The following is a 54,431-nucleotide window of genomic DNA, read 5'->3' as shown; positions in this document are numbered from 1 at the left end:
GAGCACGGGCAGCACGAAGAACGGGCTGTTGCTGATCGCCGGAATGCTGGTGGCCGCCGCGCTGGCCAGCGTCTGGATGCGGCAAGGCCAGGAATCGAAGCGCTGACCCGTCGTTGCCACGGGCCGCGCGCTCCCACCGTCAGAGCAGCACGATGTCGTACTGCCCCTGCCCGATCGCCGGCTCCGACTGCAGCGAGATCGGCTTGCCGATGAAGTCGCTCAGCCCCGCGAGGTGCTGGCTCTCCTCGTCGAGGAACAGCTCGATGACTTGCGGCGACGAGACGATGCGGAACTCGCGCGGCGTGAACTGCCGTGCCTCGCGCAGGATCTCGCGCATCACGTCGTAGGCCACGCTGCGCGCGGTCTTCACGATGCCCTGCCCGCTGCAGGCCACGCAAGGCTCGCACAGCATGTGGGCCAGCGATTCGCGCGTGCGCTTGCGCGTCATCTCGACCAGGCCGAGCTGCGAGAACCCTCCGGCCGTGGTCTTCACGCGGTCGCGTGCGAGCTGCTTGCGGAACTCGGCCAGCACCTGCTCGCGGTGGTCGTCGCGCGCCATGTCGATGAAGTCGACGATGATGATCCCGCCCAGGTTGCGCAGCCGCAGCTGCCGCGCAATCGCCTGCGCGGCCTCGAGGTTGGTCTTGAAGATGGTGTCGTCGAAGTTGCGCGCACCGACGAAGCCGCCGGTGTTCACGTCGACGGTGGTCAGCGCCTCGGTCTGGTCGACCACGAGGTAGCCGCCCGATTTCAGGTCGACGCGCCGGCCCAGCGCTTTCGCGATTTCCTCGTCCACCGAATACAGGTCGAAGATCGGCCGCTCGCCCTTGTAGTGCTGCAGCTTGCCGGCCGCCTGCGGCATGAATTCGAGGCCGAACTTCAGCAGCACCTCGAACTGCTCGCGCGAGTCGATGCGGATGGTCTGCGTGTCTTCGCTCGTCATGTCGCGCAGCACGCGCTGCAGCAGGCTCAGGTCCTGGTGCAGCAGCGACATGGCCGGCATCCGGCCCGAGGCCTCGCGGATGCGCGTCCAGGTCTTGCGCAGGTAGGCGATGTCTTCGGCCAATTCGGCATCGGCCGCGTCTTCGCCGTTGGTGCGCAGGATGAAGCCGCCCGTGTTCACGGGCACCACGCCGCCGCTCTCGGCGGCCGCGGCCGCCTCGATGAGCGCCAGCATGCGGTTGCGCAGCGACTCGCGCTGGTCGGGCGGGATCTTCTGCGACACGCCGATGTGGTTGTCCTGCGGCAGGAACACCAGCAGCCGGCCCGCGATGCTGATCTGCGTGGACAGCCGCGCGCCCTTGGTGCCGATCGGGTCCTTGATGACCTGCACCAGCAGCGACTGGCCTTCGAACACCTGCTTCTCGATGGGCACCATCGGCCCGCCGTTGCGGTGGTCGCGCTCGGGCGGCGCGGCACTCGGGCGCGAGCCCGGCGTGAACGGCGAAACGATGTCGGCCACGTGCAGGAAGGCGGTGCGCTCCAGGCCGATGTCGATGAAGGCCGACTGCATGCCCGGCAGCACGCGCGAGACCTTGCCCAGGTAGATGTTGCCGACCAGCCCGCGCTCGAGCGTGCGCTCGACGTGCAGCTCTTGCACCGCGCCGTGCTCGACCAGCGCCACACGGGTCTCCTGCGGAGACCAGTTGATCAGGATGTCTTGCATGGATGTCTTAAGTATTGAAACCGACGCCTCGAAGCAGCTGCGCGGTCTCGAACATGGGGAGTCCCATGATGCCCGAATAGGAGCCGCTGATGTGCTCCACGAACGCAGCCGCCGCGCCCTGGATGGCATAGGCGCCGGCCTTGCCGAGCGGCTCGCTGCTGGCGGCGTAGATCGCGATCTGTTTCTTGGTGAGCGTGGCGAAGCGCACGCGCGACACGCTCAGCGCCGCATGGCGGCGACGGCCGTGCTGCAGTGCGACTGCCGTGAGTACGCGGTGCGTGGCGCCGGACAAGTGCGCGAGCATGCGTTCGGCATCGCTCGCATCCTCGGGCTTGCCGAGGATGGTGCGGCCGAGCGCGACCGTGGTGTCGGCGCAGAGCACGGGCGCATCGGCCAGGCCCAGGCGCTTGCGGCGCGCAACGGCGGCGTCGAGCTTGAGGGCGGTCACGCGCTGCACGTAGGCGGTGGGCGACTCGTTCGGCAGCAAGGCCTCGAGCGCCTCGGCGTCTTCGTCGGCACCGGCCAGCAGCAGTTCGTGGCGCACGCCGAGCTGGCCGAGCAATTGGGCGCGGCGCGGGCTTTGCGACGCGAGGTAGATGAAGTCAGGCAAGTTCAGGTCTCCGAGGTGGGCCCCACCGCCGGCCCCGTGGTCATTCCCGATGGTACGGATGGCCCGCGTTGACCGACCACGCCCGATAGAGCTGTTCGACCAGCAGCACGCGCGCCATGGCATGCGGCAGGGTCAGGTCGGACAGGCGGATGCGTTCGTGCGCCGCGGCCTTGAAGGCCGGGTCGAGCCCGTCGGGGCCGCCGATGACCAGCGCCACGTCGTCGCCCTCGCCCTGCCAGGTCTGCAGCCGTGCGGCCAGCGCCTTGGTGGTGAGCGCGGTGCCGCGCTCGTCGAGCACGACGATGCGCATGCCGCGGGCGATGGCGCCTTCGATGCGCTCGCGCTCGGCGGCATACAGCGTTTCGAGGGTCTTGGAGCCGCGCGGCTCGGTCTTGACGGCGCGCAGCTCGAGCTTGAGCTCGGGCGGGAAGCGCTTGGCGTAGTCGTCCCAGGCAGTCTGCGCCCAGTCGGGCATGCGCTGCCCGACGGCGACCACCAGCAGCTTCATGCGCGGCGGGCTGGCGCCTTCTTGGCCGGCGCCTTCTTTGCAGCGGTCTTCTTGGCGGCCGGCTTGCCGACCACCTTCACCGGCACGCGTGCGGTGCCCGTGGCGGACTTCTTCGCGGGCGCCTTCTTGGCGGCGGTCTTGCCCGCGGTCTTCGATGCGGCCTTCTTCGCCGGGGCCTTGGCGGCCTTGGCTTCCTGCTCGGCCGCGCGGATCGCGGTCTTGGCGGCGCTCGAACGGCGCAGGCTTGGCGTCTTGGCGGCGGCCGTCTTCTTCTCTTCGGCGCCCTTGACGACGGACGAGGCGGTGGCCAGCGCGGGCTTGGTGGCGCCGAGCTTGGCGCGCACCGGCTTGTCGCCCCAGATCTCTTCGAGGTGGTAGTACTGGCGGATGGCGGGCTGCATGATGTGCGCCACGGCCGCGCCGCAGTCCACGATGATCCACTCGCCGTTTTCCTCGCCCTCGGTGCGCGGCTTGGCAAAGCCGGCTTCACGCACGGCGTCGCGCACGCTCGACGCGAGCGCCTTGGTCTGGCGGTTGGAGGTGCCCGACGCCACGATCACGCGCTCGAACAGCGGCGAGAGGTGCTCCGTGTCGAATACCTGGATGTCCTGCGCCTTGACGTCTTCGAGACCATCGATGATGGCTCGCTGGAGTTTTTGGATGTCTTTTTTGGCGGCGGCTTCAGTGGTCATCAGGCAGAGCGGTAGAGGTGGTGTTGGTCAATATAGCGTGCAACCGTGGGCGGAACCAGCGAGGAAATGTCCACACCCGACGCCACACGCCGCCGGATATCGGTGGCGCTGGTGTCCATGGCGGCAGGCAGTTCAAGCGCCTCGAAACGCGCGCCAGCCGGGAGGCCGGGCAGCTGTTTCGGATCAAAACGAGTGACGTCACCCGTCGATAGTGCGCGATACGCTACAGAAACGATAGCAATGCCGAGTATATCCTGCCAGCCGTGCCAGGTCGGCAAGGCTGCTGCCTGGTCCGCGCCCATCACCAGAACGAGCTGTGCGCCGGGCTGCTCTTTCTGCAATTCGTGCAGCGTGTCGAGCGTGTAAGTCGGACCGTCGCGCAACACTTCGCGGCTGTCGATGACGACCTTGCCTGTCAGGCTGCCGAAGGCCAGTTGCGCCATCGCGAGACGATCTTCCTTCGGCGTGAGCGTGCGGCTCTTGTGCCAGGCCTGCCCGGTGGGAATGACGTGCAACTCCGTCAGGTCGAGTTGCGCCAGTGCGGCTTCGGCCAGGGCGACGTGGGCGTTGTGTGGCGGGTCGAAGGCCCCGCCGAAGACGCCGATGCGCAAAGCGGAACCGGTGGGGCTCACACCCAGTCCCGGCGCACGATGAAGTCGCTGTACAGCGCGGCTTCGGGGCTGCCTGCTTCGGGCTGTTGCCGGTAGGCCCAGCTCGCGAGCGGCGGCATCGACAGCAGGATCGATTCGGTGCGCCCGCCCGACTGCAGGCCGAAGTGCGTGCCACGGTCCCACACGAGGTTGAACTCGACGTAGCGTCCGCGCCGGTACAGCTGGAACTCGCGTTCGCGCTCGCCGTACGGCATGCCGCGGCGGCGCTCGACGATCGGCAGGTAGGCCTGCAGGAAGGCATCGCCGACCGAGCGGATCAGCGCAAAGCCGTTCTCGATGCCGCCCTCGGCGAAGTCGTCGAAGAAGATGCCGCCGATGCCGCGCTGCTCGTTGCGGTGCTTCAAAAAGAAATACTCGTCGCACCAGGTCTTGAAGCGCGGGTACTTGTCGGCGCCGAAGGGTGCGAGCGCATCGCGGCACACGGTGTGGAAGTGCACCGCGTCTTCTTCGAAGCCGTAGCACGGCGTGAGGTCCATGCCGCCACCGAACCAGCACACCGGATCGCCGCCGCCGGCGGGTTGCGCGGCCAGCATGCGCACGTTCATGTGGACGATCGGCACGTAAGGGTTGCGCGGATGGAACACCAGCGACACGCCCATGGCCTCGAACGGCGCGCCCGACAGCTCGGGGCGGTTCTGCGTGGCCGAGGGCGGCAGCTTGGCGCCGCGCACCTGCGAGAAGCCGACACCGGCGCGTTCGAACAGCGCGCCGCCTTCGAGGATGCAGGTCAGGCCGCTGCCCTGCAGCGGCTCGCCGGGTTCTTTCTGCCAGGCGTCGCGCACCGCGCTGCCGCCGTCCGCCGCCTCGACCGCCGAGATGATCGATTGCTGCAGTCCGCGCAGGTAGTCGCCGACCGCCTTCGGCTGGGTGGCTGGCATCAGGCGTGGGGCGTGTTGCGCGCGTTGACGGCGCGGTAGCCGATGTCCTTGCGGTACTGCGCACCGTCGAACTGCACGCGCGCCGCGACTTCGTAGGCGCGCTGCTGCGCCTGCTTGACGCTGTCGGCCAGCACGGTCACGCAGAGCACGCGGCCGCCGCTGGTCTTGAGCTCACCGTTCTCGAGCGTGGTGCCCGCGTGGAACACCACGGCATCGGGCGCCTCGGCCGGGATGCCGCTGATGCGGTCGCCCTTGCGCGGCGACAGCGGGTAGCCGTGCGCGGCCATCACCACGCCCAGCGCCACGCGCCGGTCCCACTGCAGCTCGACCTGGTCGAGCGTGCCGTCGGTGGCGTGCCAGAACACCTCGAACAGGTCGGACTTCAGGCGCATCATGATCGGCTGCGTCTCGGGGTCGCCCATGCGGCAGTTGAATTCGAGCGTCTTGGGCTGGCCGGCCGCGTCGATCATCAGGCCGGCATAGAGGAAGCCGGTGAACGGAATGCCGTCCTTTTCCATGCCGCGGATGGTCGGCAGGATGATCTCGCGCATGGCGCGTGCATGCACCTCGGCCGTGACCACGGGCGCGGGCGAGTACGCGCCCATGCCGCCGGTGTTCGGGCCTTCGTCGCCATCGAGCAGACGCTTGTGGTCCTGACTGGTGGCCAGCGCGGCGACGTTCTTGCCGTCGCACATCACGATGAAGCTGGCTTCTTCGCCTTGCAGGAATTCTTCGATGACGACGCGTGCGCCGCCTTCGTTGTGCGACACGCCGAACTTGTTGTCGACCAGCATGAAGTCGACCGCTTCGTGGGCTTCCTGCGCGGTCATGGCAACCACAACGCCCTTGCCGGCGGCCAGGCCGTCGGCCTTGACGACGATGGGTGCGCCCTTGGCGTCGATGTACGCATGGGCCGCGGCGGCGTCGGTGAAGGCCTCGTATTCGGCCGTCGGGATCTTGTGGCGCTTCATGAAGGCCTTCGAGAAGGCCTTGGAGCTTTCGAGCTGCGCAGCCGCCTGCGTCGGGCCGAAGATGCGCAGGCCATGCGCGCGGAACTCGTCCACCACGCCGGCCGCCAGCGGCCCCTCGGGGCCGACCACGGTCAGCGCGATTTTCTCGGCCATCGCCCACTCGCGCAGCGCGGCGGGTTCGGTGATGTCGATGCAGTCGTAGCGTTCGTCGCTCACGGTGCCGCCGTTGCCGGGCGCCACGTAGACGCGGCTGACCCGGTTGCCCTGCGCCAGCCGCCACGCCAATGCGTGCTCGCGGCCCCCTCCTCCAATCACCAGTACCTTCATTCGCGGGCTTTCGTTTGTCGCTGTGGATCCATCATTCATTCGCTCAGTCGGACAGTGCGGCGTTGTGATAAACGTCCTGCACGTCGTCCAGGTCCTCGAGCACGTCGAGGAGCTTCTGCATCCTGGCTGCGTCTTCGCCGGTCACGTCCACGGTGTTCTCGGCGCGCATCGTGATTTCGGCGGCGTCGGGCTTCAGGCCCGCGGCTTCGAGCGCGTTTTTCACGGCCTCGAAGTCGCCGATGGCGGTGAGCACCTCGATGGCGCCGTCGTCGTCGGTGATCACGTCCTCGGCGCCGGCTTCGAGGGCCACTTCCATGACCTTGTCCTCGCTGGTGCCGGGCGCAAAGATGATCTGGCCGCAGTGCTTGAACTGGAAGGCCACCGAGCCTTCGGTGCCCATGTTGCCGCCGTGCTTGGAGAAGGCGTGGCGCACTTCGGCCACGGTGCGCACGCGGTTGTCGGTCATGGTGTCGACGATGATCGCCGCGCCGCCGATGCCGTACCCTTCGTAACGAATTTCTTCGTAATTGACGCCTTCGAGGTTGCCCGTGGCCTTGTCGATGTTGCGCTTGACGGTGTCGATGGGCAGGTTGACCGCCTTGGCCTTTTCGACCGCCAGCCGCAGCCGGGGGTTGGCGCTGAGGTCGGCGCCGCCGGCGCGTGCCGCCACCGTGATTTCACGGATGGCGCGGGTCCAGAGCTTGCCGCGTTTCTCGTCCTGGCGGCCCTTGCGGTGCTGAATATTTGCCCACTTGCTATGTCCGGCCATGGCTATCTCTCTCGCTGTCGTGTGTTTTCAAAGCAAGTGTGGAGTTTACTGTCCGGCGCACACAACGCTCCCCGGCGCCCGGGATTTCCGCCCGGGCCTTTTGGTGATAATTGTTCGATGACGCCATCGCCCATTGCCGGTACGGGAAATCCCGACGCCCTGCCGCCGCACGCCCCGCTGCCGCTGTACTACAACACCGAAGCGGAGCACCAGGCGTTCCTGCGGCGCATCTTCGACAGCACGGCCGCGGACTACGACCGCATCGAAGCCGTGCTGGCCTTCGGCACCGGCCCCTCGTACCGTCGCGACGCGCTGAAGCAGGCCGGCCTCACGGCGGGCGCCCAGGTGCTCGACGTGGGCATCGGCACCGGGCTCGTCGCCCGCGAAGCTCTGAAGCTCATCGGATCCACCGGCAAGCTCACCGGCGTCGACCCCAGCGTGGGCATGATGGGCCAGGTCCGCCTGCCCGGCGTCGAACTGATTCAAGGCGTCGCCGAGGCCCTGCCCCGGCCCGACGCCAGCTGCGATTTTGTGAGCATGGGCTACGCCATGCGCCACATCAGCGACGTGGCCGCCGCCTTTTCCGAATTCCATCGCGTGCTGCGCCCGGGCGGGCGCGTGGTGGTGCTCGAGATCACCAAGCCCGAAGGCCGCATGGCCACCGCGCTGCTCAAGGGCTACATGCGCGCCGTGGTGCCGCTGATCGCCCGCGTGGTCGGCCGCCGCAGCGACACCTCGGAGCTGTGGCGCTATTACTGGGACACGATCGAGGCCTGCATCCCGCCCGAGCGCGTCATGCAGGCGCTGGGCGCCGCTGGCTTCAGCGACGTGCGCCGGCATGCGAGCCTCGGGGTCTTCTCGGCCTACACCGGCCGCAAACCCGAATCCACCGCCGACGAGGTTCGATGAACGTGCGCCCCCAGGACGACCGCCTTCATTCCCCCCTGCGCGTGGAGCGCCTCTCGCTGCCGGACAGCCTCGCGCTGGCCACGCACAGCCATGCGCCCTTCGCCGCGCTCGGCTACGGCACGCCGCACGGTGTCGCCTGGATGCCCACGGTCAACGCGCGCGTGCTGTCGCCGCAGGGCGCGATGGCCGATGTGTGGCACGTGGGCGACGGCACACAGGTCAGGTCGGGCACCACCGGCATCGCGCGCTGGCGCACCGACGGACACTGGCTGCTGGGTGCCATCGACCTCGATGAAGCCGTGGAGGGCCAGAGCCTGACCGAACTTGCGCAGCGCGCCTACCGCGACCTGTTCCGCACGCTCGACCAGGCCGACACGCCGCACCTGCAGCGCATCTGGAACTACCTGCCGCGCATCAACGCCGATGGCGGCGGGCTGGAGCGGTACCGCCAGTTCAACCTCGGCCGGCAAGAGGCTTTCTTCGAAGCCGGCCGCGCCGCCTTCGAGGGCGCCCCGGCCGCCTGCGCGCTGGGCATCCGCCAGGGCGCACTGTCGATCCGCTTTCTCGCGGGACGTGCCGCGCCGCTGCCGGTCGAGAACCCGCGGCAGGTGTCGGCCTACCGCTATCCCGAAACCTACGGCCCGCGCTCGCCGACCTTCTCGCGCGCCGCGCTGGCGGACATCGGCGACGGCCAGGTCGCGCTCTTCATCTCGGGCACGGCGAGCATCGTCGGCCACGAAACGGTGCACCACGGCGACGTGCGTGAGCAGGCCCGCGAAACGCTGCGCAACCTCGAGGCCGTGATCGCCTCCGCCCATGCGCAGACCACGGCGCGCTTCTCGCTCGATGCGCTCGACTGCGTGGTGTACGTGCGGCATCCGTCGGACACCGACGCCGTGCGCGAAGAGATCGAAGCCGCGCTCGGCGCCCAGTCGCCGATGGCCCGCCATGCGGTGTACCTGGAAGCCGACATCTGCCGCAGCGATCTGCTGGTCGAGATCGAGGCCCACACGGTCGCCGCCGGCCGGCTGCAGGCCGCCTGAGCGGCCCGCCGTTCGCCTGCCCGACCGACACCACCCATGAACGTGCTGCGTCTTCTCACGTCGATCCCGCTCGCGCTGATGCTCTATGCGCTGCTGCTGTTCCTCGGCCTGATCTCGCTGGTCTGGAACTTCGTCGCCATGCTGCTCTACCCGGTGATGCCGGCCGCGCCGGCGCGCGCGCTGGGCCGCATGACCATCGCCTTTGCCTACCGGATGTTCTGGTGGCTCGCCTCGGTCACCGGCATGATGCGCATCGACGCCTCGTGCCTGGACCCAATGCGCAACGAGCCCGGCGTGATCTTCGTGGCCAACCACCCGACGATGCTCGATGCGCTGCTGCTGGTGGCGCGGCTGCCGCGCAGCGCCTGCATCATGAAGGCCGAGCTGATGGGCAACATCTTCCTCGGCGCGGGGGCCCGGCTGGCGCGCTACATCAGCAACAAGTCGGCCCGCACGATGGTGCGCCTGGCGGTCAACGACCTGCGCCAGGGCGGCCAGCTCGTGATCTTTCCCGAAGGCACGCGCACGGTGACGCCGCCGCTGAACCCCTTCCGCCCCGGCACCACGCTGATCGCCAAGCTGGCGCAGGCGCCGATCCAGACCGTGTTCATCGACACCGACTCGCCCTACCTCGGCAAGGGCTGGCCGCTGTGGCGCGTGCCGCCGCTGCCCATCGTCTTCACGCTGCGGCTGGGCAAGCGCTTTGCGCCGACGCAGGACAGCGATGCGTTGCAGGTCGAGCTGGAGCACTATTTCCGTCAACACATGGAGCAGCGCGCCACCGACGCGTCCCCCGAATGCCAGCAGACGCCTCGCGCACCCACCTTGTCCTGATCCCCAGCTACAACACGGGCGAGCGCCTGTTCTCGACGGTCGCCGCCGCGCGGGCCCAATGGAACCCGGTGTGGGTGGTGATCGACGGCAGCGACGACGGCACGGGCGAGCGGCTGCAGCAGATGGCGGCCAGCGATCCAGGGCTGCGCGTGTGGGTGCTGCCGCAGAACCAGGGCAAGGGCTCGGCGGTGCTGTACGGCTTGCGGGCCGCGAAAGAAGCCGGCTTCACGCACGCGCTCACGATGGATTCTGACGGGCAGCATCCGGCGGACCTGATCCCCTCTTTCATGCAAGCCTCGCTGGCGCGGCCCGAGACGATGGTGCTGGGCCGGCCTGTGTTCGATGCCAGCGCGCCGCTGCTGCGGGTGCGCGGGCGGCGGGTGTCGAACGGCTGGACGCAGCTCGAAACCCTGTTCGCGGGCGTTGGCGATTCGCTCTACGGCTTTCGCGTGTACCCGGTGGTCGACCTGATCGCCGTGATGGCGCGGCAACCCTGGATGCGGCGCTTCGACTTCGATACCGAGGCGGTCGTGCGGCTGGCCTGGCGCGGGGTCAAGCCGGTGAACATCGATGCGCCTGTGAAGTACCTGACGGCGGAGGAAGGCGGGGTGTCGCACTTTCGCTATGGGCGGGACAACGTGCTGCTGACCTGGATGCACACGCGGTTGATGGTGGAGTTTGTTTTGCGGTTGCCTGGGTTGCTCTTTCGCAAATTGCGGGGGGCGCCGCCGTTTCAGGCCTAGCCTTCTTTTGAGGGGCACCCGGCAGGCGGTGTGGGTGCTCTTCCTCTCTTCCTACTCGACGATGGCCGCGCCGCCCAACGCCTTGTACAGCGTCATCGTGGCGTTGAGCTGGTTCAGACGGTTCTGCGCCAGCGAGACCTCCGCGACGCGGCGCTTGTCCTTGGCGTCGAGCACGGGCTGCAACGCGGTGGCGCCGGCGCGGTAACGCACTTCCGACAAGGCCTCCGCGCGTTGCGCCTGTTGCAGCGCCAAGGCCAGCTTCACGCTTTCGTCTTGTAGTTGGGTTCGCGACGACAGCGTGTTTTCCACCTCGGACAGCGCGGTGTACAGCGACTGGCGGAACCCGACGACCGCTTCTTCGTATCGCGTCTGCGATACGGCGACGGTCAGCCGTGCGGTGTTCCATTGCAGGAAGGGCAACACCAAACCAGCGCCCAGCGTCGCGACCGGGTTCTTCAGCACCTCACCCAGGGCATTGCTCCCCGCGCCCAACGAACCCGTGAGGCTCAGCACCGGATAGAAGCTGGTGCGCGTGGCATCGACGTTCGCCAGCGAGGACCGCAGGCGCTGCTCCGCGGCGCGCAGGTCGGGCCGGCGGCCCAGCAGGCTCGCGGGCAGGCCGGCATCGATCACGGGCAAGGCGGTGTCTGGCAGCTGCGAGGGCTCTTCCCTCGGGGCATCGGGCGGCATGTCGAACAGGATCGCCAGCGCATTGCGCGCTTCGACGCGCTGCTGCAGCAGCTGCGTGTGGGCCGCCTCCTGGCTCGCGAGGTTCTGGCCGGCCTGCGCGACATCGAGGCCGGACACGGCGCCTGCCGCGTACTTGGCGCGCACCAGCGCCTGGATGCGCCGCGCATCGGCCATGCCGGCTTCGCTCAGCGCGATACGGTGGTTCAGGTAGCCGGTCTGCCAGTACAGCCCGGCCGTGGTGCCCACCAGCGCCAGCGCCGTGGCTTCGCGGTCGGACTGGGTGGCCTGCAGTTCCCAGTCGGCGACGCTGCGCTGCGCCGACAGGCGGCCCCACAGGTCGACTTCGTAGCTCAGGCTCAGTGAAGAGCTCGCGCTCGATGCGGCCACGCCGCCGCGCTTCAGGTCGAAGCTGCGTTGGGTGCCCAGTTGCCCCGTCACGCCCGGCGTGAGGTTGGTATTCGCCAGGCCGGCCTGCAGCTGCGCCCGTTGCACGCGGATGCCGGCGGCGGCGAGGTTGTTGTTGGTGCGCAAGGCGCTGTCGATGAGGGTGTCGAGCCGCGCGTCGTGGAAGGCGGTCCACCAGCGGGCCTGCGGCACGGCCGCCGCGTTCTGCGGCAGGGGCTGTTGCTGCTGCCACGCCTGCGGCACGCCGAGCGGTCGGTGTTCGCGCCGCTCCGACGCAAACAGCGTGCAGCCGCCGAGCGCCAGCGCGATGGCGAGGCCCGTCAGGGTCAGGCGTGCGCTACTCACGCGCCAGTGCCTCGATGGGGTCGAGCCGCGCGGCGTTGCGCGCCGGCAGGTAACCGAACAGCACGCCGATGAGCGACGCGCACAAGAAGGCCGACACCACGGCCCCGAGCGAAAAGATCATTTGCCATTGCTTCACGAACAGCGAGAACACAAAGCTGATGCCGTACGACAGCATCACGCCGATGAAACCGCCGACCAGGCACACGAGCACGGCCTCGGTCAGGAACTGCTGCAGCACGTCGCTCTGGCGCGCGCCCACGGCCATGCGGATGCCGATCTCGCGGGTGCGCTCGGTCACCGACACCAACATGATGTTCATCACGCCGATGCCGCCCACCACCAGCGAGATCACCGCGATCAGCGACAGCAGCAGCGTGAGCGACTGGCTCGTGCGCTCGGCTGTCTTCACGATGCTGTCCATGTTGAAGGTGAAGAAGTCCTTGCCGCCGTGGCGCAGCGTGAGCAGCCGTACGATGCTCTCTTCGGCCGCCTTGGTGGGTTGGTCGTCGCGGATGCGCACGGTGATGCTGTCGAAGTGCTGCTGGCCGAAGAGGCGGCTCGCGCCGGTGCTGTAGGGCAGCCAGATGTTGAGCGACTTGTTCTCGCCGAACATGCTCTTCTTTTCCTGCGCCACGCCGATCACGGTGCACGGCAGGCTGCCCACCAGGATGATCTTGCCCACGGGGTCGGTGCCGTCGGGAAAGAGCTTGCGCCGCGTGTTCTGGTCGATCACCACCACCTGCGACTGGTGCCGCACGTCGTTGGCGTCGAAGTCCGTGCCGCTGGACATCTGGATGTCGCGCACGCTGAAGAAGTTGTCGCTGACGCCGTTCACGTTGCCGTTGACGTCCGCGCTGCGGTAGCGCAGGCGCAGGCTGCGCATGGTGGTGGGCGTGACGCTGTGCACGTAGGGCTGCGCGGCAATCGCCTGCAGGTCGGCCGGCAACAGCGTGCGGATGCTCGCGGCCTTGTCGTCCCCGAAGTCGTGGCCCGGGTAGATGTCGAGGGTATTGGTGCCGATGGCCTTGATGTCGGCCAGCACGAAGCGCTTGGCGCCCTCCCCGATGGCCACGATCGACACCACGGAGGTGATGCCGATGATGATGCCCAGCATGGTCAGTGCCGTGCGCATGCGGTGCGCCATCATCGAGCGCCAGGCCATGCGGAAGGCTTCGGAGAAACGCGCCCAGCCGGTGCTGAAGCGCGCGATGCCGAGCGTCGGGCGGGTCATGGCGGGCGGCGCCGGGGTGTCGTCGCCCACCGTCTGCGTGGGTGCAGCCACCGTCGGCACGTTTGGCCGGTCGCCGACGATCACGCCGTCGGCAATCTCGATGATGCGTTCGGTGCAGCGTGCCACCTGCATGTCGTGCGTCACGATGATGATCGTGTGCCCCTGCGCATGCAGCTCGCGCAGGATGCCCATGACCTCCTGGCCGCTCTTGCTGTCGAGCGCGCCGGTGGGCTCGTCGGCCAGGATGACCTGCCCGCCGTTCATGAGCGCACGCGCGATGCTCACGCGCTGCTGCTGGCCGCCCGAGAGCTGGCTCGGCCGGTGCTCGGTGCGGTCTTCCAGGCCCAGGCGCGCGAGCAGCTGCCGCGCCCGCGCATCGCGCGCCGCCCCTTCGGTGCCGGCATAGACGGCGGGCACCTCGACGTTGCCGGTGGCCGTCAGGTGCTGCATGAGGTGGTAGCGCTGGAAGATGAAGCCGAAGTGCTCGCGTCGCAGCGCGGCGAGCGCGTCGCTGTCGAGCGTGCCGACGTCCTGGCCCGACACGGTGTAGGTGCCGGTGGTCGGCCGGTCGAGGCAGCCGAGGATGTTCATGAGCGTCGACTTGCCCGAGCCCGAGGCGCCGACGATGGCCAGCATTTCGCCGTGGCCGATGTCCAGGTCGACATCTTTCAGCACCTGGACCTCCTGCTCGCCGGAGGGAAAGCTGCGGCCGATGCCGCGCAGGGTCAGCAGCGGTTGCGTCACTGGCGTGGCCTCCGGCTGCCGCTGTCATTGGCGTCGGTCTTCTCCAGCGCCGAGGCGTCGCCGGTGATGACGCTGTCGCCCTCCTTCAGGCCTTCGAGCACCTGCGCCTGGAAGTTGTTGCTGATGCCGATGCGCACCTGCCGCTTTTCCACGCGCTGGTCGGGCAGGAGCACGCGCACTTCGTGGCGGCCGTCCTTGTCGCGCGTGCCGAGCGCGGTGAGCGGCACGGTCAGCGCCTGCCTGGCCTCGCCCAGCAGGATGGCGACCTGCGCCGTCATGTCGACGCGCAGGGTGCGGTCGGGGTTGGGCACGTCGAACAGCGCATTGAAGAACACGGCGTTGTTGATCTTCTCGGGCGACGGTTGCACCGCGCGCAGCGTGCCGTGGTAGCGCGTGTCGGGGTCGCCCAGGATGGTGAAGTACACGGGCTGGCCGGCCTTCACGCGCACCACGTCGGCCTCGGACACCTGGGCCTTCACGGTCATGGTCGACAGGTCGGCCAGCTTCATCAGCGTGGGCACCTGGAACGAGGCCACCACGGTCTGGCCTTCGAGCGTGCTGATGGACACCACGTCGCCGTCGATGGGCGCCATGATGCGGGTGTACGACAGGTTGGTCTGCGCCGAGGCCAGGGCCAGCTTCTGCTGGCGGATCTGCGCGTCGAGCGAAACGGCGTCGGCGCGCAATGCGCGCAGCTCGGTGTCGGCGCTTTCCAGGTCCTGGCGCGCGGCGGCGTCCTGCGCCAGCATCTCGCGCTGGCGCGCCCAGGTGAGTTCGGCCTGCTTCACGCGCACTTCCTTGGCGAGCTTCTGGGCCTGCAGGTTCTCGAGCTTGGCCTGTTCCTGCGCGAAGGTGTTCTGCGAGATGACGGGATCGATCTCGGCGAGCCAGTCGCCCTTCTTCACCGTCTGGCCGAGCACCACCTTCAGCGACTTGAGCTGGCCGGACACCTGCGCGCCCACCTCGACCTGCTTGAAGGCCTGCAGCACGCCGGTGGCGAGCACCGCGTTCTCCAGGTCGCTGCGCTGCACGGTGGCGGTGAGGTAGTCGCTTTTCTTCGGCGGGCTCAGCCAGAAGAAGGCCGCGATGGCCAGCACGACGAGCAAGGCCAGGCCGACAAGAAGCTTGCGCGATCGTCGCGAAGGAGTGGTGGGCATGCAGTGAAGAAGTGGGATGAATCGGGCGGCAAGGCCCGGGAAGGGATGCGATTGATCCTAGCCCCGGTTGCTGAAGGGCTGCTAAAGCATGCGTTTCAGCGGGCTTTTTTACACGGGCCTGCGCAGCGACCCATGAAAAACGGCGTGGCCCGCTGCCCTCGAAGGACAGCGGGCCACGCCGCAGAAATTACTGAAAAAGAACTCAGCGCGCCGTGCGCCGACGCAGCAGCAAGGTGAGGAGCAACAGCGCCAGCACCGTGAACGCAATGAACGACCAGTTCGCCAGCGTCAGGCCGAAGAGCGACCAGTCGATCTTGGAACAGTCGCCGCCGCCGCGGAAGATCATCGGCAGCGCGCGCTTGAGCGGGAAGGTCTCGATCATTCCGTACAGGTCGCGCCCGCACGAGACGACTTCGGGCGGATACCACTGCAGCCAGCTCTGCTGCGCCGCCGTGTAGGCACCGCCCACCGCCGCCGCCAGCGCCAGCACCCCGCCCGTCACCTGCAGGCCGCGGCTGCTGAACAGCGCCGCCAGGCCCGTGAAGAGCGCCACCAGCATCAGCGCATAGCGCTGCACGATGCACATCGGGCAGGGTTCGAGCCCGACCACATGTTGCAGATACAGCCCGAAGGCCAGCATGAGGACACAGGCCAGGCAGATCAGCCCGAGCGCGCGGCGCGGCGCGCCGAAGTACCAATGGATCAAGGAGATACCCAATCTTCTTCTACGAACACCCTGGCCTTGCGGGGGTTGGCGACGACGGTGTCGCCTTCCTTCAAGCCCAGGTCGCGGAACTGTTGCGCAGGGAGTTGCGCTTCGATGATGGTTCCGGAGCCCGGATTATCTGGATTCGTTTCGGTGGGCTCAAGTTCCAGCCGCGCGATCGGTCCGACCACGATCGCGCGCGACAGCGTGGCGACGATGCCGGTGGCACCCGACACGTAGCGTGTCACATCCAGGTCATGCGGACGCACGTAGGCCAGCGCCTTGGCGTCGCGCGCGCTGCTGTGCTCGGGCGAGTCGATGCGCATGCCGTCCAGCTGCACGGCGCCGTTGTCGGCCCGGCCGTGGAACAGGTTCACGTCGCCCAGGAAGCCGTACACGAACGGGCTCGCGGGCTTGTCCCACACGTCCTGCGGCGAGCCGACCTGCTCAATGCGGCCTTTGTTGATGACCACCACGCGGTCGGCCACTTCGAGCGCTTCTTCCTGGTCGTGCGTGACGAAGATCGAGGTGACGTGCAGTTCGTCGTGCAGCCGGCGCAGCCAGCGGCGCAGTTCCTTGCGCACCTTGGCGTCGAGTGCGCCGAAGGGTTCGTCCAGCAGCAGCACCTTGGGCTCCACCGCCAGCGCACGGGCCAGCGCGATGCGCTGGCGCTGGCCGCCGGACAGCTGCGACGGGTAGCGGTCGGCCAGCCAGTCGAGCTGCACCAGCTTGAGCAGGTCGGTCACCTTGGCCTTGATCTGCGCGTCGCTCGGGCGCTCCTTGCGCGGCTTCACACGCAGGCCGAAGGCCACGTTCTCGAACACGGTCATGTGGCGGAACAGCGCGTAGTGCTGGAACACGAAGCCGACCTGGCGTTCGCGCACGTGCACGTCGGTCGTGTCTTCGCCCGAGAAATGGATGCTGCCGGTGTCGGCCGTTTCCAGGCCCGCGATGATGCGCAGCAGCGTGGTCTTGCCGCAGCCCGAGGGGCCGAGCAGCGCGACCAGTTCGCCCGACTCGACGTCGAGGTTCACGTTGTTCAGCGCGCGGAAGTCGCCGAACTGCTTGCTGATGTTGCGGATTTCGATGCTCATGGTCTTGTTCTCTCGTCTTCTCAGGCCGCCGAAGGCTCGGGGGGACGCTCGGGCGGCAGCTCGGCGATGGCTTTCATTTCGCGCTCATGGCGCCACTCGATGACCGACTTGATCACCAGGGTGACCAGCGCCAGGATCGCCAGCAGCGAGGCCACCGCGAAGGCGGCCACCGACTGGTATTCGTTGTAGAGCACCTCGACGTGCAGCGGCATCGTGTTGGTCTGGCCGCGGATGTGGCCCGACACCACCGACACCGCGCCGAACTCGCCCATGGCGCGCGCGTTGCACAGGATCACGCCGTACAGCAGGCCCCACTTGATGTTGGGCAATGTCACGCGCCAGAAGGTCTGCCAGCCGGTCGCGCCGAGCACGATGGCGGCCTGCTCTTCGTCGGTGCCCTGCGCTTGCATCAGCGGAATGAGTTCGCGCGCAATGAAGGGAAAGGTCACGAACACGGTGGCCAGCACGATGCCGGGCACGGCGAAGATGATCTTGATGTCGTGCTCCGCCAGCCACGGGCCGAACCAGCCCTGCGCGCCGAACACCAGCACGTAGATCAGGCCCGCCACCACCGGCGACACCGCGAACGGCAGGTCGATCAGCGTCGTGAGAAAGGCCTTGCCGCGGAACTCGAACTTGGCGATGGCCCAGGCCGCGGCCACGCCGAAGACGAGGTTCATCGGCACGGCGATGGCGGCGGTGATGAGCGTGAGGCGGATGGCGCTCCACGCATCGGGTTCCTTCAGCGCCTCGAGGTAGGCATTGAGGCCCTTGCGCAGCGCCTCGACCGCCACGGCCGCCAGCGGCAGCACGAGGAACAGGAACATGAACGCCAGGGCGATGCCGATCAGCGTCCAGCGGACCCAGGGCGACTCGGTGGTGCCGGCCTGCGCGCGGCGGATGATTTTCGAAGGTGCGCTCATGTCAGGCCCCCGCGCGCTTGCGCTGCCAGGCCTGGAGGCCATTGATGACCAGCAGCAGGATGAACGACAGCACCAGCATCACCAGCGCGACCGCGGTGGCGCCCGTGTAGTCGTACTGCTCCAGCTTGCCGATGATGATGAGCGGCGTGATCTCGGAAATCATCGGCATGTTGCCGGCGATGAAGATCACCGAGCCGTACTCGCCGATGGCACGTGCGAAGGCCATGGCAAAGCCCGTGAGCAAGGCCGGTGCAATCGCCGGAAAGATCACCTTGGTGAAGGTCTGCAGGCGCGTGGCACCGAGCGAAGTCGCGGCTTCTTCCAGTTCTTTCTCGGCGTCTTCCAGCACCGGCTGCACCGTGCGCACCACGAAGGGCAGCCCGATGAAGATCAGCGCGATCACGATGCCCGCCGGCGTGAACGCCAGCTTGATGCCGTGCGGCTCGAGCAACTGCCCGATCCAGCCGTTGCCCGCGAGCAGCGCCGTGAGCGAGATGCCGGCCACGGCCGTGGGCAGCGCGAACGGAAGGTCGACCAGCGCGTCGACGATGCGCTTGCCCGGGAACTTGTAGCGCACCAGCACCCACGCCACGAGCAGGCCGAACACCGCGTTCACCATCGCGGCGATCAGCGAGGCGCCGAAGGTCAGGCGGTACGAGGCCATCACGCGCGGCGCGGTCACCGACACCCAGAAGTGCTCCCAGGTCATCGTGAAGGTCTTGAAGACCAGCGCCGACAACGGGATCAGCACGATCAGGCACAGATAGAAGACCGTGAAGCCGAGCGTGATGTGGAAACCGGGCAGCACGCGCTTGGCGCCCCCTGCCCGGTTGGCACGTGAAAAAGGCGCTCCCGCTGCCGGGAGCGCCGAAGAAGCAGCGCCGCTCATTTACTTCGCGCCGGGCGTGTAGAGCTTGTCGAACTGGCCGCCGTCATTGAAGTGCACCTTCTGCGCTTCGCTCAGGCTGCCGAACAGTTCCTGCACCGTGAACAGCTGCAGCGGCTTGAAGGTCGAGGCGTACTTCTTGAGCACGGTCTGCGAACGCGGGCGCAGCGCATGCTTGGCGGCGATTTCCTGCGCTTCTTCGGAGTACAGCCAGTCGAGGTAGGCCTTGGCGAGTTCGCCCGTGCCCTTCTTCTTGACGGTGCGCTCGACGATGGCCACCGGGTTCTCGGCCACGATGGAGATCGACGGGTAGACCGAGTCGACCTTGCCGGTGCCGAATTCGCGGTCGATCGAGACCACTTCAGATTCGAAGGTGATCAGCGCGTCGCCGATGTTGCGTTGCAGGAAGGCGGTGGTCGCGTCGCGGCCGCCGCGTGCCAGCACCGGCACGTTCTTGAACAGCTTGCCGACGAACTCGGCAGCCTGGGCGTCGGTGCCGCCCTTCTTCTTGATGTAGCCCCAGGCGGCCAGGTAGGCATAGCGGCCGTTGCCGCCGGTCTTGGGGTTGACGATCACGACCTGCACGCCCGGCTTGACCAGGTCGTCCCAGTCCTTGATGCCCTTGGGGTTGCCGTTGCGCACCAGCAGCAGCATGGTCGAGGTGGTGGGCGATGCGTTCTCGGGGAACTTCTTGTTCCAGTCCTTGGCGACCACGCCGGCGTTGGCCAGGAAGTCGATGTCGGTGGAGGTGTTCATGGTGACCACATCGGCGTCGAGGCCGTCGGCCACGGCGCGCGCCTGGGCGCTGGAGCCGCCGTGCGACTGGTCGATCTTGACGTCCTTGCCCGTGGTCTTCTTGTAGTTCGCCACGAAGGCCGCGTTGTAGTCCTTGTAGAACTCGCGCGCCACGTCGTACGAGGCGTTCAGCAGGCCCGTGCCTTGGGCAATGGCCGTGTTGCCGGCGAGTGCGGAGGACGCCAGCGCGAGCACGGCAGCGAAGGTCTTGATTCTGGAAGTCATGTAGTTGCCAGGTTGTCTGAAAATTCACGACCGGCCGACCAGGCGGCGGGTTCGTCGGTCAACGATTGCAGCAGGGCCAGGCCGAGCGGCCAGTCTCCGTGCCCCGAATCGATGTTGATGTGCCCCGCATTCTGCATGCGCACGAACTCGCTGCCCCAGGCGCGCGAGTAGGCGCCGGCCAGGCGGATGGGGCAATAAGGATCGTTGCTGCTCGCCACCACGATGCTGCGGTAGGGCAGCGCCGCGTAGGGCACGGGTGCGAAGTCGGACAGCACCGCGCGGCGCTCGGGGTCGGCCGGCGCCACCAGCAGCGCGCCCTGGATGCGGGCGGCGGCCTCGGGCGGCAGGTGCGCCGTGGCGATGCAGCCCAGGCTGTGCGCCGCGATGACCACGGGGCCTTCGCTTTCGAGCACGAGCTTGGCCAGCGCGGGCACCCAGGCGTCGCGCTTGGGCGAGGCCCAGTCGTCCTGCGCCACCCGCGCCGCGCCCGGAATGCGTTCTTCCCACAGGCTCTGCCAATGGCCGGGCCCGGAGTCGCGCCAACCGGGCACGATGACGACACGAGTCTGCATGACGGCGCGGTCCTGCGGCGTCTTACTTGTTGGGCTGCGGCGTGATGCGCAGGTAAGGCTTGACGGCCTTGAAGCCCTTGGGGAAGCGCTCGGCCAACTCGGCCGGGTCCTGGATGCTCGGCACGATGACGACGTCATCGCCGTCCTTCCAGTTCACGGGCGTGGCGACCTTGTGGCTGTCGGTGAGCTGCAGCGAGTCGATCACGCGAATGATTTCGTCGAAGTTGCGGCCGGTGGACGCCGGGTAGGTGATGGTGGTGCGGATGACCTTCTTGGGGTCGATGATGTAGACGCTGCGCACCGTGGCCGTGGTCGAGGCGTTCGGGTGGATCAGGTCGTACAGGTCGGCCACCTTGCGGTCGGCGTCCGCAATGATCGGGAAGTTGACGGTGGTGTTCTGCGTCTCGTTGATGTCCGAGATCCACTCCTTGTGCTTGGTGGCCGGGTCGACGCTCAGCGCGATGGGCTTCACGCCGCGCTTGGCGAACTCGCCCGACAGCGCCGCCGTCTTGCCGAGTTCGGTGGTGCACACGGGCGTGAAATCGGCCGGGTGCGAGAAGAACACGATCCACGAATCGCCGGCCCACTGATAGAAGTCGATCGGGCCTTCGCTGGAGTCCTGGGTGAAGTTGGGGGCGGTGTCGCCGAGTCGCAGGGTTGCCATGGTCGCTCCAAGGAGGGGGTGAAGCCCTGGATTGTGCGAACCGCTGCTTCAATGGCAAACGAATATCTGTTTGTTTGGATATGACGTTTTTCGCATATAGAACCTGCGCGGCCCCCTATGTCGCTATCTTTTAGATAGCAGCCTGCCTCAAAACATCCGCATCTGCTCGCTCTGCAGATGCTCCGACAGGAAGTCGATCAGCCGCCGCACCGCCGGCACCAGCGCCCGCCGCGCCGGAAACACCATGTGCGCCACCACCGGCGACGGCCCCCAGCCCGGCAGCACCCGCGCCAGCCGGCCCGTCTCGACGTCGGCGCTGCACATGTAGTCGGGCAGCATCGTCGCGCCGACCCCGCCCAGCGCGCCGAATTGCAGCGTGGCGAGGTCGTCGGCCACGTAGCGCGGCGTGTGCACGTGCAGGTGGTTGCGGCCTTCCGGGCCTTCGAGCCGCCATTCGGAGCGCCCTTCCCCGTTGACCGACATGGCCGCCGTCGGCAGCTTCGCGAGGTCGGCGGGCGTGTCGATCGGCCCGTGTTGCGCCAGCAGCGCCGGGCTCGCGACCAGCACGCCGCGGCTGTGGCCGAAGGTCTTGGCCACGAGCACCGTGCTGTCCTCGATGGCGGGGCGCACGCGCAGCGCGATGTCGATGCCCTCTTCGATCAGGTCCACCGGCCGGTTAATGACGCGGATGTCGACGCGCACCGCGGGGTAGCGCTCCATGAACAGCGGGATCAGTTGCGCCAGCCCGCTGTGCGCGATGGTGACCGGGCAGGTCAGCCGCACCAGCCCGCTCGGCTCGGTCTGCACCTGCGCCACCGCCTCGGCCGCCGCCTGGGCCGCGTCGCGCATGGCCGAGGCGTGCCGCAGGTAGATCTCGCCGGCCGGCGTGAGCGACAGGCGCCGCGTGCTGCGCTGCATCAGCTGCACGCCCAGGCGCTCCTCGAGCTCGGCCACGCGGCGCGACAGGCGCGATTTGGGAATGCCCAGCGCCCGGCTGGCGGCGGCAAAGCCGCCCCGCTCGGCCACCTCGGCGAAGAACACCATGTCGTTGAGGTCTTGCATGGCTTCATTGTCCTGCAAACAGAACGATCTGATCAAATTTTGGCTACTTATCAACCACTCGCATCAAAAATAGAATTCTCCCAACGCCGGCCACTTCTCAGCGCCGACACCTTGCACAGAAAGTGATTGACTGACATGAAGCTGCTCCACATCGACTCCAGCATCCTGGCCGCCGGCTCCACCTCGCGCCAGCTGACCGCCGAAACCGTCGCCGCCTGGCGCGCCGCCCACCCCGACACCCAGGTCGAATACCTGGACCTGGCCGTGGACGCGCCCTCGCACTTCAGCGCCGACGCCCTGGGCATCAAGACCGGCGTGCAGGCCCAGCCGACCGAAGCGCAGCTGCGCGAGAACGCCCTGTCGGAAAAGCTGGTGAGCCAGTTCCTGGCCGCCGACGTCGTCGTGCTCGGCGCCCCGCTGTACAACTTCACCATCCCGACCCAGCTCAAGGCCTGGATCGACCGCCTCGCGCAAGCCGGCCGCACCTTCAAGTACACCGAGAAGGGCCCCGTCGGCCTGGCCGGCGGCAAGACCATCATCGTGGCGTCGAGCCGCGGCGGCATCTACTCGACCTCCGAAGGCGGCCAGGCGGCCGAGCACCAGGAGAGCTACCTGAAGGTGATCTTCGGCTTCTTCGGCATCACCGACGTGCGTTTCGTGCGCGCCGAAGGCATCGCGATGGGTGACGCGCCCAAGGCCGCCGCCCTGGCCGCCGCCCGCGCCGACATCCTCGTGACCACGACCGAAGCGGCGAACCAGAAGACCGTTGCGCAAGCAGCCTGAGTTTTCCGCCCCCTGCCCTCGACGCCCCTGCATGCTGCCTTGCGCAGCGTGCAGGGGCGTTGGTGCTTCCATGCGTCCAACTAAAAATTAACGTTGCGCCTCAAATCGAGAATCGGCGCAGATTCGCCACTGTCTTGCCATCAGAAAATTGCAAACATTGAGGTCTATAGTTAATTCGATTTGAATGGAATGCCAGAACCCCATCGACGCTGATAATATTTTTCGGGCCAATTCGGCATTCAACAAATATGGCCCGACCATGAAAGCAAATCAAACAGACAGCGGCGACATACTCGACACTTTTCGCAACGACCTTTTCAGCGGGAAATCGGTGGTGGTCTCGGGCGCCACCAGTGGCATCGGACTCGCCCTTGCGCACGGTTTTGCGAGGCTGGGGGCCTCGGTCGTGGCGACGGGAAGCAACCCTGAAAAGATCGCCGGGGAAAGTGCAAATCCGGACAACCGGTCCATCCGCTTTGAGCTCCTGGACGCGCGCAACGGCGAAGCCATCAAGGCGTTCTCCGCAAGATTCGACACCCTCGATGTCCTGGTCAATGCACAAGGCATCCTTCTCGGCGATGCGGAACACACCGAGGAAGCCTTCCTCGACGTGATCGACGTCAACCTCAATGGCGTCATGCGCATGTCGTACGCCTTCCGCGAACACCTGATCCGCTCGAGGGGCAGCATCATCAACATCTCGTCGATGCTCAGCTACCTGGTCGAGCCTGAAATTCCCGCCTATGCGGCAAGCAAGACCGGGCTGCTGGGCCTGACGCGAACCTTGGCGCACGCGTACGGGCCGCATGGCGTGCGGGTCAACGCGATCTCCCCGGGCTATCACAAGACCGACATGACCAAAGTGTTGTGGAGCGTGCCAAGGAGCCACGACCTCGTCGCCAATCACTCCGCCCTCAAGCGCTGGGGATCGACCGAAGACCTGGTCGGGGCCGCCATTTTCTTCGCCAGCCCGGCCGCCGCGTTCGTGACCGCCTCCGATCTGCCGGTCGATGGTGGCTATGTCGTTGGAAATACGGTCCGGTAGTCGCGAAGTGCGAAACAGGCGTTCTCAAAAAGCATGGCCTGACCTGAAATTTTCACGAAACCCAATACCCTGAATTGATTGACCTGAAGTTTCAAACCTTCAATTCGATCTGAATTACAAAATTCAGATCGCCAAATCAAAAAAGCCGCCCCACAAGGGCGGCTTTTTCATGGCCGTCGACCGGCACTTCGTTCGTCAGGCCGCCGAATGGCTCTTCACCCAGGCCACGTACTTGTCCATCCAGCCCTGCAGGAATTTCTGCGTGCCTTCATTGCCGATGTGGCCCTTGTCGTCGAACAGGCCTTCCTTGGCCTGCAGGAACACCTCGGGGCCACCCATCGTGGGCGCGTCGAGATACGCCAGGATGTTGCGCAGGTGCTGCTGCGCCAGCGCGGTGCCGATGGCGCCCACCGAGATGCCGAGCACGCCGGTCGGCTTGCCAGCCCACACGCTCTGGCCGTAAGGGCGCGAGGCGTGGTCGATGGCGTTCTTCAGCACGCCGGGGATCGAGCGGTTGTATTCGGGCGTGACGAACAGCACGCCCTGCGCGGCGGCCACTTCGCTCTTGAGGCGCTTCACCTGCGCGGCCTGGTTGCCGTCGTCGTCCTGGTTGTACAGCGGCAGGTCGTCGATGCGCAGGGTCTCGAACGTGAAGTCCGACGGCGCGAGGTGCGCCAGCGCCAGGGCCAGCTTGTGGTTGAACGAATCCTTGCGCAGGCTGCCGACGATGACGGCGATCCGGGTCTGTGCCATGGGTGGAACTCCTTGAAATGAGAAAGGCTGTCGGAATGACCGGGACGATTATGCGAAGCGCTCAAGACCTTTTCCAGAAAAGTTCATGACAACCGGCGCACCCGCCTGCGCGCGGCGCACGACCCCGTGGGCCAGCCGGTCGAGCCCGGTGCACAGCAGCCAGTAGATCGCGCCCACCAGCACGAAGATCTCCGCCGGATAGACCATGGTGCGCGCGTTCACCTGCGAGGCCACGAACGACAGCTCGCCCACGCCCACCACGTAGGCCAGCGAACTGTCTTTCACCAGCGTCACCCACTGGTTGACGAACGACGGCAGCATCATCCGCAGCGCCTGCGGCAGCACGATGTGGCGCAGCGTGCCCCAGCGCGTGAGCCCAAGCGACAGCCCCGCCGCCCACTGCCCCGCCCCGATGCCGCGGATGCCCGCATGCACCGCGTGCGCCAGGTAGGCGCCGCCCACCAGCGACAGCGCGCACATCACCGACAGCACGCCCGGCACGCTCACGCCCAGCGCGAACGGCAGCAGGAAGTAGGTCCAGAAGATCAGCATCAGCACCGGGATCGCGCGCAGGAAGGCCAGCCCCAGCGTCAGCACGCGCTTGAGCGGCCCCCGCGCCATGGCCAGCCCGCTGCCCCACGCCAGCCCCAGCAGCGCCGACGCGATGCCCGAGCCGGCACTGAGCAGCACCGTGAGCGCCGCGCCACCCAGCTCGCCCTGCGGAAAGGCGCCCCACAGCAAGTACGGCAGGCTGTCCCACAGCATGTGCAATGCATCGCTCATGCAGCCGCCCTCCCCGGCACCGCTGACTGCCGACGCGCAGCCCACGCTGCCAGCAGCTCGATCGCGCCGATGGTCACGATGTAGAGCAGCGTCGCCACGCCGAAAGCCTGGAAGGTCTTGAAGGTTTCCGCCTCGACCTGGCGCGAGGCGTACGACAGCTCGACCAGCCCCACGGCCATCGCGAGCGAGGTGTTCTTGACGATGTTCATGTACTGACCCAGCAGCGGCGGCAACGCGATGCGCAGCGCCTGCGGCAGCACCACCTGCGCCAGCACCTGCGCGCGCGTGAAGCCCAGCGCCTGCGCCGCCAGCGTCTGCCCCGCGGGCACGCCGCGGATGCCCGAGCGGATGTCCTCGCCCACGTAGGCCGCCGCATACAGCGTGAGGCCGAGCAGCGCCGACAGAAGCTCGAAGGAAATGAAGCGCCCCGCCAGCAGCCCTTCGCGCAGCGCCTCGGGCAGCAAACTGGGCGCGCCGAAGTACCAGAAGAAGAGCTGCACCAGCAGCGGCGTGTTGCGAAACAGCGAGACGTACGCCCCGCTCGCACGCAGCCACGCGGGCCGGCTCGACGAGCGCCCCGCCGCCACGACGACACCCAGCAGCGTGGCGCCCGCCGCCACCAGCAGCGAGGCGCCCACGGTCACGAGCCAGCCGTCGAGCAGCCAGCCGAGGTAATGGGGCGCGAGCAGGTGCTCGCGCAGGAAATCGCTCAAGGCCGCATCGATCCGGTCGTTGCGTGCCCCCTCAGTTGGCGGCCACGCGCTGGTCGCCGATCTTCAGCAGGCGCGGCAGCGGCGCCTTGCTGTTCGGGCCGAACCAGGTGTCGTAGATCGCCACGGCGCGGCCGTTCTTCTCGCTATCGACCAGCCAGGCGTTGAGCGTCTCGAGCAGGCGCGTCTCGCCCTTGGCCACGGCCGCGCCGAGGTATTCCTTCGACACCGTGATCGCCGGGATCTCGTACTTCTCCTTGTCGGGAATCGCGTTCCACTGCGCCGTGAGCTTCACGCCGTCGTTGGTGATGGCCTGCACGTTGCCGTTGCGCAGCGCGGCCAGCGCAAACGGTGAATCGTCGTAGAGCACGACCTTGGCGTCGGGGTAGTTCTTGCGCAGGTTCGACTCCATCGTCGTGCCCTTCTCGGTGCCGATGCGGATGTCCTTGATCTGCGCGGCCTCCTTCAGCACGCCCTTCTTCGCCAGGAACTGCTGGCCGACCAGGAAGTACGGCGTGGTGAAGTCCACCGCCTTGGCGCGCTCGTCGGTGATGGTGAAGCTGGCGAACACCACGTCCGCCTTGCCCGAGGTGAGCAGCGGGATGCGGTTGGCCGGGTTGGTCGGCACCAGTTCGATCTTCACGCCCAGGCTCTTCGCGAACTCGGTCGCCAGGTCGATGTCATGGCCCACCTGCTTCTTGCTGGCCGGGTCGATGTAGCCGAAGGGCGGGTTGCCGTCGAACGCGGCCACGCGCAGCACGCCGGCCTTGCGGATGTCGTCGAGCTTGTCGGCCCAGGCGATGTTGCCCAGGGTGGTGAGAGCGCCGATTGCCAGGGCCAGGCTGGTCACGGTGAAAGAGTGGGTGTTGCGGGTCATGCCTGCGCTTCGCTGGAAGTGGAAAAGGAGAGCGCGACTCTAGGCAGCGCTGCGTGCGGCGCCAACGAAGCAATTCCCGCTTGCATATGCAGCGATGAGTTGCGCATGAACAAATGACAAAAGCTTCGTGGCGCGAGACAGCGTCGGTCCCTAGAGTGGCCAGCCTCTGCCTTTCGACTGACTGCTTTTTTCTTCTTCGGCTGCGCGACGCGGCCCCGCTCTTCCCATGCACTTCCCACGCTCTTCCTCGCCCGCCGTCTCCCGGCGCCTCCTGCTTCGCGCCGGCGTCGGCGCCGCCGCCGTGGCCGCCTCGGCCCCGCTGTTTGCCCAGACGCGCGCCCGCACGCTGCGCATCGGCTACCAGAAGTTCAACACGCTCAACATCCTCAAGGGCACGGGCCAGCTCGAGAAGGCGCTCGCACCGGCCGGCGTGAGCGTCGAGTGGCGCGAGTTCCTCGGCGGCAGCCAGCTGTCGGAAGCACTGGCGGCCGGCGCCATCGACTTCGGCCACGCCTCCGACGGCATCGGCGTGTTCCAGCAGGCCAGCGGCAAGGGCCTGGTCTACCTCGCGGCCGAAAGCCCCTACCCCGGCGGCGTCGGCTTCCTGGTGCCGCGCGACTCGCCGATCCGCAACGTGCGCGACCTCAAGGGCAAGAAGGTCGTCACCGGCCGCGGCTACAACACGCAGTACGTGCTGATCCGCGCGCTCGAAGCGGCCGGCCTGCGCTACGAAGACATCGAGCCGGTCTACATCGTCACGGCCTCCGACACCGTGGCCGCCTACCAGTCGGGCAGCGTCGCGGCCATCGGCCTGTGGGACCCGTTCCTGGCCGGCGCGCAGGTGGCGACCGAATCGCGCCTGCTGTTCGACGGCACCGGCCTGAGCGGCAACCGCACCTACCACTTCGCGCAGCCCGCCTTCGCGCGCGCCAACGCCGACACGTTGCGCACCGTGTTCGCCGAGCTGCGCAAGGCCAACGACTGGGCGCAGGCCCACCCCGGCGACGTGGTGGCCACGCTCGCGCCGCAGCTGAAGGTCGAGCCCAAGGTGCTGGCGCTGGCGACCGAACGGCGGCACTATGGCGTCGTGGCGCTCACGCCCGCCATCGCTCGCGAACAGCAGGGCCTGGCCGACGTGTTTGCGCAGCTGAAGCTCATTCCCCAGCCCATCGCGGTGAAGGATGCGTTTCTCGACCTGAACCTTGTGTGACGACGAAACCTCTCGCCCCGTGACCCGTTCCCCTACTCATTACGACGCGATCGTCATCGGCCTGGGCGCCCTCGGCGCGGCCACCCTCTACCAGCTCTCGCAACGCGGCGCGCGCGTGCTCGGCATCGACCAGTTCGCACCGCCGCACGACCGCGGCTCCTCGCACGGCGACTCGCGCATCACGCGGCTGGCCGTTGGCGAAGGCGACGAGTACGTGCCGCTGGTGCACCGCTCGCACGCCATCTGGCGCGAGCTCGAGGCACGCACCGGTCGCCCGCTGATGACCACCACCGGCGGCCTCATCCTCGCGCCACGCGACCGCGTGGCCGAACACCACGGCAAGTCCGACTTCGTGCGCCGCACCATCGCCTGCGCCGAGCGCTTCGACATCGCGCACGAGGTGCTCGACGCGGCCGGCATCCGCGCGCGCTACCCGCAGTTCCACCTGCAGGGCGACGAGATCGGGTACCTCGAGCGCGACGCCGGCTTCGTGCGCCCCGAAGACGCCATCGCCGCCCAGCTCGCCGTGGCCCGCGCCGACGGCGCACAGACCCGCACCGGCGAGCGCGTGCTGGGCGTCGAGCCCGTGGGCAACGGCGACACCGTGCGCGTGCGCACCGAGACCGCGAGCTTCACCGCCGACCAGGTGGTGGTCGCGGCCGGCGCCTGGCTGCCCGAATTCCTTGGCCGGCAGGCGCGCACCGACTGGCAGGCGCACTTCTCGGTGCACCGCCAGGTGATGCACTGGTTCGACACCGGCCCCACCGCCGCGGCCGACTTCGCGCCCGGGCGCTTCCCGATCTTCATCTGGATGTTCGGCGACGCGCAGGAAGACTACATGTACGGCTTTCCGGCCTCCGACGCGTCGCAACCCGCGCTGAAGGTCGCCACCGAGCAGTACGTCGACGCCACCACGCCCGACGCGCTCGACCGCGAGGTGAGCGCCGAGGAAAGCGCCGCCATGTACCGCGACCGCGTGGCCGGACGCTTTCCGCAGATCGCGGGACAAGCACTCAAGGCCCGCGCCTGCATGTACACCGTCACGCCCGACCGCCGCTTCGTGATCGACGCGCTCGACGGCCTGCCGAATGTGCTGATCGTCTCGGCCTGCTCGGGCCACGGCTTCAAGCACTCGGCCGGGCTGGGCGACGCCATCGCCGACCGCGTGCTGGGCCGCGAGAGCGCGCACGGCCTCGACCTGCGGCCCTTTGCCCGCGAACGGTTGGCGACCTCGCAACACCCCTGAGGCGCCCGCGCGCGATCCGGGGCATCATCGCTTCCGATCTTCAGTTTCTTCGGAGGCAGCGCGCGATGCGATTCCTGATGGTGGGTGCGGGAGCACTCGGTGGTTACTTCGGCGCACGCCTGCTCGCGGCAGGCCGCGATGTGACCTTTCTACTGCGTCCCGGCCGCGCGGCCCAGCTGGCCACGACCGGACTCGTGGTGCGCAGCCCCTTCGGCGACCTTGACCTGCCCACGCCGAAGCACGTGCTGGCCGAGCAGATCGGCGGCCCGTACGACGTGGTCGTGGTCGGCTGCAAGGCCTACGACCTCGACGCCACCATGGATTCGTTCGCGCCCGCCGTCGGGCCCGACACCGTCATCCTTCCTCTGCTCAACGGCCTGGGCCACATCGACCGGCTGGTCGCGCGCTTCGGCGAGGCGCGCGTGCTCGGCGGCCTGTGCATGATCTCCGCCACCCTCGACGACGAGGGCCGCGTGCAGCACCTGAACGACATGCACAGCCTGAGCTATGGCGAACGCGCGGGCGGGCGCTCGCCACGCATCGACGCCATCGCAGCCCAGTTCGCGGGTGCGAACTTCACGGCCACCGCGAGCGAGACCATCGCGCAGGACATGTGGGAGAAGTGGGTCTTCATCGCCTCGGCCGCGGGCCTCACAAGCCTGATGCACGCCTCCATCGGCGACATCGTGGCGGCCGGCGGCGAGGACGTGGCGCTTGCGATCTTCGACGAGTGCTGCGCCATCGCCGCCCACAACGGCTTTGCCCCGCGGCCCGGCGCCGTCACGCGCGGCCGCGCGGTGGTCACGACCGCCGGCTCGCCCATGACCGCCTCGATGTACAAGGACATGGCCCGCGGCGCGCGCGTCGAGGCCGACCACATCGTGGGCGACCTGCTGGCCCGCGCGCCGCGCAGCGCCTCGGCCACACCGTCGGTGCTGCGCACGGCGTACGTGCACCTCAAGGCCTACGAGTTCCGTCGCGCCCACGAGGCCGATTGAACGGCGGCAACACCATGGCCGACACGCTCGCCTTCCTCCATACTGCGCAAGTGCATGTGCAGACCTTCGGCAGCCTGGCCCGCGAGATCGCCCCCGAGCTGCGCGTGCAGCACCTGGTGATGGAAGAGCTGCTCGCCGATGCGCGCACCCTGGGCGTCGACCACGCCGGCCTGGTGGCGCGCGTCCACGAAGCCATGCGCGACGCCGCCTCGGACGGCGCCTCCGTCGTCGTGTGCACCTGCTCGACCATCGGCGGCATCGCCGAGAAGACCGCCACCGGCGGCGCCTTCGCCGCCCTGCGCATCGACCGCGCCATGGCCGACCGCGCGGTGCGCAACGGCCCGCGCGTGCTGATCGTCGGCGCCGTCGAGAGCACCATCGACCCGACCCTGTCGCTCGTGCTTTCAGCCGCGCGGCAAGCCGGTGTCGGCATCCGCGCCAGCACGCTGCTGGTCGACGATGCCTGGGTGCACTTCCAGTCCGGCGACATCGCGCGCTACGTCGCCACGCTGGCCGAATCGATCCGCGCCGCGGCCGATGGCACCGACGTGATCGTGCTGGCGCAGGCGTCGATGGCGCCGGTGACGGGGTTGCTGGCGGACCTCAAGGTCGATGTGCTCAGCAGTCCGCAGCTGGGGGTGGCACATGCCGTGGCCACGCTGCGCGCGTCGAGCACAGCCTGGGCGACCGGCCGCGAAGACCTGCGGGGCTGGTAGCGCCTACAGCAGGAACACGGACGCGAGCACCAGCGCCGGAAACAGCAGGACCAGCGTGGCGCCCATGGCCAACGCATACCGAGCCCATTTCTGACGTGTGTTCTTCTGCGGTGAAAAAACCTCCCACCACAGCACGACCGTCGCCATGCCCTGGAGACCGAGGTGCCAGGCCAGCGCGCGATAGAGGCAGGTCAATGCCATATAGCCGCAGGTGCGGGCATCGCCATAGCCGTTGTAGCTCCAGACGGCCATGAGCAACCCGAGGCCGACCAGCGCCACGCCAATGGTGGTTCGGGACACCCGCACGGCCATGCGCCTAGCCTCAATCCAACTTCTGGATCGTCTCCCCCTTCAACGCCCCCATGTCGCGGATGTTGAAGCGGTGCTGCTTCCACCCTGCCATGGTGCGTCGGAAGTTGGCCAGGGAGATGCCGTAATACAGCACCTTGAACATGCGCAGCGCGCCCCACATCGGCGTGCCCTTGTAGATGTCGCCGGCCAGCAGCGACATCAGCGCCTCCTTCACCCTGAACGGGTTGCCGGGGTACATGAACATGTCGCGGATGGTCGGGTTGGTCACGCGGTAGATGAACCACGAGTACTCGCGCGGGCCCTTGCGCATCATGGCCTCGAAGCCTTCGCGGGCGCGGGCCAGTTCGGCCGGCTGGTCGAGTGCAGTGGCCACCAGTTCGGCGCCGTCGAAGGCGCTGTGCATCGCCAGGTACACGCCCGAGGAGAACATCGGGTCGATGAAGGTGAAGGCGTCGCCCAGCAGCAGGTAGTTGTCGCCGGTGGCGTGCGTGCTCGAGTACGAGAAGTTGCCCGTGGCGTGCACCGCGTCGTCGACCAGGGTGGCGTTCTTCAGGCGGTCGGCCAGCACGGGGCACAGCGCGATGGTGTCGTAGAAGAATTCCTTCAGCGATTTTTCGCGCGTCTTCAGGTAGTAGGGCCAGCACACCGCGCCCACGCTGGTCGTGCCGTCGGCCAGCGGAATGAACCAGAACCAGCCGTGCGGAAACCAGCAGATGCTGATGTTGCCTTCCTTCTTGCCCTCGAGCCGCTCGGCATTCGTGAAGTGGCCGAACAGCGCGGTGCTGTTGTGATCGGGGTTCTTCTGCTTGCAGCGGAATTTGTTGGCCAGCAGCGTGTCGCGGCCCGTGGCGTCGACCACGAAGCGCGCGCGCCAGCTGCGCTTGGCGCCGTCGTCCATCACGGCCTGCACGGTGGCGCCGTCGGCGTCGAAGGCCACGTCGCGCACCTTGCAGCCTTCGAAGGTCTGGGCGCCGCGCGTGGCGGCGTTGCGGAACAAGAGCTCGTCGAGCTCGGAGCGGCGCACCTGCCAGGCGGAGTCGAGCGACTTGTCCCAGCCTTCGGCGAACTCCACGTAGCTGCGGTGCTCGTGCTCGGGCGAGACGAACTCGATGCCGAACTTCGGCATGCCGATCTTCTCGACCTGGTCGCGCACGCCGAGCTTGTCGAACAGCTCGACGTTCGCGGGCAGCAGCGACTCGCCGATGTGAAAACGCGGGTGGTGCTCTTTCTCGACCAGCACCACCCTTCGCCCCTGCTGCGCCAGCAGCGCCGCGACGGTCGAGCCCGCGGGGCCGCCGCCGATCACGAACACATCGCAGGCATCGCTGACAGAAGAAGGAGCACCGGAAGAAGAAACCTGAGGCTGGGACATGCGAAGACAAGCAGCGTGATGGACAGCGACAGAGCATAGCGCGCCCGCATCGCACGACGCAAAACGGGCTGGCGGCGCGGGGCCGGAGGCGGCACACTGGCGGCCTTTTCAGCCCTCGACCCCTTGCGCGCCATGACCCTGCATCGCCTTGCACTGCTCGCCGCCCTCTGTGTGTCTGCCGCATGGAGTCACGCCGCGGGGTTCAGCTTCATCGAGGTGCCGGCCGACAAGGACGGGCCGGCCTTGCGTGGCGCGGTGTGGACGCCTTGCGAGGCGACCCCCGGCGAGATCGCGTTCGGGCTGATCGCCATTTCGGCCACCAAGGACTGCCCCATTGCCGGCACGGGCCTGCCGCTGGTGCTGATGTCGCACGGCTCGGGCGGCTCGCTCCTCGGGCACCACGACACGGCGGCGGCGCTGGCCGACGCGGGCTTCGTGGTCGCCGCCATCAACCATCCGAACGACAACTTCCAGGACATGGAGCGCCGGGGCCATCTCTCGACATTTGCCGCGCGGCCCATCGACATGCGCCGGCTGGCGGATCACATGCTCAAGACGTGGCCCGGCCACACAAAAATCGCCGCCGACCAGGTCGGCTTCTTCGGCTTCTCCCGCGGCGGCTACACCGGCCTCGTCGCGACGGGCGCGGTGCCCGACTTCAAGCTGGGCCTGCGCTCTTGCACGCCGGCGTCGAAGATTCCGTTCTGCGGCCAGATCCAGCGCCAGGAACTGCCCGCGCCGCCGGTGCGCGATGCGCGCATCAAGGCGGCGGTGATCGTCGATCCGTTGAGTTTTTTCGATGCCGAAGGGCTGAAGCAGGTCACGGTGCCCATCCAGCTCTGGGCCTCCGCGCGCGGCGGCGACGGCGTGACGCTGGACGATGTCGAAGCGGTTCGCCGCCACCTGCCTTCCGCGCCGGACTGGTACGTGCCCGCGAGCACCGCGCACTTCGCCTTCCTGGCGCCCTGCGCGCCGGCCATGGCCAAGGCCTTGCCGGAGATCTGCAGCGATGCCGGCGGCTTCGATCGCGTCGCCTTCCACGCCGACTTCAATGCCAAGGTGCTCGCCTTCTTCAGGCAGCACCTGGCATCGAAGCCCTGAGCCGGCTCAGCGCGTGCGCCGCTGGCCGGCGAGTCGCCGCACCACCGTCACCAGCCGATCGATCTCGTCGAAGGTGTTGTAGAACGCCAGCGACGGCCGCACCGTGGTCTCGACGCCGAAGCGCCGCAGGATCGGCTGCGCGCAGTGGTGTCCCGTGCGCACCGCAATGCCTTCGTCGTTGAGCGCGTGGCCCACCTCTTCGGTGGTGTAGCCGTCGAGCACGAAGGACATCACGCTGGCCTTGTCGGCCGCCGTGCCGATCAGCCGCACGCCGGGAATCGCGCCCAGTTGGGCCATGCCGTACACCAGCAGGTCGTGCTCGTAGCGCGCGATGTTCTCGATGCCGACCTTGTTCACGTAGTCGATGGCCGCGCCCAGGCCCACGGCATCGGCGATGTTGCCGGTGCCGGCCTCGAACTTGTTCGGGATCGGCTGGAACACGGTCTTCTCGAAGGTCACGTCGGCAATCATGTTGCCGCCGCCCTGCCACGGGGGCATGTCCTCGAGCACCTCGCGCTTGCCCCACACCACGCCGATGCCGGTCGGGCCGAACACCTTGTGGCCGGAGAACACGAAGAAGTCGGCGCCGATGTCCTGCACGTCGACGCGCATGTGCGAGACCGACTGCGCGCCATCGACCAGCGCCTTGGCGCCTGCGCGGTGTGCCAGCTCGACGATCTCCTTCACCGGCACCACGGTGCCCAGCGCGTTCGAGACCTGCGTGACCGCGACGATCTTCGTGCGGTCGCTCAGCAGCTTGCGGTACTCGTCGAGCAGCACCTGCCCCGAATCGTCCACCGGGATCACGCGCAGCTTCGCGCCCTTGGCGGCGGCGAGCTGCTGCCACGGCACGATGTTGGCGTGGTGCTCGAGGTTCGACACGATGATCTCGTCGCCCTCGCCCACGTGCTGGCCGCCCCAGCTCTTGGCCACGAGGTTGATGGCCTCGGTGGTGCCGCGCACGAAGATCACTTCTTCGACTTCGGGCGCGTTGATGAACTTGCGCACGCGTTCGCGCGCACCTTCATAGGCATCGGTGGCACGCGCAGCGAGTTCATGCGCCGCGCGGTGGATGTTCGAGTTCTCGTGTGCGTAGAAGTACGCGATGCGGTCGATGACCGACTGCGGCTTGTGCGTGGTGGCGGCGTTGTCGAACCACACGAGCTGCTTGCCGTTGACGCGCTCCTGCAGGATCGGGAAGTCGCGGCGCACGGCGTGTACGTCGAACGGCGGATGCTGGCCACTGCCGGCCAGCGGCACCGCGTCGGGGCCGCGCGGATCGGGCTTGGCCGGCGTGACGAAGCCGTTGGGCAGGCGCACCGTATCGACAAAGTAGAACTGCGCGTCGCGTCCGGCCGGCGCCGAAGGCGGGCTCGGCGGCAATGCAGGCTGTGCCGTCGGCGCGGCAAGGCCCGCGAACGGATCGTGGATCGCGAAGCCATCGCTGGAGCTGGCCACCGGATGCCCGTAGCTGTGGTTCAGGAAATAGAACGGCGAGGCTGACGCTGCCTGCGGCGACGCAGGCGCCCCCACCTGCTGCGGCACGCCCTGCACCACGCCGCCCGAGCGCGGCTCGAAGGCCGGCGCCACCGACAGCACCGTGTCCGGCACGCCATTGCCCGCCACCGCATGCGGCAGCAGCGCCGGCGCGCGGTTCGCGAGCGACGGCAGCTGCGTGGGCGATGCGGGCAGCACATTGGCGCCCGGAATCTGTCCCTGCGGGATCGGTGTGCCCGGCACGCTCGGCCCGAAGCCGGCGGGGCTCACCAGCGGCGAGCCCGGCGGTGCGATGTTGGCGGGAAACTGCGCGCCCGGCGGCGCGGAGAACATGGCGCTGGCCATGCGCGCGAGAACGGCCGGATCGAACGGCGCCTCGCCCGGGAACGTGGGTGTGCTGCTCACCGCGGCTTACTTGTAGGTGTCGGGATAGTCGTGGTACTTGCCGATCTCGACGTCGTCGAGCACGGCCAGCGCGTCGGTGGTCAGCACCGCGAGCGAGCAGTACAGCGAGATCAGGTACGACGCGATCGCGTGGTTGTTGATGCCCATGAAGCGCACCGACAGCCCCGGGCTCTGCTCGCCCGACAGGCCCGGCTGGAACAGCCCCACCACGCCCTGGCGCTTGTCGCCCACGCGCAGCAGCAGGATCTTGCTCTTGCCGTCGGCCACCGGCACCTTGTTCGACGGAATCAGCGGAATGCCGCGCCAGGTGATGAACTGCGAACCGAACAGGCTCACCGTGGGCGGTGGCGTGCCGCGGCGCGTGGCTTCACGCCCGAACGCGGCAATGGCCAGCGGATGCGTGAGGAAGAACGCGGGCTCCTTCCACACCTTGGTCAGCAGCTCGTCCAGGTCGTCGGGCGTGGGCGCGCCGGTCAGCGGGAAGATGCGCTGCTCTTCGCTCACCTGCGCCAGCAGGCCGTAGTCGGGGTTGTTGATGAGCTCGCTCTCCTGGTTCTCCTTGATCGTCTCGATCGTCAGACGCAGCTGCTCCTTGATCTGGTCGTGCGGGCTGCTGTACAGGTCGGAGATGCGGGTGTGCACGTCGAGCACGGTGCTCACGGCATTGAGGTAGTGCTCGCGCGGGTTCTCTTCGTAGTCGACGAAGGTGCGCGGCAGCTGGTTCTCTTCTTCGCGCGAGGTGCAGGTGACCTTGATCGACTCGGGATTCTTGACCTTGTTGACGCGGTAGATGCCCGCCTCGACAGGCACCCATTGCAGCAGGTGCGTCAGCCAGCGCGGGCTGATGGTCTCGAGTTGGGGAACGGTCTTGGTGGCGTTGGCTAGCTGGCGGGCGGCGTTGTCGCCAAGGGCGGTGGTACCACCGACTGTTGCACTCATGGATCAAGGCTCCGTGGGTTGAGGAAAAAGTGATCGCCAGTGTCTGGCGACCACGGGTTTCCCCTCAACAGGCTATAGCCGCCAAGTTGATCCGCCGTGCAAGGCGCGACTGCTCCAGTTGCTCGCAACGCGCGAGCAGGTTGACGATGTTGATGCCCAGCGCAGTGGCCAGCTTCTGCGCCGTGACGATCGACGGGATCACGCGCCCGCGCTCGATCTCGCCCACGTACGAGCGGTTCAGATCGGAACGCTCGGCCAGCTCTTCCTGCGACCAGCCCTGCCCTTCGCGCAGCTGGCGCACGGTGACGCCGAAGTCTTCGACGAAGGCTTTCATACGCCGCCCGCCTTCGGTGCGCTGTTGTTCTGCAGGCTGGCCTGCGTGACGCTGGCACCGGGCTTCACGTCGTCGGTGATCCACACGTTGCCGCCGATGACCGCGCCCTTGCCCAGCGTCACGCGGCCCAGGATGGTGGCGCCCGCGTAGATGATCACGTCGTCCTCCACCACCGGGTGGCGCGGCAGGCCCTTCTGCAGGTTGCCTTCGGCGTCGGTGGGGAAGCGCTTGGCGCCGAGCGTGACGGCCTGGTACAGCCGCACGCGCTTGCCGATGACGGCCGTCTCGCCGATCACGACGCCCGTGCCGTGGTCCATGAAGAAGCCCGCATCGATCGTCGCGCCCGGGTGGATGTCGATGCCGGTCTGCGCATGCGCCAGTTCGGCCACGATGCGCGCGAGCAGCGGCAGGCCGAGCTCGTAGAGCCGGTACGCGAGGCGGTGATGGATCATCGCGAGCACGCCCGGATAGCACAGCAGCACCTCGTCGACGCTGCGCGCGGCCGGGTCGCCCTGGTAGGCCGCGAGCACGTCGCTGTCGAGCAGCCGGCGCAGGCCCGGCAGCGCGTTCGCGAACTGCCGCACCGCTTCAGTGGCCGCAGCGTCGATCTCGCTCGCGGGGCGCGGCGCCAGCCGTGCGTTGAAGTTCAGCTCGAGCCGGGCCTGCACCAGCAGTGCCTGCAAGGCGGCGTCGAGCGTGTGGCCCACGTAGAAATCCTCGCTCTCGTGACGCAGGTCCGGCGGTCCCAGCCGCATCGGAAAGAGCGCGCCCTTGAGCGACTCGACGATCTGCGCCAGCGCATCGCGCGACGGAAACTCGCGCGCACCGGGCTCGCGCGAGCGGCGCTGCGAATCGCGCCACTCGTCGCGCACCTCGTGCAGTGCGCGCACGATGTCACTCACTTCGAATTGAGCCATGTGTTTTTTCCTCCCGTGTGTTTCTATCGATGGGGGTTCAGTCCTGCACCCACGGCAGGCCATGGAAGCGCCAGCCGTCGGACCCGCCGCGATGCTGCCGCGCATCGATCTCGCCCTCGAAGCCTTCGAGCACGTTGAACACCTGCGTGAAGCCAGCCTTGGCCGCGGCTTCGGCCGCCAGCGCCGAGCGCTTGCCGCTGCGGCACAGCAGGAGCACCACGGCCTCCTTGCCGCCGTCCTTCGCCACCTTGGCTTCGAGCTCGCGCACGAAGCGCGGGTTGCGGGTGAGCGCGGTGCCCGTGGCCCAGGCCACGTGCAGGCTGTCGGGCACGTGGCCGACGAACTTGCGTTCTTCGCCGGAGCGCACGTCCACGAGCAGGGCGTGGCCGTCCTGCACCAGCTGCCAGGCCACGGGGGGCGTCACGCCGCCGGCGTAGGGCCAGTTCTTTTCGATGGCTTGCGCGCGCGCCTGTTCGAGGGCGGGCGGCAAGGCGATGACATCTTCAACTTCCACGGACATGCGGTTCGGCTCCTGTTGTACGTTGGTCATTCCATCTTCCTTGATGGCGATAACCACCACTGTAGGAGTGCGAAGGCCAAGGTCAAACGACTCAAAAGTCGATTCTTAACAACCTTGTGATCTATGGGGCGCTGCTTCAGGGCGCGCTCGGCGTCCTGCGCACACGCTCCAAACCAGCAGCGTTGAAACGAAAAACCCCGGCACCAAGACAGCACCGGGGAATCGCAAAGCCCGAGGGTCCGTCAGAGCTTGGCGATCGAAACTTCGGTCGACTTCACGAGTGCGACCACGTCGGAGCCCACCTTCAGCTGCAGCTCGTCGACCGAGCGCGTGGTGATGACGGAGGTGACGATGCCCCAGGCGGTTTCGACATCGACTTCGGAGACGACGTCGCCGCGGATGATCTCGCGGACCTTGCCCTTGAACTGGTTGCGGACGTTGATGGCTTGGATGGACATGGTGATTTCTCTTTCAGGGTTGACAGGGGTTGTGAGTGAAAACGGCCGGCGGTCAGACGATCTCGGCCACGTCGTCGAACGCCAGCCGGGGCCCGCGTTCGAAAGTGCCGGCGTGGTCGGCCACGCCGAGGTTGACGAGGAAGTTCGCGCGATAGCGGCCGTCGGGGAAGAAGGCCTTGTCGACCAGGTCGGCGTTGAAGCCCGACTGCGGCCCCGCATCGAGCCCGAGCGAACGCGCCGCCAGGATCAGGTAGGCGCCCTGCAGGCTGCTGTTGCGAAAGGCCGTGGCCTGCGCGGCTTCGGCGCTCTTCTCGAAGAAGGGCTTGGCGTCGTAGGCCGGGAACTGCGTGGGCAGGTGCTCGTAGAAGCGCGTGTCGTGCGCCACGATCACCGTCACGCCGGCCTGCAGCGTCTGCGCGGTGTTGCCCGCCGACACGGCCGGCTTCAGCTTCGCCTTGCCCTCTTCGCTGCGCACGAACACGTAGCGCGCGGGCTGGGCGTTGTAGGCGGTCGGGCCCCACTTCACGAGCTCGTAGAGCTGGCGGATCAGCGCGTCGGTCACGGGCACCGGCTTGAAGGCGTGCACGGTGCGCGCCTTTCGGAACAGCTGGTCCAGCGCGGCGTCAGGGATGGCTTGCAGTGTGGTCATGGCTTGGAACGGTGTGTCATTTCGACGCAGCGGCCAGCGCCTGGTCGAGGTCGGCGATTAGATCGTCGATGTGCTCGATGCCCACCGACAGGCGCACGGTGTCTTCCGTGACGCCGGCGCGGGCCAGCTCTTCGGGCGACAGCTGGCGGTGCGTGGTCGATGCGGGGTGCGTGGCCAGCGAGCGCACGTCGCCGATGTTCACGAGGCGCGTGAAGAGCTTCAGCGCATCGAGGAACTTCGCCCCACCCTCGCGACCCGCGCCGATGCCGAAGGTCAGCACGCCGCTGGACTTGCCGCCGAAGTACTTCTTCGCCAGCGGGTAGTCGGCATGGTCCTCGAGCGCGGCGTAGTTCACCCAATTGACGGCCTTGCTCTGCTTCAGATGCTGCGCCACCGCCAGCGCGTTGCTGCTGATGCGGTCCATGCGCAGCGCCAGCGTCTCGATGCCCTGCAGGATCAGGAAGGCGTTGAACGGCGAGATGGCCGCGCCCGTGTTGCGCAGCGGCACCACGCGCGCACGGCCGATGTAGGCGGCCGGGCCCAGCGCCTCGGTGTAGACCACGCCGTGGTAGCTCACGTCGGGTTCGTTCAGGCGCTTGTAGCGCTCCTTGTGCTCGGCCCACGGGAACTTGCCCGAATCGACGATGGCGCCGCCGATGCTGGTGCCGTGGCCGCCCAGGTACTTGGTGAGCGAGTGCACCACGATGTCGGCGCCGTGCTCGATGGGCCGGCTCAGGTACGGCGAGGGCACGGTGTTGTCGACGATGAGCGGCACGCCGTGGCGGTGCGCGATCTCGGCGATGGCCGCGATGTCGGTCACGTTGCCCGCCGGGTTGCCCAGCGACTCGACGAACACCGCCTTGGTGCGCTCGTCGAACAGCTTCTCGAAACTGCTCGGGTCGCGGTGGTCCGCGAAGCGCGTCGTGATGCCGAACTGCGGCAGCGTGTGCGCGAACAGGTTGTAGGTGCCGCCGTACAGCGCGGTGCTGCTGATGATGTTGTCACCGGCCTCGGCGATGGTCTGGATCGCGTAGGTCACGGCCGCTTGCCCCGAGGCCAGCGCCAGCGCCGCGATGCCGCCTTCGAGCGCGGCCACGCGCTGCTCCAGCACGTCCTGCGTCGGGTTGTTGATGCGGGTGTAGATGTTGCCCGGCACCTTCAGATCGAACAGGTCGGCGCCGTGCTGCGCGCTGTCGAAGGCGTAAGCCACGGTCTGGTAGATCGGCGGCGCGACCGCGCGGGTGGTCGGTTCGGGCGAGTAGCCGGCGTGGACCGACAGGGTTTCGAATTTCCAGTTCTGCGACATGCGACTGCCTTTCAAAGGGGGAATGGATGAAACGACTCAGATCGCCCAGCGCAGGGCGTGGGCCTGAGGCGTGAGCCAGCTGGCATCGGTGCTTTCCACATCGGTCTCTTCGGACTTCTGCAGCACCCGGTCGAGGATTCGTTTTTCGATCGCGGCAAAGGCCGGGTCGCCCTGCGAGCGCGGACGGGCCAGCGCAATGTTCTCGTCGAGCGCGATGCGGCCGTCCTCGATGAGGATCACGCGGTCGGCCAGCGCCACGGCTTCCTGCACGTCGTGCGTCACCAGCAGCGCGGTGAAGCGGTGGCGCTGCCACAGGTTCTCGATGAGGCGATGCATCTCGATGCGCGTGAGCGCGTCGAGCGCGCCCAGCGGCTCGTCGAGCAGCAGCAGGCGCGGGTGGTGTACCAGCGCACGCGCCAGGGCCACGCGCTGGCGCTGCCCGCCCGACAGGCGCGCCGGCCATTCGTTCTCGCGGTCGGCCAGGCCGACCTGCGCCAGCACTTCCTTGCCGCGCGCCTTGGCATCGTTCGGCAGGCCCAGCGTCACGTTGTCGAGCACGCGGCGCCAGGGCAGCAGGCGCGCCTCCTGGAACATGATGCGGGTGTCGTCGTGCAGGCCGCTCACGGCCTTGCCGTCGGTGTAGAGGCCACCGGACGTGGCTTCTTCGAGGCCCGCGATGAGCCGCAGCAGCGTGCTCTTGCCGCAGCCGCTGCGCCCCACGATGGCGATGAACTGGCCCGGCTCGATGGTCAGCTGCGTGTTGCGCAGCACCTCGCGCGCGCCATAGCGCTTGTGCAGGCCACGCGCCTCGAGGCGCACGCCGCCAGCGATGGCTTGGGGTTGGATGTCTTTGAGAACGGCACTCATGAATTCAGGCCCCGGGGTTGAACAGCGCCACGTTCAGCGCATCGATTTTTCTGGGCAGCAGCTTCTCGGCGAAGAAGGCATCGGCGATGCGCTGTTGTTCGGCCAGCCCGCCGGCCACCACCGGCCGCACCGCGTAGCTGCGGCGGCTGTTGGCCTGCTCGATGGTCGGGGCGTCGAGCCCCCACACGGGCGCGAGCAGGGCCGCAGCCTCCTTCGGGTGCTGCTTGACCCACTTGCCAGTCTTCTCCAGCTCGGCGTAGACCACGCGCAGCACGTCGGGCCGCGCCTTCGCGAACTTGGTGCTCGCCAGGTAGTAGCGCTGGTACGACGCGATGCCCGCGCCGTCGGCCAGGATGCGCACCTTCGACTGGCGCTGGGCGGCGGCCAGGAACGGGTCCCACACGACCCAGGCGTCGATGGCGCCCTTCTCGAAGGCGGCGCGGCCGTCGGCGGGCGTGAGGTACGCGGGCTCGATGTCCTTGAACGACAGGCCGGCCTTTTCGAGCGCGGCAATCAGCAGGTAGTGCGCGCCGGCTGCCTTCGCGAAACCGACCTTCTTGCCCTTGAGATCGGCCACGGTCCTGAGCGGTGACTCGTCGCGCACGACGATGGCCTGCGCGGCCGGCGACGGTGCTTCCTGCGCCAGAAAGGTCAGGTCGGCGCCGGCCGCTTGTGCAAACACGGGCACGGTGTCGGCGACGTCGGCGCTGATGTCGAGGTTGTCGAGGTTCAGCGCCTCGAGCAGCGGCAGGCCGCTGGTGAACTCGTGCCAGCTCAGCGAAACGTTGAGCGGCGCGAGCTGCTTCTCGAGCGTGCCCTGCACCTTCAGCAGTGCGATCAGCGTGGACGACTTCTGGTAGCCGAGCCGCACCGTGGCGGGCCGTTGTTGCTGTGCCAGCACGGCACCTGCGCTGAGCGCACCCAGCGTCGCAATGGCGGTACGGCGATTGATGAGGTGGTTCATGTGCCCTGCCCTCACTTCGCCGGCTTCTTCTGGTAGCCCGGGTGCCAGCGCAGCCACCACTGCTCCAGGCCGCGCGCGAACAGGTCGGCCAGCTTGCCGAGCAGCGCGTACAGCAGGATGCCCACCAGCACGATGTCGGTCTGCAGGAATTCGCGGGCGTTCATCGTGAGGTAGCCGATGCCGGCCTGCGCCGAGATGGTCTCGGCCACGATGAGGATCACCCACATCAGGCCCAGCGAGAAACGCAGGCCCACCAGGATCGACGACAGCGCACCCGGCAGGATCACCTCGCGGTACAGCTGCCAGCGCGACAGGCCGTAGGTGCGCCCCATCTCGATGAGCTGCGGATCGACGTTGCGGATGCCGTGGAAGGTGTTCAGGTAGATCGGGAAGAACACCGACACCGAGATCAGGAAGAGCTTGGCCGATTCATCAATGCCGAACCACAGGATCACCAGCGGAATGAGCGCCAGCGCCGGGATGTTGCGCACCATCTGGATGGTGGAGTCGAGCAGCGTCTCGAAGAACTTCACCGAGCCCGTGAGCAGGCCCAGCGCCAGCCCCGCGCCGCCGCCGATGGCCAGCCCCGCGAGCGCACGGCCCGCGCTCACCTTCACGTGCGTCCAGAGCTCGCCGGACACGGTGAGCGTCCACGCGGCCTTGACCACGTCGAGCGGCGCCGGCAGCACGCGCGTCGAGAGCCAGCCCAGCGACGAGGCGATCTGCCAGACGACGATCAGCCCCACCGGCACCAGCCACGGGATGAGCCGCTTCGCGACGTTGAGGCCGAAGCCTCGCAGCGCGCTGCCCGCGTCCCCTGCGGTGTTCGATGCCGGCGCCACGGCCGGCAGTTCCTGTACTTGTTCGGTCATGCGTGTCCTCAGCTTTGCGAGACGAGTCGGGACGGCGCGTCGAGGTTGGCGACGACCTCGCCGAAGGGGCCACTCAGCGAGCCGCCCGCGAGTTGCGTCTTCGCCTTGCGCGACAGCAGCGGGAACACCAGCTCGGCGAAGCGGTAGGCCTCTTCGAGGTGCGGGTAGCCCGAGAAGATGAACTTGTCGATGCCCAGCGCCGCGTACTCCTCGATGCGCGCCGCCACGGTCTTGGCATCGCCGACCAGCGCCGTGCCCGCGCCACCGCGCACCAGGCCCACGCCGGCCCACAGGTTGGGCGCGATCTCCAGGTCGGCGCGCCCGCGCTTGGCGCCGCCGGCATGCAGCGCGGCCATGCGGCGCTGGCCTTCGGAATCCATGCGCGCAAAAGCGGCCTGGGCGCGCGTGACGGTTTCGTCGTCGACGCGGCTGATGAGTTCTTCGGCGGCTTTCCAGGCGGCGTCCTCGGTCTCGCGCACGATCACGTGCAGGCGGATGCCGAACTGCACGCTGCGGCCCTGGCGTTCGGCGCGGGCGCGCACGTCGGCGATCTTCTTCGACACTTCCGCGGGCGGCTCGCCCCAGGTCAGGTAGGCATCGACCTGCTCGGCCGCGAGGTCATGCGCCGCCGCAGAAGAGCCACCGAACCACACGGGCGGATAGGGCTTCTGTACCGGCGGAAACAGCAGCCGCGCGCCCTTCACGCTCAGGTGCTTGCCTTCGTAGTCGTAGGTGCCGGTCTCGTGGCTGCGCGCGATGATCTCGCGCCAGATGCGGATGAACTCGGCCGACTGCTCGTAGCGCGCCGCGTGGTCGAGGTACACGCCGTCGCCTTCCAGCTCGGCCTGGTCGCCGCCGGTGACGAGGTTCACGAGCAGGCGCCCGCCCGAGAGCCGGTCGAAGGTCGCGGCCATGCGCGCGGCCAGGCTGGGCTGGTGCAGGCCCGGGCGCACCGCCACCAGAAACTTGAGCTTCTTCGTCGCGCCGATCAGGCTGGAGGCGATCACCCACGGGTCTTCGCAGGAGCGGCCGGTGGGAATCAGCACGCCTTCGTAGCCGAGGTGGTCGGCCGCGCCGGCGATCTGCTGCAGGTACGGCAGGTCGACGGCGCGTGCGCCTTCGCTCGTGCCGAGGTAACGGCTGTCGCCGTGCGTGGGGAGGAACCAGAAGATCTGCATCGGAAACTCTCGATCGTTCGTTGGCTTGCCCGTTCAGACGGCAAGCAGGAAAGGAAGGCGGCGCGCCGCAGACACGACACCCCAGGCGCGCGCCGTGATGGCCAGCACGTGGCCGGCGCGTTCGTGCAGCGCAGTCGACACGGCGGCCATCACGCGATCCCGGCGCCGGCGGCTTCGAGCACGTTGATCTTTCTGGGGATCAGCTTGAGCGCGAAGAAGGTGTCGGCGATCTGCTGCTGCTCGGCCAGGATGGCCTTGGTGATCGGGCCGGTGCCGTAGGCGGTGCGGCCTTGCGACAGGTCGGCCACCGCCTTGGGCAGGCCCCAAATCGCAGACAACTCGGTCGCCAGTTCGTTGCGGTGGGCGGCGCCCCACTGGTCGATCTTGTTGACCTCTTCGATCGCAACGGCCAGCACGTCGGCGTTCTTCGCCACGTAGTCGAGCGACGAGAAGTAGTAGGCGCGGTTGCCGACCACGCCCACGGCGTCGGCCAGGATGCGCGCGTCGAGCGACTGCTGCGCGGCGGCCAGGAACGGGTCCCAGATCACCCAGGCGTCGACCGAGCCTTTTTCGAAGGCGGCGCGCGCGTCGGCCGGTGGCAGGTAGACCAGGTTCAGGTCGCTGTACGCCAGGCCGTGCTTCTCGAACAGCTTGACGATGAAGTAGTGGACGTTCGAGCCCTTGTTGAGCGCGATCTTCTTGCCCTTGAGGTCGGCCACGGTCTGGATGGCCGAGCCCTTGGGCACCAGCACCGCCTCGGTCTTCGGGCGCGGCACCGTGGCGCCCACGTAGGCCAGCGGCGCGCCGGCGGCCTGCGCGAAGATGGGCGGGGCCTCGCCCACGTCGCCGAAGTCGATCGAGCCGACGTTCAGCGCCTCGAGCTGCACCGGGCCGGCCGTGAACTCGGTCCACTTCACGGTGGCGCCCAGCGGCGCGAGCCGCTTCTCGAGCGTGCCGCGGGCCTTGAGCACGCTCAGGTAGCCCTTCTGGTGGCCGATGCGCAACTGGCGCGCGGGGCTCTGCGCCAGGGCGGCGAACGACGACGGCAGCGCGAGGGCGGCGGCTGCGCCCTGCAGCAGGCGGCGTCGGGGAATGGCAATGCGGGTCATGGAAAGGGGTCCTTCGAATCTGTTCAGGGCTGGGCCGTGACGACCGCGTCGCTGACCTTGATGGGCTTGGGAATGAGCTTCAGCGCGTAGAAGGTGTCGGCGATCTGTTGCTGGTCGGCCGCGACGGCGGCGGTGATCGGCTTCACGTTGAACTCGTAGCGGCGCAGCGCCAGCTCGACCACATCGACGGGCAGGCCCTGCAGTGGCGCGATCAGCTCGGCGGCCTGGCGCAGGTTCTTCTTGAGCCAGATGCCCTGCTCGACCGAATCGGCGAACAGCGCATCGATCACCTGCGGGTGCTTCTTCACGAAGCCGCGCTCGCCCAGGTAGTACTGGTAGTTGTTGACCACGTCCGGTGCACCATCGGCCAGCACGCGGGCGCCGGTGGCTTTCTCGGCGGCGGCCTGGAACGGGTCCCAGATCACCCAGGCGTCGACGTTCTTGCTCTCGAAGGCGGCACGGCCATCGGCCGGAGCGAGGTACACGGGCTGGATGTCGGACAGCTTCAGGCCGTTTTTCTCCAGCTGCTTCACGAGCAGGTAGTGCACGTTGCTGCCCTTGTTGAGCGCGACCTTCTTGCCTTTGAGGTCGGCCACGGACTTGATGGGCGAATCCTTGGTGACGAGGATGGCCTCGGCGCGCGGCGCGGCCGGGTCGTGGCCGAAGTAGACGAACTTCGCCCCCGCGGCCTGCGCGAAGATGGGCGGCGCCTCGCCGACATAGCCCACGTCGACCGCGCCCACGTTCAGCCCTTCGAGCAGCTGCGGGCCGGCCGGGAACTCGACCCACTTCACGCCGAAGCCCAGCGGCGAGAGCTTCTTCTCGAGCGTGCCCTGCGCCTTCTGCAGCACGAACAGGCTGGCCGACTTCTGGTAGCCGATGCGCAGCTCGCCCTTGGCCTTCGTCTGCGTCTGGGCGTGTGCCGAGGCGGCGGAGATGAAGCTCACGATCAGAGCGATGGCGGTGACGACGATGGCGCTGATGGCCAGGTCGCGCAGCGCCTGCCAGAAGGAGCGCGGCGCGACTTCGAACACGGAGTCTTCGGGAGCGACGGGGTTCATGCGGAATTCCTTGGTGCAAAAACGTGAGGCAAAGCGATCCCCCGGCCGCACACAGGCGGCTTCGAAAAACGGGGAACGGAAAAAGGTCTGGCCGGGGCCGGGTTCAGCGGGGAACCCGGTCGTCAAACGCTACATCGCACACGGGAGAAAGGAACCGGCTCGAAGCCATGGGTCGCCGGCAGCTTCAGGCCTTCGGTCGCGAGCACCTCGACGGCCTCGTTCAGGCGCTCCGCCAGGTCGTGGTGCACCTGGTAGGCGTTCTCGGGCGTCAGCGCGATCTGCGAATCGCTCGCGTAGACGCCCGGCAGGATGTGGCGCGCCGACAGCGACTGCAGCACGGGCCGCAGTGCGTAGTCGAGCGCGAGCATGTGGTGCGGGCTGCCGCCGGTGGCCAGCGGCAGCACCGTCTTGCCCTTGAGCGCGTTCTGCGAGAGCAGATCGAGAAAGACCTTCAGCACGCCGCTGTAGGCCGCCTTGTAGACCGGCGTGGCCACCACGATCACGCGGGCCGCCGCCACCTGGGCAATGGCTCGCTCGATGGCTGGATGCGCCCACTCGGCCTGCAGCAGCGCCTGCGCCGGCAGGTCGCGGATCGCGAGCCGCTCGATGCGCGCATGGCGTTGGGCCAGCCGCTCGCCCACCGCGTCGAGCAAGGCGGTGGAGCGGGACGGGGCCGAGGGGCTGCCAGCAATCAGGAGAACGGACACGAGAAACTTTCGTTGGGCTTCAGGAGAAATTCAGGGCGAAGCGATCCCCGGCGCCCTCCCACGGGGTGCCACCAGCGATCGATTCCGGAACGGCTGCGCTTACTTCTGCTTGGGTGCGTAGATCTGGTCGAAGGAGCCGCCGTCGGCGAAATGCTCCTTGTCGGCCTTCGCCCAGCCGCCGAAGGCCTGGTCGATGGTCACCAGCGTGAGCTTGGGGAACTGCTTGTCGTACTTGGCCTTGGCCTTGTCCGAGGTCGGGCGGTAGAAGTTGCGGCCCGCGATGTCCTGGCCTTCGTCCGAGTACAGGTACTTCAGGTACTCCTCGGCCACGGCGCGCGTGCCCTTCTTGTCGACCACCTTGTCGACCACCGCCACGCTGGGCTCGGCCAGGATGGAGATGGACGGCACGACGATCTCGAACTTCTCGGGGCCGAATTCCTTCAGCGCCAGGAAGGCTTCGTTTTCCCAGGCCAGCAGCACGTCGCCCACGCCGCGCTGCACGAAGGTGATGGTCGAGCCGCGCGCGCCGGTGTCGAGCACAGGCACGTTCTTGTACAGGTTGCCGACGAATTCCTTGGCCTTGGCGTCACCGCCGTACTTGCGCTTGGCGAATTCCCAGGCGGCCAGGTAGTTCCAGCGGGCGCCGCCCGAAGTCTTGGGGTTGGGGGTGATCACCTGCACGCCGGGCTTGACCAGGTCGTCCCAGTCCTTCAGGCCCTTGGGGTTGCCCTTCTTCACCAGGAACACGATGGTCGAGGTGTAGGGGGCGGAGTTGTGCGGCAGACGCTTTTGCCAGTCGGCCTTGACGAGGCCGCCGTGCGTGGCCAGGGCGTCGATGTCGCCGCCCAGCGCCAGCGTGGCCACGTCGGAATCGATGCCGTCGATGATCGAGCGGGCCTGCTTGCCCGAGCCGCCGTGCGACTGCTTGACGCTCACGTCCTGGCCGGTCTTGGCCTTCCAGTACTTGGCGAAGGCCTGGTTGTAGTCCACGTACAGCTCGCGGGTCGGGTCGTACGACACGTTCAGCAGCGTCACGGGGCCCTTGGCACCCGCCGCGCCCTGCGAAAACGACGGCAATGCCGACAGGGCCAAGGCACCGGCCACGCCGGCACCCAGGGAAAGCTTGATAAAGTCGCGGCGAAGGCTCATGGTGTCTTGCTCTTAAAAAGGCATATCAATGAAGCCACGTATTCTGAATACGACATATAGGAACTGGAACGACCAAGTTTTCAGTTCTTAATAGCCAAATCAACTAAGCAACCGCTTTCCCCCACAAGAGGCAATCAAATGGCACGCATGGTTCAGTGCATCAAGCTCGGCAAAGAGGCCGAAGGACTCGACTTTCCGCCGTACCCCGGCGACCTGGGCAAGCGCCTGTGGGAAAACGTCAGCAAGGAAGCCTGGGCCGCCTGGCTCAAGCAACAGACCATGCTGGTCAATGAAAACCGGCTGAACCTGGCCGACCTGCGCGCCCGCCAGTACCTGGCCCGCCAGATGGAAAAGCACTTCTTCGGCGAAGGCGCCGACGTGGCGCAAGGCTACGTTCCCCCTCCCGCGGCCTGAGTCCGGCGTGGCCGCCGACGGCACCCCGCTCGGCGCGCGCTCCGGCGACACCTCCCCCCTCGACAACGACACACCGGCGCTTTCGCGCCGTGTGTTTTTGGGCGGCTGCGGCCTGCCCGCCGCCTGGTCCGGGCGCCCGCAATGGCGGATTCTCGAAACCGGCTTCGGGCCGGGCCTTCATTTCCTGACAACCTGGCAGGCCTGGCGCGCCGACCCGCAGCGCCCGCGCCTGCTGCATTACGTCGCGATCGACGCCCATCCGGCGCTGGCCGGCGATCTGCTGCGCGCGGCTGAGGCCGACCCGGCGCTGGCACCGCTCGCTGCGGAGCTGGCCGACCAATGGACCGGGCTGCTGCCCGGCTTCCACCGGCTGGCCTTCGACGATGGCCGCGTGCTGCTCACGCTGTGCGTGGGCGAGCTGCAGCCGATGCTGCGCGCGCAACGCTTCGAGGCCGACAGCCTCTTCGTCGACAGCTTCGGCCCGGCGATGGCCTCACCCGACACGCTCAAGGCGGTGTCGCGCTTCGCCCGCCAGGGCACCGGCCTCGCGGCCCGCACCGACGACGACGGGGTGCGCCATGCGCTGGCGCAGAACGGCTTCCAGCTCGACCCGAGCCCCAGCAGCCTGCGCGGCGTGTTCGCGCCCGCCTGGACGGTGCGGCGTCGCCAGCCGGTGCGTGAGGGCGTCGACGCGCCCGGCCATTGCGCGGTGATCGGCGCCGGCCTTGCGGGCGCAGCGGTCGCGGCCAGCCTCGCGCGGCGCGGCTGGCGAGTCACGGTGCTCGATGCGGCGGACGCGCCGGCCTCGGGCGCGTCGGGCCTGCCGGTCGGGCTGCTGGCGCCGCATGTGTCGTCCGACGACGCCTTGCTGTCACGGCTCACGCGCGCCGGCATCCGCGCGACCTGGACGGAACTGGCGCGGCGGCTCGAGAACGGTCGCGACTGGGGCGCCCACGGGTCGCTCGAACGCCGCCCCGACGGCGACGTGCGCGTGCCGCCCGGCTGGAGCGCGGACGGGCCAAACGAATCCTGGCCCGCACAGCCCGACCGGCTCGCAGCGGCCGGCCTGCCGCCCGACACGCCGGCGCTCTGGCATGCGCGCGCAGCCTGGGTGCGGCCGCACCGACTGATCGCTGCGTGGCTGGGCCAACCAGGCGTCGAATTCCGAGGCAACAGCCACGTGGCGCGCCTCGCACGCACGGACGGCGGTTGGCAGCTGCTCGACGACACCGGCGCCTTGCTCGCCGAAGCCGACCGCGTCGTCGTGGCCGCGGGCTTCGCATCGCACCGCTTCGCGCCCGACCTGCCGCTGCAACCCGTGCGCGGTCAGGTCGCCTGGGGTCGCGCGGACCCCGCCGCCCTGCCCGTCACCCCCATCAACGGCGACGGCCACCTGATCGCCGGCGTGTCCGACGGCCAGGCGCCGCAGCCGCTGTGGCTGATCGGCGCCACCTTCGACCGCGACAGCACCGACCTCGCCCCCACCGACGCCGACCGCCTCGCCAACCGCGAACGGCTCGCGCGCCTGCACCCCGGCGCCGCCGCCGCGCTCGCGCCCGCCTTCGAACGCGGAGACACCCACGCCTGGGTCGGCGTGCGCTGCGCCTCGGGCGACCGCCGGCCGCTGGTCGGCCCGCTGGCCCCGGGTGCCGACGAGGGCCTGTGGGCCTGCACCGCGCTGGGCTCGCGCGGCCTGAGCTTTGCCACGCTGTGCGCCGAGCTGCTGGCGGCGCAGTGGCATGGCGAACCGCTGCCCTTGCCCGCGACGCTTGCCAAGGCACTGGGCACGCAGCGGCTCTGGCCCGGATCGGACTGAATCGGCGCGTTCTGGGTTTCCCGTCACCCGAGGTCACGCGCGCACCGCACAATGCGCGCCATGGCCATCCAGTACGACATCACCCACACCACCGTCTACCGCTACAACAAGCCGGTGACCTTCGGCTTGCACCGCGTGATGTTCCGTCCGCGCGACAGCCACGACCTGCGGGTGCTCGCCACCGACCTGCAGGTGAGCCCGCAGGCCCTCACGCGGCTCATTCAAGACCCGTACTCCAACTCCGTCGCGCTGGTGCAGCCGCTGGGCGAAGCGACCGAGCTGCGCATCGTCTGCTCCTTCACCATCGAGCACGTGCCGCCGTCGCAGCGCGACCTGCTCACGCTCGACCCGTCGGCCGAGTTCCTGCCCTTTGCCTATTCGGTGCAGGAGCGCCTGGACCTGGAGCACTACCTGCGCCCGCACCACAACGACGATGCCAACGGCACGCTGATCCGCTGGGCGCACCAGTTCCTGCACACCGACCAGCCCAACAGCACGCGCGACGTGCTCACGCGCATGAACGCGCACATCGGCCAGAGCTTCGAATACAAGGCGCGCGACGAGGAAGGCACGCAGACACCGCTCGAGACGCTGGCGCTGGGCAGCGGCAGCTGCCGCGACTACGCGCTGCTGATGATGGAAGCCACGCGCCGTCTCGGCATCGCGACGCGCTTCGTCTCGGGCTACCTCTACGACGCCTCGCTCGACAGCGACGCCACCGGGCAGGCGCCCGGCGAATCGGTCACCGGCGCCGGCAGCACGCACGCATGGCTGCAGGCCTACCTGCCGGGCGCGGGCTGGCTGGCCTTCGACCCGACCAACAACCTCATGGGCAGCGGCCAGCTGATCCGCGTGGGCGTGGCGCGCGACCCCGCGCTGGCAGCGCCCATCTCGGGCAGCTGGTACGGCGACGCCGAGGCCTACGAAGGCCTCGAGGCCACGGTGGTGGTGAAGCGGCGCAAGGGCGGCTGAGCGCCCTTTCTTTTCAGGTTCGACTTATTTCGGCTGCGCCGCGCGGTACGCCTTCACCGCCGGCACGGCCGTGGCCGCGCTGTCGGCAAAGAAGCCGTCGATGCCCGCATCCAGGAACGCCTTGATCTCGCCGGCGGTGTCGCCGTACACGATCGGGTCGGTCTTGGGCGCCTTCTTCAGGCTGTCGGGCAGGAAGTTGTTCTCGGGCCGCACCGTGAAGATGTGGACCAGCAGCTTCTTGTCGTGCGCGTCCTTCACGAGCGTGGTCGGCGCGCCGAGCTTGCCGTCGACCACCGGGATCACGCGCGCCTTGGCCGGGCCGATGCCGTTCGCATAGGTCGCGATCTCGGCCAGGCCTTCGGGCTTCACGAGGTCGGCGTAGGTGCGCTTGTCGTTCAGCGCCACGAGGTCATACGGCGCGCCCTGCCCGTCGATGAGCTGGACGATCTTCACCGTGCTCTTCAGGCGGATGTCCTTCAGGTTGCCGGTTTCGAACGACTGCACGAACACCGGCGCGTCGGCCTTGTCGAGGTCGTGCTTGTGCAGCGTGTCGAGCAGCTTCTTCTCGAGCGGCAGGCCGATCGAACGGAAGTAGGTCGGGTGCTTGGTCTCGGGGTAGATGCCGATCACGCGGCCCTTGATGACCGACTGCGCCTTGGCGAGCTGGATCACTTCGTCGAGCGTGGGCACCTGGAGCTGGTCGAAAGACACGTTGGCCGGGCGCAGCGCCGGGATGCGTTCGCGCGCCTTCAGCTCCTTGAGTTCAGCCAGCGTGAAGTCTTCGGTGAACCAGCCGGTGACCTGACGGCCGTCGATGACCTTGGTGGCCTTGCGGTCGGCGAACTTGGGCACGTCGGCCACGTTCGTCGTGGCTTCGAGCACCTTGCCCGCGGCATCGACGATGGCGATGGCGTTCTCGTGGCGCGCGACCAGCTCGCCGTCCTTGGTGGGCACGAGGTCGGGCTCGATGAAATCGGCACCGTCGTCGATGGCCTGTTGGTACGAGGCCAGCGTGTGCTCGGGCCGCAGCGCGGGCGCGCCACGGTGGCCGATGACAAGCACAGGGGCAGCCTCGGCCGGTGCGGGCGCCGGAGTGGGCGCAGGTGCCGGCACCGGGGGCGAGACCGGCGCAATGGGCCACATCGGCACGCCACCACCGCCGTTGCCGCCACCGCAGGCGGCCATGAATGCGCAGGCACAGGCCGCGAGGGCCGTGCGCGAGAAATTGAACAACTGCATTGAAATCCTCCCCTTTTGTATCCATCGAAATGGATGCGCCATCTTTCCGCCGTCAACGTGACGGGCGGCAGGCGCGGCGGATCATCGAGGGGGGATATGTCGGTCGCGTGACATGGGCGCCGGCATGGCGCCGCGCGACCGTGCGCTCAGCCGCGCGCAGCCAGCTTCGCTTCGAGCTCGGCGATGCGCGCCCTCGCCTCGTCGCCTTCGGGAATCGGCCGGCCGCTGTCGCGCCACTGCACCGCGCTCTTGAAGCCTTCGGCCTCGGCCTGGCGGCGGAACCATAGGCCTTCAGGGTTGTGGCGCGTGATGCCGTCGAACACGGTGGCGAACATCTGGGTCTGCTCCAGCCCCATCGAGTGCCAGACCTGGTTGACGACCATCTTGTGCATCATGAGGTGCGAACTGGGCACGCCCGCAATGCGCTGCGCGAGCGCCAGCGTGGCCTCGTCGAGCTGCGCCGCGGGCACCGCGAAGTTGGCCAGGCCCCAGTCGGCCGCCTGCGTGCCGGTGATGGTGTCGCCGGTGAACATGAGCTGCTTGGCGCGCAATGCGCCGAGGCGGTAGGTCCACATCGCGGTGGTCGGGCAGCCCCACACGCGCGTGGGCATGTAGCCGATGCGTGCGTCGTCGGCCATGGTGAGCAGGTCGCAGCACAGCGCGATGTCGGAGCCGCCGGCCACCGCGTAGCCGTGCACCTTGGCGATGGTCGGCTTGCGGCAGCGCCACAGCGACATGAAGTCTTCGGTGTTGCGCTTCATGGCGGCGTAGTCGAGCATCGAGTCCCACGGCGTTTTCTCCTGCCGGCAGGGATGGTCGCCCTGGCCTTCGCGGCCGTGGCCTTCGGCGTAGTCGCCCAGGTCGTAGCCGGCGCAGAAGGCGCGGCCCGCGCCCTCGACCACGATCACATGCACCTCGTCGTCGGCCTCGGCCCACTCGACCGCGCGACGGATGTCGGTCGGCGTGCTGTCGCCGATGGCGTTGAGCTTCTCGGGGCGGTTGAGCACCAAGCGCGCGATGCGCGGGTGCTGC

Annotated in this window: 58 protein-coding genes (2 of these 58 cut by a window edge); 15 read left to right on the top strand and 43 right to left on the bottom strand. The window is 68.0% G+C overall.

The annotated features are described in order from the left end of the window. Window positions 1-106: the end of an MFS transporter gene (locus AC3WQM_RS03330; RefSeq protein ID WP_489061306.1), read on the top strand. The gene continues 1,226 nt to the left of window position 1, outside the view; only the last 106 of its 1,332 coding nucleotides appear in the window; its start codon lies off the left edge, out of view; it ends in the stop codon at window positions 104-106. A gap of 33 nt (window positions 107-139) precedes the next feature. Here AC3WQM_RS03330 and rng read toward each other — a convergent pair whose 3' ends face one another. The 8 genes from rng to AC3WQM_RS03290 are packed head-to-tail and all read right to left on the bottom strand — an operon-like array spanning window position 140 to window position 7,092. Continuing rightward, entirely contained in the window at window positions 140-1,666 is a 1,527-nt protein-coding gene (gene rng, locus AC3WQM_RS03325; RefSeq protein WP_070060811.1) for a ribonuclease G, read from the bottom strand. Window positions 1,667-1,673: 7 nt separating this feature from the next. Next, a complete protein-coding gene (locus AC3WQM_RS03320; protein ID WP_492676930.1) occupies window positions 1,674-2,276 on the bottom strand; it encodes a Maf family protein in 603 nt (200 codons plus the stop codon). A gap of 40 nt (window positions 2,277-2,316) precedes the next feature. Then, window positions 2,317-2,784 carry a 23S rRNA (pseudouridine(1915)-N(3))-methyltransferase RlmH gene (gene rlmH / locus AC3WQM_RS03315; protein ID WP_070060813.1) on the bottom strand — a complete coding sequence of 156 codons (468 nt, stop codon included), beginning with the start codon at window positions 2,782-2,784 and terminating at the stop codon, window positions 2,317-2,319. Then, window positions 2,781-3,476 (bottom strand): ribosome silencing factor, encoded by a 696-nt coding sequence (gene rsfS / locus AC3WQM_RS03310; RefSeq protein ID WP_062470113.1) that lies wholly within the window; start codon window positions 3,474-3,476, stop codon window positions 2,781-2,783. Before rsfS ends, rlmH begins: the two co-directional genes overlap by 4 nt. Continuing rightward, the gene (nadD, locus tag AC3WQM_RS03305; protein WP_492676929.1) at window positions 3,476-4,108 is read right to left on the bottom strand and encodes a nicotinate (nicotinamide) nucleotide adenylyltransferase; all 633 of its coding nucleotides are present in this window, start codon (window positions 4,106-4,108) and stop codon (window positions 3,476-3,478) included. The genes rsfS and nadD overlap by 1 nt, the downstream gene beginning before the upstream one ends. Continuing rightward, window positions 4,105-5,025, bottom strand: coding sequence for an oxygen-dependent coproporphyrinogen oxidase (gene hemF / locus AC3WQM_RS03300; RefSeq protein WP_139701687.1), 921 nt, complete (start codon window positions 5,023-5,025; stop codon window positions 4,105-4,107). Before hemF ends, nadD begins: the two co-directional genes overlap by 4 nt. Further along, a complete protein-coding gene (gene purD, locus AC3WQM_RS03295) occupies window positions 5,025-6,323 on the bottom strand; it encodes a phosphoribosylamine--glycine ligase (RefSeq protein ID WP_062470106.1) in 1,299 nt (432 codons plus the stop codon). The genes hemF and purD overlap by 1 nt, the downstream gene beginning before the upstream one ends. Window positions 6,324-6,366: 43 nt before the next feature. After that, window positions 6,367-7,092: a YebC/PmpR family DNA-binding transcriptional regulator gene (locus AC3WQM_RS03290; protein ID WP_056580425.1), complete on the bottom strand. Its 726-nt coding sequence runs from the start codon at window positions 7,090-7,092 to the stop codon at window positions 6,367-6,369. Window positions 7,093-7,209: 117 nt separating this feature from the next. Here AC3WQM_RS03290 and AC3WQM_RS03285 point away from each other — a divergent pair, with 117 nt between their 5' ends. Genes AC3WQM_RS03285 through AC3WQM_RS03270 form a run of 4 tightly spaced genes read left to right on the top strand, consistent with a single transcriptional unit; the run spans window position 7,210 to window position 10,621 of the window. Further along, window positions 7,210-8,001 (top strand): class I SAM-dependent methyltransferase, encoded by a 792-nt coding sequence (locus AC3WQM_RS03285; RefSeq protein ID WP_492676928.1) that lies wholly within the window; start codon window positions 7,210-7,212, stop codon window positions 7,999-8,001. Beyond that, a complete protein-coding gene (locus AC3WQM_RS03280; RefSeq protein ID WP_492676927.1) occupies window positions 7,998-9,044 on the top strand; it encodes a chorismate transformation FkbO/Hyg5 family protein in 1,047 nt (348 codons plus the stop codon). The genes AC3WQM_RS03285 and AC3WQM_RS03280 overlap by 4 nt, the downstream gene beginning before the upstream one ends. A 36-nt stretch (window positions 9,045-9,080) precedes the next feature. Further along, window positions 9,081-9,878, top strand: a complete 798-nt coding sequence (locus AC3WQM_RS03275; RefSeq protein ID WP_070060819.1) for a lysophospholipid acyltransferase family protein — start codon at window positions 9,081-9,083, stop codon at window positions 9,876-9,878. Further along, the gene (locus AC3WQM_RS03270) at window positions 9,842-10,621 is read left to right on the top strand and encodes a glycosyltransferase family 2 protein (protein WP_492676926.1); all 780 of its coding nucleotides are present in this window, start codon (window positions 9,842-9,844) and stop codon (window positions 10,619-10,621) included. The genes AC3WQM_RS03275 and AC3WQM_RS03270 overlap by 37 nt, the downstream gene beginning before the upstream one ends. A gap of 51 nt (window positions 10,622-10,672) precedes the next feature. On the opposite strand, the gene AC3WQM_RS03265 is transcribed toward AC3WQM_RS03270, so the two are convergent. The 11 genes from AC3WQM_RS03265 to AC3WQM_RS03215 form a co-directional block, all read right to left on the bottom strand. Further along, the gene (locus tag AC3WQM_RS03265; protein ID WP_492676925.1) at window positions 10,673-12,061 is read right to left on the bottom strand and encodes an efflux transporter outer membrane subunit; all 1,389 of its coding nucleotides are present in this window, start codon (window positions 12,059-12,061) and stop codon (window positions 10,673-10,675) included. Then, complete coding sequence (macB, locus tag AC3WQM_RS03260) at window positions 12,054-14,036, bottom strand: macrolide ABC transporter ATP-binding protein/permease MacB (RefSeq protein ID WP_492676924.1); 1,983 nt, start codon at window positions 14,034-14,036, stop codon at window positions 12,054-12,056. Before macB ends, AC3WQM_RS03265 begins: the two co-directional genes overlap by 8 nt. Further along, on the bottom strand, window positions 14,033-15,193 hold the full coding sequence (gene macA, locus AC3WQM_RS03255; protein ID WP_492676923.1) for a macrolide transporter subunit MacA: 1,161 nt from the start codon (window positions 15,191-15,193) through the stop codon (window positions 14,033-14,035). The genes macB and macA overlap by 4 nt, the downstream gene beginning before the upstream one ends. A 202-nt stretch (window positions 15,194-15,395) precedes the next feature. Further along, window positions 15,396-15,899, bottom strand: a complete 504-nt coding sequence (locus AC3WQM_RS03250) for a disulfide bond formation protein B (protein WP_492676922.1) — start codon at window positions 15,897-15,899, stop codon at window positions 15,396-15,398. Beyond that, the gene (locus AC3WQM_RS03245) at window positions 15,896-16,993 is read right to left on the bottom strand and encodes a sulfate/molybdate ABC transporter ATP-binding protein (protein ID WP_062470081.1); all 1,098 of its coding nucleotides are present in this window, start codon (window positions 16,991-16,993) and stop codon (window positions 15,896-15,898) included. Before AC3WQM_RS03245 ends, AC3WQM_RS03250 begins: the two co-directional genes overlap by 4 nt. Before the next feature lie 20 nt (window positions 16,994-17,013). After that, complete coding sequence (cysW, locus tag AC3WQM_RS03240) at window positions 17,014-17,916, bottom strand: sulfate ABC transporter permease subunit CysW (protein ID WP_492676921.1); 903 nt, start codon at window positions 17,914-17,916, stop codon at window positions 17,014-17,016. A gap of 1 nt (window position 17,917) precedes the next feature. After that, a complete protein-coding gene (gene cysT / locus AC3WQM_RS03235; protein WP_492676920.1) occupies window positions 17,918-18,805 on the bottom strand; it encodes a sulfate ABC transporter permease subunit CysT in 888 nt (295 codons plus the stop codon). Continuing rightward, window positions 18,806-19,822 carry a sulfate ABC transporter substrate-binding protein gene (locus AC3WQM_RS03230; RefSeq protein ID WP_492676919.1) on the bottom strand — a complete coding sequence of 339 codons (1,017 nt, stop codon included), beginning with the start codon at window positions 19,820-19,822 and terminating at the stop codon, window positions 18,806-18,808. Beyond that, window positions 19,819-20,394 carry an RBBP9/YdeN family alpha/beta hydrolase gene (locus AC3WQM_RS03225; RefSeq protein ID WP_307590554.1) on the bottom strand — a complete coding sequence of 192 codons (576 nt, stop codon included), beginning with the start codon at window positions 20,392-20,394 and terminating at the stop codon, window positions 19,819-19,821. The genes AC3WQM_RS03230 and AC3WQM_RS03225 overlap by 4 nt, the downstream gene beginning before the upstream one ends. 22 nt (window positions 20,395-20,416) lie before the next feature. Beyond that, on the bottom strand, window positions 20,417-21,058 hold the full coding sequence (locus AC3WQM_RS03220) for a peroxiredoxin (RefSeq protein WP_093240439.1): 642 nt from the start codon (window positions 21,056-21,058) through the stop codon (window positions 20,417-20,419). Window positions 21,059-21,205: 147 nt separating this feature from the next. After that, window positions 21,206-22,120, bottom strand: coding sequence for a LysR family transcriptional regulator (locus AC3WQM_RS03215; RefSeq protein ID WP_492676918.1), 915 nt, complete (start codon window positions 22,118-22,120; stop codon window positions 21,206-21,208). Between the two features lie 135 nt (window positions 22,121-22,255). Here AC3WQM_RS03215 and AC3WQM_RS03210 point away from each other — a divergent pair, with 135 nt between their 5' ends. Both AC3WQM_RS03210 and AC3WQM_RS03205 read left to right on the top strand, forming a co-directional pair. Then, window positions 22,256-22,903 carry an FMN-dependent NADH-azoreductase gene (locus tag AC3WQM_RS03210; protein ID WP_492676917.1) on the top strand — a complete coding sequence of 216 codons (648 nt, stop codon included), beginning with the start codon at window positions 22,256-22,258 and terminating at the stop codon, window positions 22,901-22,903. Window positions 22,904-23,087: 184 nt separating this feature from the next. After that, window positions 23,088-23,948 carry an SDR family NAD(P)-dependent oxidoreductase gene (locus tag AC3WQM_RS03205; protein WP_492676916.1) on the top strand — a complete coding sequence of 287 codons (861 nt, stop codon included), beginning with the start codon at window positions 23,088-23,090 and terminating at the stop codon, window positions 23,946-23,948. 195 nt (window positions 23,949-24,143) lie between these two features. Here AC3WQM_RS03205 and AC3WQM_RS03200 read toward each other — a convergent pair whose 3' ends face one another. The 4 genes from AC3WQM_RS03200 to AC3WQM_RS03185 are packed head-to-tail and all read right to left on the bottom strand — an operon-like array spanning window position 24,144 to window position 27,071. Continuing rightward, complete coding sequence (locus AC3WQM_RS03200) at window positions 24,144-24,701, bottom strand: NADPH-dependent FMN reductase (protein ID WP_492676915.1); 558 nt, start codon at window positions 24,699-24,701, stop codon at window positions 24,144-24,146. 48 nt (window positions 24,702-24,749) lie between these two features. After that, window positions 24,750-25,484, bottom strand: coding sequence for an amino acid ABC transporter permease (locus AC3WQM_RS03195; RefSeq protein WP_492676914.1), 735 nt, complete (start codon window positions 25,482-25,484; stop codon window positions 24,750-24,752). Then, complete coding sequence (locus tag AC3WQM_RS03190; protein WP_492676913.1) at window positions 25,481-26,197, bottom strand: amino acid ABC transporter permease; 717 nt, start codon at window positions 26,195-26,197, stop codon at window positions 25,481-25,483. Before AC3WQM_RS03190 ends, AC3WQM_RS03195 begins: the two co-directional genes overlap by 4 nt. 31 nt (window positions 26,198-26,228) lie before the next feature. Next, complete coding sequence (locus AC3WQM_RS03185; RefSeq protein WP_492676912.1) at window positions 26,229-27,071, bottom strand: transporter substrate-binding domain-containing protein; 843 nt, start codon at window positions 27,069-27,071, stop codon at window positions 26,229-26,231. A gap of 226 nt (window positions 27,072-27,297) precedes the next feature. On the opposite strand from AC3WQM_RS03185, the gene AC3WQM_RS03180 reads away from it, so the two are divergent. The 4 genes from AC3WQM_RS03180 to AC3WQM_RS03165 all read left to right on the top strand — a co-directional run bounded on the left by AC3WQM_RS03180 (window position 27,298) and on the right by AC3WQM_RS03165 (window position 31,241). Then, on the top strand, window positions 27,298-28,281 hold the full coding sequence (locus AC3WQM_RS03180) for an aliphatic sulfonate ABC transporter substrate-binding protein (RefSeq protein ID WP_492676911.1): 984 nt from the start codon (window positions 27,298-27,300) through the stop codon (window positions 28,279-28,281). A 19-nt stretch (window positions 28,282-28,300) separates the two neighbouring features. After that, complete coding sequence (gene solA, locus AC3WQM_RS03175) at window positions 28,301-29,527, top strand: N-methyl-L-tryptophan oxidase (RefSeq protein ID WP_492676910.1); 1,227 nt, start codon at window positions 28,301-28,303, stop codon at window positions 29,525-29,527. A gap of 65 nt (window positions 29,528-29,592) precedes the next feature. Beyond that, window positions 29,593-30,525, top strand: a complete 933-nt coding sequence (gene panE, locus AC3WQM_RS03170; RefSeq protein WP_492676909.1) for a 2-dehydropantoate 2-reductase — start codon at window positions 29,593-29,595, stop codon at window positions 30,523-30,525. A 14-nt stretch (window positions 30,526-30,539) separates the two neighbouring features. Continuing rightward, on the top strand, window positions 30,540-31,241 hold the full coding sequence (locus tag AC3WQM_RS03165; protein WP_492676908.1) for an aspartate/glutamate racemase family protein: 702 nt from the start codon (window positions 30,540-30,542) through the stop codon (window positions 31,239-31,241). 3 nt (window positions 31,242-31,244) lie between these two features. On the opposite strand, the gene AC3WQM_RS03160 is transcribed toward AC3WQM_RS03165, so the two are convergent. Together AC3WQM_RS03160 and AC3WQM_RS03155 are read right to left on the bottom strand one after the other, a co-directional pair. Next, window positions 31,245-31,553: a hypothetical protein gene (locus tag AC3WQM_RS03160; RefSeq protein ID WP_492676907.1), complete on the bottom strand. Its 309-nt coding sequence runs from the start codon at window positions 31,551-31,553 to the stop codon at window positions 31,245-31,247. A gap of 10 nt (window positions 31,554-31,563) precedes the next feature. Continuing rightward, window positions 31,564-32,925 (bottom strand): NAD(P)/FAD-dependent oxidoreductase, encoded by a 1,362-nt coding sequence (locus AC3WQM_RS03155; RefSeq protein WP_492676906.1) that lies wholly within the window; start codon window positions 32,923-32,925, stop codon window positions 31,564-31,566. A gap of 132 nt (window positions 32,926-33,057) precedes the next feature. Here AC3WQM_RS03155 and AC3WQM_RS03150 point away from each other — a divergent pair, with 132 nt between their 5' ends. Then, a complete protein-coding gene (locus AC3WQM_RS03150; protein ID WP_492676905.1) occupies window positions 33,058-34,026 on the top strand; it encodes an alpha/beta hydrolase family protein in 969 nt (322 codons plus the stop codon). Window positions 34,027-34,032: 6 nt separating this feature from the next. On the opposite strand, the gene AC3WQM_RS03145 is transcribed toward AC3WQM_RS03150, so the two are convergent. From AC3WQM_RS03145 to AC3WQM_RS03070, 16 genes are all read right to left on the bottom strand, one after another. Then, window positions 34,033-35,868: a family 2A encapsulin nanocompartment cargo protein cysteine desulfurase gene (locus tag AC3WQM_RS03145; protein ID WP_492677183.1), complete on the bottom strand. Its 1,836-nt coding sequence runs from the start codon at window positions 35,866-35,868 to the stop codon at window positions 34,033-34,035. Between the two features lie 66 nt (window positions 35,869-35,934). Then, entirely contained in the window at window positions 35,935-36,867 is a 933-nt protein-coding gene (locus AC3WQM_RS03140) for a family 2A encapsulin nanocompartment shell protein (protein WP_042579703.1), read from the bottom strand. A 64-nt stretch (window positions 36,868-36,931) separates the two neighbouring features. After that, window positions 36,932-37,201: a helix-turn-helix domain-containing protein gene (locus AC3WQM_RS03135; protein ID WP_062470032.1), complete on the bottom strand. Its 270-nt coding sequence runs from the start codon at window positions 37,199-37,201 to the stop codon at window positions 36,932-36,934. Then, window positions 37,198-38,118, bottom strand: coding sequence for a serine O-acetyltransferase EpsC (gene epsC / locus AC3WQM_RS03130; RefSeq protein ID WP_492676904.1), 921 nt, complete (start codon window positions 38,116-38,118; stop codon window positions 37,198-37,200). Before epsC ends, AC3WQM_RS03135 begins: the two co-directional genes overlap by 4 nt. A gap of 37 nt (window positions 38,119-38,155) precedes the next feature. After that, window positions 38,156-38,638, bottom strand: a complete 483-nt coding sequence (locus tag AC3WQM_RS03125; RefSeq protein ID WP_062470259.1) for a rhodanese-like domain-containing protein — start codon at window positions 38,636-38,638, stop codon at window positions 38,156-38,158. A 242-nt stretch (window positions 38,639-38,880) separates the two neighbouring features. Then, complete coding sequence (locus tag AC3WQM_RS03120; RefSeq protein ID WP_007829250.1) at window positions 38,881-39,096, bottom strand: TOBE domain-containing protein; 216 nt, start codon at window positions 39,094-39,096, stop codon at window positions 38,881-38,883. Window positions 39,097-39,148: 52 nt separating this feature from the next. Further along, window positions 39,149-39,745 carry a malonic semialdehyde reductase gene (locus AC3WQM_RS03115; protein WP_492676903.1) on the bottom strand — a complete coding sequence of 199 codons (597 nt, stop codon included), beginning with the start codon at window positions 39,743-39,745 and terminating at the stop codon, window positions 39,149-39,151. Window positions 39,746-39,761: 16 nt separating this feature from the next. Then, window positions 39,762-41,051, bottom strand: a complete 1,290-nt coding sequence (locus tag AC3WQM_RS03110) for an O-acetylhomoserine aminocarboxypropyltransferase/cysteine synthase family protein (RefSeq protein ID WP_492676902.1) — start codon at window positions 41,049-41,051, stop codon at window positions 39,762-39,764. A 36-nt stretch (window positions 41,052-41,087) separates the two neighbouring features. After that, window positions 41,088-41,918 (bottom strand): ATP-binding cassette domain-containing protein, encoded by an 831-nt coding sequence (locus AC3WQM_RS03105; protein WP_095745458.1) that lies wholly within the window; start codon window positions 41,916-41,918, stop codon window positions 41,088-41,090. A 4-nt stretch (window positions 41,919-41,922) separates the two neighbouring features. Continuing rightward, window positions 41,923-42,882, bottom strand: a complete 960-nt coding sequence (locus AC3WQM_RS03100) for an aliphatic sulfonate ABC transporter substrate-binding protein (protein ID WP_492676901.1) — start codon at window positions 42,880-42,882, stop codon at window positions 41,923-41,925. Window positions 42,883-42,893: 11 nt separating this feature from the next. After that, entirely contained in the window at window positions 42,894-43,754 is an 861-nt protein-coding gene (gene ssuC / locus AC3WQM_RS03095) for an aliphatic sulfonate ABC transporter permease SsuC (protein ID WP_062470015.1), read from the bottom strand. An 8-nt stretch (window positions 43,755-43,762) separates the two neighbouring features. Then, window positions 43,763-44,932, bottom strand: a complete 1,170-nt coding sequence (gene ssuD / locus AC3WQM_RS03090; RefSeq protein WP_492676900.1) for an FMNH2-dependent alkanesulfonate monooxygenase — start codon at window positions 44,930-44,932, stop codon at window positions 43,763-43,765. A 149-nt stretch (window positions 44,933-45,081) separates the two neighbouring features. Continuing rightward, a complete protein-coding gene (locus AC3WQM_RS03085) occupies window positions 45,082-46,041 on the bottom strand; it encodes a sulfonate ABC transporter substrate-binding protein (RefSeq protein WP_492676899.1) in 960 nt (319 codons plus the stop codon). 23 nt (window positions 46,042-46,064) lie between these two features. Further along, the gene (locus tag AC3WQM_RS03080) at window positions 46,065-47,102 is read right to left on the bottom strand and encodes a sulfonate ABC transporter substrate-binding protein (protein WP_492676898.1); all 1,038 of its coding nucleotides are present in this window, start codon (window positions 47,100-47,102) and stop codon (window positions 46,065-46,067) included. Window positions 47,103-47,224: 122 nt separating this feature from the next. Beyond that, complete coding sequence (gene ssuE / locus AC3WQM_RS03075; RefSeq protein WP_492676897.1) at window positions 47,225-47,809, bottom strand: NADPH-dependent FMN reductase; 585 nt, start codon at window positions 47,807-47,809, stop codon at window positions 47,225-47,227. A gap of 99 nt (window positions 47,810-47,908) precedes the next feature. Further along, window positions 47,909-48,958, bottom strand: a complete 1,050-nt coding sequence (locus AC3WQM_RS03070) for a sulfate ABC transporter substrate-binding protein (protein WP_070060843.1) — start codon at window positions 48,956-48,958, stop codon at window positions 47,909-47,911. 138 nt (window positions 48,959-49,096) lie between these two features. On the opposite strand from AC3WQM_RS03070, the gene AC3WQM_RS03065 reads away from it, so the two are divergent. The 3 genes from AC3WQM_RS03065 to AC3WQM_RS03055 are packed head-to-tail and all read left to right on the top strand — an operon-like array spanning window position 49,097 to window position 52,160. After that, complete coding sequence (locus AC3WQM_RS03065) at window positions 49,097-49,372, top strand: oxidative damage protection protein (protein WP_013541095.1); 276 nt, start codon at window positions 49,097-49,099, stop codon at window positions 49,370-49,372. Between the two features lie 7 nt (window positions 49,373-49,379). Continuing rightward, the gene (mnmC1, locus tag AC3WQM_RS03060; RefSeq protein WP_492676896.1) at window positions 49,380-51,188 is read left to right on the top strand and encodes an FAD-dependent 5-carboxymethylaminomethyl-2-thiouridine(34) oxidoreductase MnmC1; all 1,809 of its coding nucleotides are present in this window, start codon (window positions 49,380-49,382) and stop codon (window positions 51,186-51,188) included. Window positions 51,189-51,248: 60 nt separating this feature from the next. Continuing rightward, the gene (locus AC3WQM_RS03055) at window positions 51,249-52,160 is read left to right on the top strand and encodes a transglutaminase family protein (protein ID WP_492676895.1); all 912 of its coding nucleotides are present in this window, start codon (window positions 51,249-51,251) and stop codon (window positions 52,158-52,160) included. A gap of 24 nt (window positions 52,161-52,184) precedes the next feature. Here the strand turns inward: AC3WQM_RS03055 and AC3WQM_RS03050 are convergent, their stop codons facing one another. Both AC3WQM_RS03050 and AC3WQM_RS03045 read right to left on the bottom strand, forming a co-directional pair. Then, a complete protein-coding gene (locus tag AC3WQM_RS03050; RefSeq protein WP_492676894.1) occupies window positions 52,185-53,399 on the bottom strand; it encodes a glycerophosphodiester phosphodiesterase in 1,215 nt (404 codons plus the stop codon). Between the two features lie 146 nt (window positions 53,400-53,545). Then, on the bottom strand, window positions 53,546-54,431 hold the 3' portion of the coding sequence (locus AC3WQM_RS03045; RefSeq protein WP_492676893.1) for a crotonase/enoyl-CoA hydratase family protein. It continues 38 nt past the right edge of the window; 886 of the gene's 924 nt are visible here — the last part of the coding sequence; its start codon lies off the right edge, out of view — the gene reads right to left on this strand; it ends in the stop codon at window positions 53,546-53,548.

The sequence above is a fragment of the Variovorax sp. FW301-JW7 genome, from assembly GCF_058788795.1.
The sequence above is the reverse complement of the archived record's forward strand: the minus strand, read 5'-3'. Positions and strand labels throughout refer to the sequence as shown.

Coding starts and splice junctions, on each gene's coding strand:
- rng (WP_070060811.1), bottom strand. CDS start 1,666: ATGCAAGACATCCTGATCAACTGGTCTCCGCAGGAGACCCGTGTGGCG.
- rlmH (WP_070060813.1), bottom strand. CDS start 2,784: ATGAAGCTGCTGGTGGTCGCCGTCGGGCAGCGCATGCCCGACTGGGCG.
- rsfS (WP_062470113.1), bottom strand. CDS start 3,476: ATGACCACTGAAGCCGCCGCCAAAAAAGACATCCAAAAACTCCAGCGA.
- hemF (WP_139701687.1), bottom strand. CDS start 5,025: ATGCCAGCCACCCAGCCGAAGGCGGTCGGCGACTACCTGCGCGGACTG.
- purD (WP_062470106.1), bottom strand. CDS start 6,323: ATGAAGGTACTGGTGATTGGAGGAGGGGGCCGCGAGCACGCATTGGCG.
- AC3WQM_RS03290 (WP_056580425.1), bottom strand. CDS start 7,092: ATGGCCGGACATAGCAAGTGGGCAAATATTCAGCACCGCAAGGGCCGC.
- AC3WQM_RS03285 (WP_492676928.1), top strand. CDS start 7,210: ATGACGCCATCGCCCATTGCCGGTACGGGAAATCCCGACGCCCTGCCG.
- AC3WQM_RS03280 (WP_492676927.1), top strand. CDS start 7,998: ATGAACGTGCGCCCCCAGGACGACCGCCTTCATTCCCCCCTGCGCGTG.
- AC3WQM_RS03275 (WP_070060819.1), top strand. CDS start 9,081: ATGAACGTGCTGCGTCTTCTCACGTCGATCCCGCTCGCGCTGATGCTC.
- AC3WQM_RS03270 (WP_492676926.1), top strand. CDS start 9,842: ATGCCAGCAGACGCCTCGCGCACCCACCTTGTCCTGATCCCCAGCTAC.
- macA (WP_492676923.1), bottom strand. CDS start 15,193: ATGCCCACCACTCCTTCGCGACGATCGCGCAAGCTTCTTGTCGGCCTG.
- AC3WQM_RS03245 (WP_062470081.1), bottom strand. CDS start 16,993: ATGAGCATCGAAATCCGCAACATCAGCAAGCAGTTCGGCGACTTCCGC.
- cysW (WP_492676921.1), bottom strand. CDS start 17,916: ATGAGCGCACCTTCGAAAATCATCCGCCGCGCGCAGGCCGGCACCACC.
- cysT (WP_492676920.1), bottom strand. CDS start 18,805: ATGAGCGGCGCTGCTTCTTCGGCGCTCCCGGCAGCGGGAGCGCCTTTT.
- AC3WQM_RS03230 (WP_492676919.1), bottom strand. CDS start 19,822: ATGACTTCCAGAATCAAGACCTTCGCTGCCGTGCTCGCGCTGGCGTCC.
- AC3WQM_RS03225 (WP_307590554.1), bottom strand. CDS start 20,394: ATGCAGACTCGTGTCGTCATCGTGCCCGGTTGGCGCGACTCCGGGCCC.
- AC3WQM_RS03220 (WP_093240439.1), bottom strand. CDS start 21,058: ATGGCAACCCTGCGACTCGGCGACACCGCCCCCAACTTCACCCAGGAC.
- AC3WQM_RS03215 (WP_492676918.1), bottom strand. CDS start 22,120: ATGCAAGACCTCAACGACATGGTGTTCTTCGCCGAGGTGGCCGAGCGG.
- AC3WQM_RS03210 (WP_492676917.1), top strand. CDS start 22,256: ATGAAGCTGCTCCACATCGACTCCAGCATCCTGGCCGCCGGCTCCACC.
- AC3WQM_RS03205 (WP_492676916.1), top strand. CDS start 23,088: ATGGAATGCCAGAACCCCATCGACGCTGATAATATTTTTCGGGCCAAT.
- AC3WQM_RS03200 (WP_492676915.1), bottom strand. CDS start 24,701: ATGGCACAGACCCGGATCGCCGTCATCGTCGGCAGCCTGCGCAAGGAT.
- AC3WQM_RS03195 (WP_492676914.1), bottom strand. CDS start 25,484: ATGAGCGATGCATTGCACATGCTGTGGGACAGCCTGCCGTACTTGCTG.
- AC3WQM_RS03185 (WP_492676912.1), bottom strand. CDS start 27,071: ATGACCCGCAACACCCACTCTTTCACCGTGACCAGCCTGGCCCTGGCA.
- AC3WQM_RS03180 (WP_492676911.1), top strand. CDS start 27,298: ATGCACTTCCCACGCTCTTCCTCGCCCGCCGTCTCCCGGCGCCTCCTG.
- panE (WP_492676909.1), top strand. CDS start 29,593: ATGCGATTCCTGATGGTGGGTGCGGGAGCACTCGGTGGTTACTTCGGC.
- AC3WQM_RS03165 (WP_492676908.1), top strand. CDS start 30,540: ATGGCCGACACGCTCGCCTTCCTCCATACTGCGCAAGTGCATGTGCAG.
- AC3WQM_RS03160 (WP_492676907.1), bottom strand. CDS start 31,553: ATGGCCGTGCGGGTGTCCCGAACCACCATTGGCGTGGCGCTGGTCGGC.
- AC3WQM_RS03155 (WP_492676906.1), bottom strand. CDS start 32,925: ATGTCCCAGCCTCAGGTTTCTTCTTCCGGTGCTCCTTCTTCTGTCAGC.
- AC3WQM_RS03150 (WP_492676905.1), top strand. CDS start 33,058: ATGACCCTGCATCGCCTTGCACTGCTCGCCGCCCTCTGTGTGTCTGCC.
- AC3WQM_RS03145 (WP_492677183.1), bottom strand. CDS start 35,868: ATGGCCAGCGCCATGTTCTCCGCGCCGCCGGGCGCGCAGTTTCCCGCC.
- AC3WQM_RS03140 (WP_042579703.1), bottom strand. CDS start 36,867: ATGAGTGCAACAGTCGGTGGTACCACCGCCCTTGGCGACAACGCCGCC.
- AC3WQM_RS03135 (WP_062470032.1), bottom strand. CDS start 37,201: ATGAAAGCCTTCGTCGAAGACTTCGGCGTCACCGTGCGCCAGCTGCGC.
- epsC (WP_492676904.1), bottom strand. CDS start 38,118: ATGGCTCAATTCGAAGTGAGTGACATCGTGCGCGCACTGCACGAGGTG.
- AC3WQM_RS03125 (WP_062470259.1), bottom strand. CDS start 38,638: ATGTCCGTGGAAGTTGAAGATGTCATCGCCTTGCCGCCCGCCCTCGAA.
- AC3WQM_RS03120 (WP_007829250.1), bottom strand. CDS start 39,096: ATGTCCATCCAAGCCATCAACGTCCGCAACCAGTTCAAGGGCAAGGTC.
- AC3WQM_RS03115 (WP_492676903.1), bottom strand. CDS start 39,745: ATGACCACACTGCAAGCCATCCCTGACGCCGCGCTGGACCAGCTGTTC.
- AC3WQM_RS03110 (WP_492676902.1), bottom strand. CDS start 41,051: ATGTCGCAGAACTGGAAATTCGAAACCCTGTCGGTCCACGCCGGCTAC.
- AC3WQM_RS03105 (WP_095745458.1), bottom strand. CDS start 41,918: ATGAGTGCCGTTCTCAAAGACATCCAACCCCAAGCCATCGCTGGCGGC.
- AC3WQM_RS03100 (WP_492676901.1), bottom strand. CDS start 42,882: ATGAACCACCTCATCAATCGCCGTACCGCCATTGCGACGCTGGGTGCG.
- ssuC (WP_062470015.1), bottom strand. CDS start 43,754: ATGACCGAACAAGTACAGGAACTGCCGGCCGTGGCGCCGGCATCGAAC.
- ssuD (WP_492676900.1), bottom strand. CDS start 44,932: ATGCAGATCTTCTGGTTCCTCCCCACGCACGGCGACAGCCGTTACCTC.
- AC3WQM_RS03085 (WP_492676899.1), bottom strand. CDS start 46,041: ATGACCCGCATTGCCATTCCCCGACGCCGCCTGCTGCAGGGCGCAGCC.
- AC3WQM_RS03080 (WP_492676898.1), bottom strand. CDS start 47,102: ATGAACCCCGTCGCTCCCGAAGACTCCGTGTTCGAAGTCGCGCCGCGC.
- AC3WQM_RS03070 (WP_070060843.1), bottom strand. CDS start 48,958: ATGAGCCTTCGCCGCGACTTTATCAAGCTTTCCCTGGGTGCCGGCGTG.
- AC3WQM_RS03065 (WP_013541095.1), top strand. CDS start 49,097: ATGGCACGCATGGTTCAGTGCATCAAGCTCGGCAAAGAGGCCGAAGGA.
- AC3WQM_RS03055 (WP_492676895.1), top strand. CDS start 51,249: ATGGCCATCCAGTACGACATCACCCACACCACCGTCTACCGCTACAAC.
- AC3WQM_RS03050 (WP_492676894.1), bottom strand. CDS start 53,399: ATGCAGTTGTTCAATTTCTCGCGCACGGCCCTCGCGGCCTGTGCCTGC.